Annotated in this window: 56 protein-coding genes (2 of these 56 only partly in view); 15 read left to right on the top strand and 41 right to left on the bottom strand. The window is 36.1% G+C overall.

The genetic code is table 11. The features are described from left to right. The 18 genes from ACN5L8_RS10115 to ACN5L8_RS10030 form a co-directional block, all read right to left on the bottom strand. A protein-coding gene (locus ACN5L8_RS10115; RefSeq protein WP_419172961.1) for a flagellar hook assembly protein FlgD crosses the window boundary here: on the bottom strand, nucleotides 1-436 show its 5' portion. 434 nt of this gene lie to the left of the window's left edge; only the first 436 of its 870 coding nucleotides appear in the window; it begins with the start codon at nucleotides 434-436; the stop codon falls past the left edge of the window. Continuing rightward, nucleotides 436-1,971 (bottom strand): hypothetical protein, encoded by a 1,536-nt coding sequence (locus tag ACN5L8_RS10110; protein WP_120405374.1) that lies wholly within the window; start codon nucleotides 1,969-1,971, stop codon nucleotides 436-438. Before ACN5L8_RS10110 ends, ACN5L8_RS10115 begins: the two co-directional genes overlap by 1 nt. A 77-nt stretch (nucleotides 1,972-2,048) precedes the next feature. Then, nucleotides 2,049-2,579, bottom strand: coding sequence for a MotE family protein (locus ACN5L8_RS10105; protein ID WP_114705577.1), 531 nt, complete (start codon nucleotides 2,577-2,579; stop codon nucleotides 2,049-2,051). Then, nucleotides 2,580-3,038 (bottom strand): flagellar FliJ family protein, encoded by a 459-nt coding sequence (locus ACN5L8_RS10100; RefSeq protein ID WP_114705578.1) that lies wholly within the window; start codon nucleotides 3,036-3,038, stop codon nucleotides 2,580-2,582. A gap of 4 nt (nucleotides 3,039-3,042) precedes the next feature. Beyond that, nucleotides 3,043-4,419, bottom strand: coding sequence for a FliI/YscN family ATPase (locus tag ACN5L8_RS10095; protein WP_114705579.1), 1,377 nt, complete (start codon nucleotides 4,417-4,419; stop codon nucleotides 3,043-3,045). Next, nucleotides 4,406-5,221, bottom strand: a complete 816-nt coding sequence (locus ACN5L8_RS10090) for a FliH/SctL family protein (RefSeq protein ID WP_114705580.1) — start codon at nucleotides 5,219-5,221, stop codon at nucleotides 4,406-4,408. The genes ACN5L8_RS10095 and ACN5L8_RS10090 overlap by 14 nt, the downstream gene beginning before the upstream one ends. 27 nt (nucleotides 5,222-5,248) lie before the next feature. Further along, nucleotides 5,249-6,280 (bottom strand): flagellar motor switch protein FliG, encoded by a 1,032-nt coding sequence (gene fliG, locus ACN5L8_RS10085; protein ID WP_114705581.1) that lies wholly within the window; start codon nucleotides 6,278-6,280, stop codon nucleotides 5,249-5,251. A gap of 50 nt (nucleotides 6,281-6,330) precedes the next feature. Further along, nucleotides 6,331-7,992, bottom strand: coding sequence for a flagellar basal-body MS-ring/collar protein FliF (fliF, locus tag ACN5L8_RS10080; RefSeq protein WP_114705582.1), 1,662 nt, complete (start codon nucleotides 7,990-7,992; stop codon nucleotides 6,331-6,333). 65 nt (nucleotides 7,993-8,057) lie between these two features. Continuing rightward, a complete protein-coding gene (gene fliE, locus ACN5L8_RS10075) occupies nucleotides 8,058-8,432 on the bottom strand; it encodes a flagellar hook-basal body complex protein FliE (RefSeq protein WP_199506601.1) in 375 nt (124 codons plus the stop codon). 16 nt (nucleotides 8,433-8,448) lie between these two features. Beyond that, nucleotides 8,449-8,892: a flagellar basal body rod protein FlgC gene (flgC, locus tag ACN5L8_RS10070; RefSeq protein ID WP_114705583.1), complete on the bottom strand. Its 444-nt coding sequence runs from the start codon at nucleotides 8,890-8,892 to the stop codon at nucleotides 8,449-8,451. Between the two features lie 9 nt (nucleotides 8,893-8,901). Then, nucleotides 8,902-9,309, bottom strand: coding sequence for a flagellar basal body rod protein FlgB (gene flgB, locus ACN5L8_RS10065; RefSeq protein ID WP_114705584.1), 408 nt, complete (start codon nucleotides 9,307-9,309; stop codon nucleotides 8,902-8,904). A gap of 8 nt (nucleotides 9,310-9,317) precedes the next feature. Further along, nucleotides 9,318-10,250, bottom strand: a complete 933-nt coding sequence (locus ACN5L8_RS10060) for a sigma-54-dependent transcriptional regulator (RefSeq protein ID WP_114705585.1) — start codon at nucleotides 10,248-10,250, stop codon at nucleotides 9,318-9,320. 39 nt (nucleotides 10,251-10,289) lie between these two features. Further along, entirely contained in the window at nucleotides 10,290-12,968 is a 2,679-nt protein-coding gene (locus ACN5L8_RS10055) for a tetratricopeptide repeat protein (protein WP_419172960.1), read from the bottom strand. 237 nt (nucleotides 12,969-13,205) lie between these two features. Continuing rightward, nucleotides 13,206-14,726 carry a sigma-54-dependent transcriptional regulator gene (locus ACN5L8_RS10050; RefSeq protein ID WP_419172959.1) on the bottom strand — a complete coding sequence of 507 codons (1,521 nt, stop codon included), beginning with the start codon at nucleotides 14,724-14,726 and terminating at the stop codon, nucleotides 13,206-13,208. 173 nt (nucleotides 14,727-14,899) lie between these two features. After that, nucleotides 14,900-15,130 carry a hypothetical protein gene (locus ACN5L8_RS10045; protein ID WP_419172958.1) on the bottom strand — a complete coding sequence of 77 codons (231 nt, stop codon included), beginning with the start codon at nucleotides 15,128-15,130 and terminating at the stop codon, nucleotides 14,900-14,902. A 206-nt stretch (nucleotides 15,131-15,336) separates the two neighbouring features. Then, complete coding sequence (gene metK / locus ACN5L8_RS10040; RefSeq protein ID WP_120405376.1) at nucleotides 15,337-16,503, bottom strand: methionine adenosyltransferase; 1,167 nt, start codon at nucleotides 16,501-16,503, stop codon at nucleotides 15,337-15,339. Nucleotides 16,504-16,620: 117 nt separating this feature from the next. Next, a complete protein-coding gene (locus tag ACN5L8_RS10035; RefSeq protein ID WP_419172957.1) occupies nucleotides 16,621-18,300 on the bottom strand; it encodes a hypothetical protein in 1,680 nt (559 codons plus the stop codon). Then, the gene (locus ACN5L8_RS10030; protein WP_419172956.1) at nucleotides 18,284-19,699 is read right to left on the bottom strand and encodes a Mur ligase family protein; all 1,416 of its coding nucleotides are present in this window, start codon (nucleotides 19,697-19,699) and stop codon (nucleotides 18,284-18,286) included. The genes ACN5L8_RS10035 and ACN5L8_RS10030 overlap by 17 nt, the downstream gene beginning before the upstream one ends. A gap of 101 nt (nucleotides 19,700-19,800) precedes the next feature. Between ACN5L8_RS10030 and ACN5L8_RS10025 the strand changes: the two genes are divergently transcribed. Beyond that, complete coding sequence (locus ACN5L8_RS10025) at nucleotides 19,801-22,104, top strand: hypothetical protein (RefSeq protein ID WP_419172955.1); 2,304 nt, start codon at nucleotides 19,801-19,803, stop codon at nucleotides 22,102-22,104. Here ACN5L8_RS10025 and ACN5L8_RS10020 read toward each other — a convergent pair. The 3 genes from ACN5L8_RS10020 to ACN5L8_RS10010 form a co-directional block, all read right to left on the bottom strand. Beyond that, nucleotides 22,081-22,953 carry a serine hydrolase gene (locus ACN5L8_RS10020; protein WP_419172954.1) on the bottom strand — a complete coding sequence of 291 codons (873 nt, stop codon included), beginning with the start codon at nucleotides 22,951-22,953 and terminating at the stop codon, nucleotides 22,081-22,083. The two genes, ACN5L8_RS10025 and ACN5L8_RS10020, sit on opposite strands and share 24 nt — an antisense overlap. Beyond that, on the bottom strand, nucleotides 22,953-25,604 hold the full coding sequence (gene ppdK, locus ACN5L8_RS10015) for a pyruvate, phosphate dikinase (protein WP_419172953.1): 2,652 nt from the start codon (nucleotides 25,602-25,604) through the stop codon (nucleotides 22,953-22,955). Before ppdK ends, ACN5L8_RS10020 begins: the two co-directional genes overlap by 1 nt. Nucleotides 25,605-25,665: 61 nt before the next feature. Next, nucleotides 25,666-26,985, bottom strand: coding sequence for a glycine--tRNA ligase (locus ACN5L8_RS10010; protein WP_419172952.1), 1,320 nt, complete (start codon nucleotides 26,983-26,985; stop codon nucleotides 25,666-25,668). 136 nt (nucleotides 26,986-27,121) lie between these two features. On the opposite strand from ACN5L8_RS10010, the gene ACN5L8_RS10005 reads away from it, so the two are divergent. Genes ACN5L8_RS10005 through ACN5L8_RS09980 form a run of 6 tightly spaced genes read left to right on the top strand, consistent with a single transcriptional unit; the run spans nucleotide 27,122 to nucleotide 32,094 of the window. Then, nucleotides 27,122-29,575 carry a DUF3656 domain-containing U32 family peptidase gene (locus ACN5L8_RS10005; RefSeq protein ID WP_419172951.1) on the top strand — a complete coding sequence of 818 codons (2,454 nt, stop codon included), beginning with the start codon at nucleotides 27,122-27,124 and terminating at the stop codon, nucleotides 29,573-29,575. Next, nucleotides 29,575-29,835, top strand: coding sequence for a GIY-YIG nuclease family protein (locus ACN5L8_RS10000; protein WP_114705594.1), 261 nt, complete (start codon nucleotides 29,575-29,577; stop codon nucleotides 29,833-29,835). Before ACN5L8_RS10005 ends, ACN5L8_RS10000 begins: the two co-directional genes overlap by 1 nt. A 57-nt stretch (nucleotides 29,836-29,892) precedes the next feature. After that, nucleotides 29,893-30,417, top strand: a complete 525-nt coding sequence (locus tag ACN5L8_RS09995) for a redoxin family protein (RefSeq protein ID WP_419172950.1) — start codon at nucleotides 29,893-29,895, stop codon at nucleotides 30,415-30,417. Between the two features lie 2 nt (nucleotides 30,418-30,419). Further along, on the top strand, nucleotides 30,420-30,797 hold the full coding sequence (locus ACN5L8_RS09990; RefSeq protein WP_419172949.1) for a hypothetical protein: 378 nt from the start codon (nucleotides 30,420-30,422) through the stop codon (nucleotides 30,795-30,797). Then, the gene (locus ACN5L8_RS09985) at nucleotides 30,797-31,228 is read left to right on the top strand and encodes a hypothetical protein (protein ID WP_419172948.1); all 432 of its coding nucleotides are present in this window, start codon (nucleotides 30,797-30,799) and stop codon (nucleotides 31,226-31,228) included. Before ACN5L8_RS09990 ends, ACN5L8_RS09985 begins: the two co-directional genes overlap by 1 nt. Beyond that, nucleotides 31,210-32,094 carry a hypothetical protein gene (locus tag ACN5L8_RS09980; protein ID WP_419172947.1) on the top strand — a complete coding sequence of 295 codons (885 nt, stop codon included), beginning with the start codon at nucleotides 31,210-31,212 and terminating at the stop codon, nucleotides 32,092-32,094. Before ACN5L8_RS09985 ends, ACN5L8_RS09980 begins: the two co-directional genes overlap by 19 nt. Here ACN5L8_RS09980 and recO read toward each other — a convergent pair. After that, on the bottom strand, nucleotides 32,089-32,886 hold the full coding sequence (gene recO, locus ACN5L8_RS09975; protein ID WP_419172946.1) for a DNA repair protein RecO: 798 nt from the start codon (nucleotides 32,884-32,886) through the stop codon (nucleotides 32,089-32,091). The genes ACN5L8_RS09980 and recO overlap by 6 nt on opposite strands. Next, the gene (locus ACN5L8_RS09970; RefSeq protein ID WP_419172945.1) at nucleotides 32,874-33,833 is read right to left on the bottom strand and encodes a DEAD/DEAH box helicase; all 960 of its coding nucleotides are present in this window, start codon (nucleotides 33,831-33,833) and stop codon (nucleotides 32,874-32,876) included. Before ACN5L8_RS09970 ends, recO begins: the two co-directional genes overlap by 13 nt. A 61-nt stretch (nucleotides 33,834-33,894) precedes the next feature. Between ACN5L8_RS09970 and ACN5L8_RS09965 the strand changes: the two genes are divergently transcribed. Then, on the top strand, nucleotides 33,895-34,590 hold the full coding sequence (locus tag ACN5L8_RS09965) for an RsmE family RNA methyltransferase (RefSeq protein WP_419172944.1): 696 nt from the start codon (nucleotides 33,895-33,897) through the stop codon (nucleotides 34,588-34,590). A 9-nt stretch (nucleotides 34,591-34,599) separates the two neighbouring features. Then, a complete protein-coding gene (locus tag ACN5L8_RS09960) occupies nucleotides 34,600-34,854 on the top strand; it encodes a NifU family protein (RefSeq protein WP_114705602.1) in 255 nt (84 codons plus the stop codon). Nucleotides 34,855-34,909: 55 nt separating this feature from the next. Here the strand turns inward: ACN5L8_RS09960 and ACN5L8_RS09955 are convergent, their stop codons facing one another. The 3 genes from ACN5L8_RS09955 to ACN5L8_RS09945 form a co-directional block, all read right to left on the bottom strand. Next, nucleotides 34,910-35,092 carry a hypothetical protein gene (locus tag ACN5L8_RS09955; protein WP_120405387.1) on the bottom strand — a complete coding sequence of 61 codons (183 nt, stop codon included), beginning with the start codon at nucleotides 35,090-35,092 and terminating at the stop codon, nucleotides 34,910-34,912. Nucleotides 35,093-35,188: 96 nt separating this feature from the next. Next, nucleotides 35,189-35,995 carry a nitrilase-related carbon-nitrogen hydrolase gene (locus ACN5L8_RS09950; RefSeq protein WP_419172943.1) on the bottom strand — a complete coding sequence of 269 codons (807 nt, stop codon included), beginning with the start codon at nucleotides 35,993-35,995 and terminating at the stop codon, nucleotides 35,189-35,191. Continuing rightward, entirely contained in the window at nucleotides 35,995-37,308 is a 1,314-nt protein-coding gene (locus ACN5L8_RS09945; RefSeq protein ID WP_120405389.1) for a UDP-glucose dehydrogenase family protein, read from the bottom strand. Before ACN5L8_RS09945 ends, ACN5L8_RS09950 begins: the two co-directional genes overlap by 1 nt. 80 nt (nucleotides 37,309-37,388) lie before the next feature. Between ACN5L8_RS09945 and ACN5L8_RS09940 the strand changes: the two genes are divergently transcribed. Next, nucleotides 37,389-38,381, top strand: a complete 993-nt coding sequence (locus ACN5L8_RS09940; protein ID WP_419172942.1) for a lysylphosphatidylglycerol synthase transmembrane domain-containing protein — start codon at nucleotides 37,389-37,391, stop codon at nucleotides 38,379-38,381. A gap of 2 nt (nucleotides 38,382-38,383) precedes the next feature. Here the strand turns inward: ACN5L8_RS09940 and ACN5L8_RS09935 are convergent, their stop codons facing one another. The 5 genes from ACN5L8_RS09935 to ACN5L8_RS09915 form a co-directional block, all read right to left on the bottom strand. Beyond that, the gene (locus ACN5L8_RS09935; RefSeq protein ID WP_114705607.1) at nucleotides 38,384-39,004 is read right to left on the bottom strand and encodes a hypothetical protein; all 621 of its coding nucleotides are present in this window, start codon (nucleotides 39,002-39,004) and stop codon (nucleotides 38,384-38,386) included. Between the two features lie 2 nt (nucleotides 39,005-39,006). After that, a complete protein-coding gene (lepA, locus tag ACN5L8_RS09930; protein ID WP_133296895.1) occupies nucleotides 39,007-40,827 on the bottom strand; it encodes a translation elongation factor 4 in 1,821 nt (606 codons plus the stop codon). A gap of 95 nt (nucleotides 40,828-40,922) precedes the next feature. Next, nucleotides 40,923-42,161, bottom strand: a complete 1,239-nt coding sequence (locus ACN5L8_RS09925) for a HAMP domain-containing protein (RefSeq protein WP_114705608.1) — start codon at nucleotides 42,159-42,161, stop codon at nucleotides 40,923-40,925. A gap of 12 nt (nucleotides 42,162-42,173) precedes the next feature. Beyond that, entirely contained in the window at nucleotides 42,174-42,869 is a 696-nt protein-coding gene (locus ACN5L8_RS09920) for a potassium channel family protein (protein WP_114705609.1), read from the bottom strand. A 30-nt stretch (nucleotides 42,870-42,899) separates the two neighbouring features. Then, the gene (locus ACN5L8_RS09915; RefSeq protein ID WP_419172941.1) at nucleotides 42,900-44,630 is read right to left on the bottom strand and encodes a TrkH family potassium uptake protein; all 1,731 of its coding nucleotides are present in this window, start codon (nucleotides 44,628-44,630) and stop codon (nucleotides 42,900-42,902) included. 116 nt (nucleotides 44,631-44,746) lie between these two features. Between ACN5L8_RS09915 and ACN5L8_RS09910 the strand changes: the two genes are divergently transcribed. The 3 genes from ACN5L8_RS09910 (at nucleotide 44,747) to ACN5L8_RS09900 (ending at nucleotide 47,892) form a co-directional block, all read left to right on the top strand. Further along, nucleotides 44,747-45,853: a class I SAM-dependent RNA methyltransferase gene (locus tag ACN5L8_RS09910; protein ID WP_419172940.1), complete on the top strand. Its 1,107-nt coding sequence runs from the start codon at nucleotides 44,747-44,749 to the stop codon at nucleotides 45,851-45,853. Between the two features lie 87 nt (nucleotides 45,854-45,940). Beyond that, entirely contained in the window at nucleotides 45,941-46,744 is an 804-nt protein-coding gene (locus ACN5L8_RS09905; RefSeq protein ID WP_419172939.1) for a tetratricopeptide repeat protein, read from the top strand. A gap of 11 nt (nucleotides 46,745-46,755) precedes the next feature. After that, nucleotides 46,756-47,892 (top strand): helix-turn-helix domain-containing protein, encoded by a 1,137-nt coding sequence (locus ACN5L8_RS09900; protein ID WP_419172938.1) that lies wholly within the window; start codon nucleotides 46,756-46,758, stop codon nucleotides 47,890-47,892. Nucleotides 47,893-47,917: 25 nt separating this feature from the next. Here ACN5L8_RS09900 and ACN5L8_RS09895 read toward each other — a convergent pair whose 3' ends face one another. Beyond that, on the bottom strand, nucleotides 47,918-49,096 hold the full coding sequence (locus ACN5L8_RS09895) for an LptF/LptG family permease (protein WP_114705614.1): 1,179 nt from the start codon (nucleotides 49,094-49,096) through the stop codon (nucleotides 47,918-47,920). Nucleotides 49,097-49,195: 99 nt separating this feature from the next. On the opposite strand from ACN5L8_RS09895, the gene ACN5L8_RS09890 reads away from it, so the two are divergent. Both ACN5L8_RS09890 and ACN5L8_RS09885 read left to right on the top strand, forming a co-directional pair. Next, nucleotides 49,196-50,704 (top strand): leucyl aminopeptidase, encoded by a 1,509-nt coding sequence (locus ACN5L8_RS09890; protein ID WP_419172937.1) that lies wholly within the window; start codon nucleotides 49,196-49,198, stop codon nucleotides 50,702-50,704. Nucleotides 50,705-50,713: 9 nt separating this feature from the next. Then, complete coding sequence (locus ACN5L8_RS09885) at nucleotides 50,714-51,190, top strand: tRNA (cytidine(34)-2'-O)-methyltransferase (RefSeq protein ID WP_419172936.1); 477 nt, start codon at nucleotides 50,714-50,716, stop codon at nucleotides 51,188-51,190. Here ACN5L8_RS09885 and ACN5L8_RS09880 read toward each other — a convergent pair. From ACN5L8_RS09880 to ACN5L8_RS09840, 9 genes are all read right to left on the bottom strand, one after another. Next, nucleotides 51,187-51,363 carry a hypothetical protein gene (locus ACN5L8_RS09880; RefSeq protein WP_419172935.1) on the bottom strand — a complete coding sequence of 59 codons (177 nt, stop codon included), beginning with the start codon at nucleotides 51,361-51,363 and terminating at the stop codon, nucleotides 51,187-51,189. The two genes, ACN5L8_RS09885 and ACN5L8_RS09880, sit on opposite strands and share 4 nt — an antisense overlap. 11 nt (nucleotides 51,364-51,374) lie before the next feature. Continuing rightward, nucleotides 51,375-51,629, bottom strand: coding sequence for a hypothetical protein (locus ACN5L8_RS09875; RefSeq protein ID WP_419172934.1), 255 nt, complete (start codon nucleotides 51,627-51,629; stop codon nucleotides 51,375-51,377). 20 nt (nucleotides 51,630-51,649) lie between these two features. Beyond that, the gene (locus tag ACN5L8_RS09870; RefSeq protein WP_158536754.1) at nucleotides 51,650-51,979 is read right to left on the bottom strand and encodes a CopG family antitoxin; all 330 of its coding nucleotides are present in this window, start codon (nucleotides 51,977-51,979) and stop codon (nucleotides 51,650-51,652) included. After that, on the bottom strand, nucleotides 51,972-52,259 hold the full coding sequence (locus tag ACN5L8_RS09865) for a toxin (protein WP_419172933.1): 288 nt from the start codon (nucleotides 52,257-52,259) through the stop codon (nucleotides 51,972-51,974). The genes ACN5L8_RS09870 and ACN5L8_RS09865 overlap by 8 nt, the downstream gene beginning before the upstream one ends. Before the next feature lie 122 nt (nucleotides 52,260-52,381). Further along, nucleotides 52,382-53,371: a hypothetical protein gene (locus ACN5L8_RS09860; RefSeq protein WP_419172932.1), complete on the bottom strand. Its 990-nt coding sequence runs from the start codon at nucleotides 53,369-53,371 to the stop codon at nucleotides 52,382-52,384. Nucleotides 53,372-53,442: 71 nt separating this feature from the next. Next, the gene (locus tag ACN5L8_RS09855) at nucleotides 53,443-54,420 is read right to left on the bottom strand and encodes a hypothetical protein (protein ID WP_419172931.1); all 978 of its coding nucleotides are present in this window, start codon (nucleotides 54,418-54,420) and stop codon (nucleotides 53,443-53,445) included. A gap of 73 nt (nucleotides 54,421-54,493) precedes the next feature. Beyond that, nucleotides 54,494-55,354: a hypothetical protein gene (locus tag ACN5L8_RS09850; protein WP_419172930.1), complete on the bottom strand. Its 861-nt coding sequence runs from the start codon at nucleotides 55,352-55,354 to the stop codon at nucleotides 54,494-54,496. 151 nt (nucleotides 55,355-55,505) lie between these two features. After that, a complete protein-coding gene (locus tag ACN5L8_RS09845) occupies nucleotides 55,506-56,486 on the bottom strand; it encodes a hypothetical protein (RefSeq protein WP_419172929.1) in 981 nt (326 codons plus the stop codon). A 170-nt stretch (nucleotides 56,487-56,656) separates the two neighbouring features. Further along, nucleotides 56,657-57,671: the 3' portion of a hypothetical protein gene (locus tag ACN5L8_RS09840; RefSeq protein WP_419172928.1), read on the bottom strand. 173 nt of this gene lie beyond the right edge of the window; only the last 1,015 of its 1,188 coding nucleotides appear in the window; its start codon lies beyond the right edge, outside the window; it ends in the stop codon at nucleotides 56,657-56,659.

Genomic DNA, 57,671 nt, shown 5'->3' with positions numbered 1-57,671 from the left:
CTTTTGAAAAAGACTGCCCATCATAACTAACAGAAGAACCTCTTGTTAAAACTTCTTTACCAAGAAAACTTGCACCAAAAAACTTTAGCTCCTGTGGGTCATTCTTACCCATATTATCAAGCTTTTGATTCATATTTGTCATCTGCTCTAATTGAGAGAATTGTGCAAGGTCAGCTGAAAGTTGTTTTTGATCCATCGGCTTCATCGGATCTTGATGTGTTAACTGATGTGAAAGAAGTTTTAGGAAACCTTCTTGTCCCATTTTATTGTGTTCTTTTGCATCAACGAATTTTTGTTCACCAACATCATTTCCCGCTATGCGGTTAAGACGCTCACCTACATTTGCGTTGGCATTTGTATTACCAGAAGTCTGGCGTGGGGCCATTCGCACCTGTGAAAATGAATTTCTCTGTTGTGGTTTTCCAATTTCTGGCATTATGCACCTATTCGTTGACTATATTCTTGCCATCTTTGTTGACGGCGCTCTCTAGCATTCTTATCAAATGTTAAAGAATCTTCACTATCTAATTGTCTCGCAGAATCAAACTCATTTCCACTATTTTCTAAAGTGGAGATTTTGTCCGCTTGTGCGTCAAATCTTCTTTCAGAGTCTTTTTTCTCTTTATTGAAAGAATCAGATTGTGAAGCTGTGTCACTCATTTGTCCTGATGTTGCTGTTTGAATTTTAAAATCTGCAACACGGATACCTTTCATATCTAGGTTTTTAAGAAGCTTTACTTCATTCTCTTTAAAGAACTCTTTTGCTTCTACTGATTGCGCTTCAATATTTAGGGCAACCATTCCATTCATCTCTTTATTTGCTGTAATATTAAAGTGACCTAATTGATCATGCTTAACTAACATTTGAAGAGACTTTCCATTTTCAATGCGATTCATTTCAATGTAATTTGTCACTTCTTGAATAATTTGATCAGAGTTTGTTACTGCTGATAAATCAAGGACCTCTGGAGCTTTTGCAAGATTAATCTGGGCCTTAAAGTTTGAAGCTGAATTATCTGCTCCAAGTGCTCCTATTAGATTATTTTGAAGAGAACTAGAGCGGTTTTCAGACTTTGGTGTTTCTTGGCCTAGAATATCCTCAAGAGAAACAGAATTTTGTGAAGACTTCATTGTTTCAGGTTTTACTTTGATTAATGAGTCATTCTTAAGGTTCGCTTCTTTTGAAAACTTATTTAAGCCAATATTATTGGCCATATTCTTAACTTGATTATTTCCAGCAAAAGAGCGGTTTGCAACAAATGCATCTGATGTTTGATGACTAAGGTTAAGCTTTGATGCTTTTCCCTTTTCAAGGCTCTTATTTGGCATTCTTAAAAGTACATCATTTTTAACAGATGAATCCGTTTTTGAAATATCATCTAAGACGGCCTTAGTATTTGTTCCAAGCTCAGCCTGAGACTTGATCCCTTTTGAAGCAACTCTAGGTAAATCTTTATCTGTCAGTAATGTTTCTTTCTGGCTTCCCTGTGTTTTGCGATTTGCTAAAACAGTTTTGGCCTTTTGTAATGAAACAATATTCTTAGTATCAAGAACGCTATCAATATCACTTTTTGGAGCATTTGCCTGATTACTTATAGTAGAAAATAAAGACTTTGGTGTTGATTTTAGAGCAGAATTAGCCTTTTTAGAAAGCTGATTAAGTGATTCAGATTCTATGCCCTGTTTAGCATTTTGAGCTAAATTGGCCTTACTTGAATCTTTTAAATTAGGACGAATTTCTTTTGCTACATTCGTGGCCAAAAAGTTATTTTGTCCTTTATTTTTTCCCCTAGGTTGACCCTCGTTAAGAAGTTTAGAGAACTCCTTATTCAACCCTTTTTTCTCTTGTGCTGTTAGTCCCTTACCTGACTTATCCAATAAGTTAGACGCTTTCAGAGAGTTTGCATCATTAGCACCCTTTCCTTTGCTTGCCTTAACCTGTGAATTTTGTCCTAGTAAGTTTTTAAGCATTATATTCCTTTCTCAATTAACGCTTTGCAATATCTTTACATAAAATTAGAAAAAAATTAACCAAGGAAAGTTTTACCCTACTTCTTCATGGTCATGTATTGCTTTTGAAGACGTGCCGAGATCTCTTTATCCATCATATTAAAGATTTTCGATACCTTAACTGGATCAAGTTCACCTAAAATCTTTATCGAAATCGATGGGTCTTGTTGTGACAATAGATCAGCTGCTGTTTGTGGTCTCATATTTGAAACAACATCAACCATATGAATAACACGCTTACTCTCATCTGAGTCTTTCTTATCAAGACAAGATAAGAAGTTTGTTTGGTATTTTTTAAACTCTTGAATACGCCCTTCAAGCTCCTTCTGATTAACAGCGATTTGATTCTGTTGATTCTTTAAGGCCTTTTCTCTTTGTTCAAGATCCTGTTCTTTTTTGAGAAGTTCTTGAGAAAACTCAACGAGCTTACCACGTCCAATTCTTTTCATTTTCTTTTCAATAGCTGCATCAAGAGCTTTATCGAACTCTTCTTGAGTGTAGATCTTTTTATCTTCAGCTTTTGTATTTAATGAAAAAACTAATAAAGTACTTAGTAATAATGCTTTCATTTATAGTTCTCCGGCCAATTTCTTAGAGTGTCTTTTGGCCATCATTAATTCATCAATGGCCTCTTGGCGTTTCTTTTCGATTTCTTTATTTTGTTTTGTTTCAAAGTCTTGTTTTAAATTATCAATAACTTTAACTTCACCTTTTGCAACTGATAGCTCTTTAATCTTTTCCTGGTAAGCTCTATCAACAGCGTGAAGCTGGTTTTCCAACACTTTAATTTCTTCTCTTTTTGACTGAATAAACATTGGGAAGAATTGTGCATTTCTACCAGGAGTATATGTTTCTAAAAAAGCTTCTTGAGCTTTATAGGTTTCTTCAATATCCTGCTTACATTTAGCAATCTTTTCAAGAAGTCTTCCTTTTTCACTATTAATCTGCCCTAGTTCAAGCTTAACTCTTTGCTCGTTGAACTCTCGTAGTTTTAATAGTCCATCTAATTTAAACTTCTTACGACGCATTTATTTATTCCTCATCATCTGACTGATAGGCTTCTTCAGCGTATTTAGCTAAACCTACCATCGAATCATAAAGTTCTTCGATCGTTTGATAATGATCCTCACCTTGCATTTGTTTAAGTAGATCATTTAATTGTTCAATTATGATCATTGCCTTATCCACTTTAGGGTTTGAACCTCTAGCATAGGCACCAACATTAATAAGGTCTTCATTATCACGGTATGCAGACATTAGATCACGCATATGCCCCGCAACAACTCGATGCTCACTTGTCACAACTTTATTCATTACCCTTGATAATGATTGAAGAACATCAATTGCCGGGAATTGGTTCTTAGAGGCAAGTTCTCGAGAGAGAATAATGTGTCCGTCACTAATACCACGAACAGCATCAGCAATTGGCTCATCCATATCCCCACCTTCAACAAGTACCGTATAAATACCAGTGATTGATCCTGCATTAGCTTTCGTTCCCGCACGCTCCATTAATTTTGGTAATTGAGCAAATACTGTTGGAGTATAACCTTTCTGACCTGGAGGATCTCCAGCACTTAAAGAGATTTCACGAGAAGCCATCGCAAAACGTGTGATTGAATCCATCATTAATAGTACATCTTGATTCTGATCTCTAAAGTATTCAGCAAATGTTGTAGCGACATATGCAGCTTTCATACGTATAAGAGCTGAAGTATCTGATGTTGCAACAACAACAATTGATTTTTTAAGACCTTCCTCTCCTAAATCATGTTCAATGAATTCACGTACCTCACGGCCACGTTCTCCAATTAGAGCAATGACATTAACATCGGCCGAAGACTTTTGTGCAACCATACCAAGTGTTACAGACTTACCAACACCTGAACCGGCCATAATGGCAAGGCGTTGTCCTTTTCCAGCTGTCATAAATGCATTAATTGCATTAACACCAGTATCAAGAACTTGACTAATAGGTGGCCTCTCTAACGGATTTATTGGTTTCCCAAAGATTGACCTTACTTCATTTGATTTCTTAATTGGCCCTTTCCCGTCAATTGGATTTCCTTGAAAATCAATAACGCGACCAAGATATTGCTCGCCGACATTTACTTTTGTCACAAGCTCTTTTAAAAATACTTTTGTTTCAGAATTGATACCTGAGATTTCAGAATAAGGCATTGTTAGACACTTTGGCCCATCAATAGAGACAACTTCTCCTAAACAACGATCACCAAACTCTGTTACGAATTCGACATTAGAACCAATAACAGCACGAGAAAGGTTCACTTCGTATAGCATACCTTTTGATGCACAAACCTTCCCTACCTTTTGGTAAGGTGTGGCATATTCATAGGCCTTGTGAATGGCCTCTAAATCTAACGATTCAAATGGACTATTCTGATTCATCTGAGTCAACCTCTTCGCTTGCAAGCCCTACGGCTTCAAACAACTTATCAAGACTCTCTAATTGAGTTTTGAGACTTCCATTAACAATTCCATTAGAAGACTCGACAATGATCCCCGGTGCTTCAATATCAAAGTCAATTTCAACACGGGCATTTTTAAGCTCTCCTACTTTTTCCTGAACAACTTCTAATACCTCAGGCATTTGCTCAAAGTGTTTTTCATTAACACGTATAAGTAGGTTATCTCTAGTTTGGGCCTCGACAATAAGCTTCTCAAGTAAACGGACAATATATTCTCCATCATCCTTGAGTTCTTTTAAAACAACCCATTTTGCAATTGTTCTTAATAGATTATAAGTTTGCATCTTTTGGGCAGATAGTAACTTAATTCGAGAACTTAAAACTTCAGAAACCATATCATTTAAAAGTAAGATTTTTTCTTCAGCACTAGCTGATAATTCTTCTCTTACTTCTTTGCGACCTTCTTCCTTTCCTAGCTCAAGTCCTTCTCTATATGCTTCTTCTTTTACTTGTTGAATACGTTTTTCAACTTCTTCTCTAACGGCCTGCTCAAAGTCACTATCTTCTTGCGCTCTAATACCACGTGCTTCATGAACAATAGGATTAAGGTCGAAACCTGTCTCTCTTGCTTGCTGTCTTTCAACGCGAATGACCTTTTGCTTCTCTTCGATCTCACGAACAGACATTCCCTCAAAATCTTGGAACTCAAAGTCCTCAACTTCCGAATTCATCGGTTTCTGAGAAAATGATTGAAATTGATAGTCTTTTACTTCTGTGGTCATTAAGCCGCCATTCTAATTAAATTATTATTAAACAAGTGCGTCGCCGTCTCCACCACGAGAGATGAACGCTTTTCCTTGTTGTTCAAGTTCTTTACATTTATGTACGATTTCTGCTTGAGCTTTTTCAACATCTGAAAGTTTTGTTGGCCCAAGAGCATCAAGGTCTTCTTGTAGAAGAGTTGCTGCACGATTTGACATATTTCTAAATAGCTTTGAACGTATTTCTTCTGGTGCAGTTTTAAGTGCAATAACAAGTTTTTGTTGATCAACTTCTTTAAGAAGCGCCTGTATACCACGATCATCAACGTAGACAAGGTCTTCGAAAACGAACATAAGCTTACGAATCTCTTCAGCAAGTTCTGGATCTTTTTCTTCAACTCGTCCCATGATATTCTTCTCAGAATTCTTATCCATAAGGTTAAGCATATCTGCGATCGGCTCAACACCACCAAGTTGATTTGTATCAATTGTTCCAAGAGTAGAAAGTTCTGTCTTAAGAACATCATCAAGTTGAGCAATAAGCTCAGGAGAAACGAAGTCTAGGTTTGCAACCCTTAATACAACCTCGGCCTGTAGACCTTCTGGTAGACGTCTTAGAACATCAACCTTTCTCTCGGCCGATAAGTGAGCGATAATAAGAGCAATCGTTTGCGGATGCTCATTAATTAGGAAGTTTGCAAGTGTTCTTGTATCAACTAGCTCAAGAGATTCAAGAGTTTGATTTGCACCAACATCAATAATCTGTCCAAGTAGTTGCTTTGCTCTATCTTCACCAAGAGCATTTACGATAAAGTCACGAGAAGAGTTATCAGAGAATAGTAGATCATTTTCTTCATTAAGTTCTGAGTAGAATTCCTCTAGAACTCTCTTGATCATCCAAATAGGAGCTTTCTTAACATTAGACATTGCATTGATAAGACGCTTTACATCGTTATCACGCATATGTGAGAAAATTAGTTGTGTTGTACTTACACCAAGAGAACTAAGCAGAAGTGCTGCTTTGTCTTGTCCTGATAGTAGCGAGTACTCTACATCTGGGTCTAATGATTGATCGGCCACTTTTCTCTCCTCTTCCTTAAAGGGCTCTTTTCCTATTAATTAACATCATACTAAGCAATCGACTTATCCGATTCCTGTGCATGAATCATATCATGTACAATCTGTGCTGCTTTTCCAGGATTAGTCTCAACAAGTGAGATAATCTTTTCACGTAGCATATTTCCTTCAATCTTCTCAGGATTGAGCTTTTCTTCAATTTGTGGAAGAGCATCCTCAAGTCCTGGAAGTTTTTGGTTCGCTTGAACCTTCTCTAATTCTTCAAGAGTTCTTGGTAAGAAGTCCTCTACTGTTTCAACTGCGTTATCTGTAACCCACTGAATAAATGGTCTAACAACAACGAAGAAGAAAAGAGAGATCGTTAAACCAATTGCAAGATACTTAAAGATATTCTTGATTAGCTCTCTGTTTTCACGCTCACGCATTAAAGCATCAATTGCTTCAAGATCTTCTTGTTGGAACTCCATATTCTTAATCGTAATCACATCTCCACGACGATCATCGATACCTAGAGTTGAAGCAACGATTGCTTGAAAGTTTGCAATATCTGCTTCTGACCACGGCTCATACTTTGTAACAGTCTTACCATCAACAGTTTGTGTAACTCTCTTTCCATCTAGCATAACTGCAGCTGAAATTTTTCTAACACTTGCTGTTGGCGATTTGGAACGCGTTACCTTCTTAGGTACATTGTAATTACGTGTCGCTAACTCTTTTTTCACGTCATTTCTTGTTTCAGGAACACCTGGTTGAGGCTGTTCACCTGGAAGGTTTGATCTCGCTCCAGGAATCCCCTGTGGAGAAGGACGAGAACCTTGTAAATTCTGTGTATTTGTTACTTCAGAAAGAACGGCCTTATTTTCAGAATCATAACTTGTTTGTGTTGATACGCTTTCAGTAAAATCCATATCAACAGACACTTTAGCGATAACCTTACCGGCACCAACTACTTTTGTTAAGATATCCTCAATTTGGGCTTCATACTTTCTATTAAGTTTTGACTCAAGAGCAAGACGATTTGCTGTATTTGCCGTCATTGCATCTCCGATATTCTCAGATAGCTTCTTTCCTCTATGGTCAAGGATTACAACACCAGTCGGTCTCATCCCTTCAACAGATGAAGCGACAAGAGAAGAGATCCCCTTGATTTCTTGTTCCGTCAGAGTAACACCACGATTTAATTCAAGTACAACAGAGGCACTTGGTGGTTTCTTCTCAGATACAAATGGTGATGATTCTGGAATATTTAAGTGAACACGAGCTCTTTTAACACCTCTAAGGTGCTTAATTGTTTTAATAAGCTCACCTTCTAGTGCTCTTTGCTTATTAACTTTTTGAACAAATGAAGTTGTACCAAACGATTGGTTATCAAAGACTTCGTAACCAACTGTACCAGAGAATGAAAAACCAGAAGTCATCATTTTTAGACGAACAGTTTCGATCATATCCTCAGGAATACTAACCGTTCTTCCATCTGCTGATGTTTTCTTTTCTACATTATTTTGACTTAAGAAGACCTCAACCTTTGTCATATCCTCTTTATTTAAGTCTGAATAAAGTACCTTATAATTTGTATGTGTGGCCCAAAGGACAACACCTAGTAGGAAGACTAGAATAACTCCAGTTACAGCAAAGAGAGAGATCTTCTTTCCTGCATCGAGCTCACCATAGAACTCTTTGAAGTTTCTTAGCATTTTGTCGAAAAAATCTTTCACGTATCCTCCTGACACCTGAAGCTCTTAATTCATCCTAAATTAAGAGATCATTAACTAGTTATCAACTAGACTTGCATTCTCATTACTTCTTTATATGCATCAATTACTTTACTTCGAACTTGATTCATCGTCTTAAAAGCAATTTCAGCTTTCTCTACGGCCAGCATCGTTTCGTGGATATTCTTACTTTCACCACTAACTAATTTCTCAATTGCCGTATTAGCTTCTTTTTGTAGTTTATTTACATCCATGATTTGATTAGCAAGAAGTTCAGAAAAACTCTGACTTTTTTCAGAAGGAGCAACCTTTGCAATTTCATCAAATCCTTCTAGCTTAAAATCTCCACCTGGCTTCTCTGCTCCACCAGCTGGGTTTGTCCAATCACGCATTTTCTGTGAGTTAAAGACGTCATTCATTGTTGTTATATTATTGATCGCCATGGTTTAACCCCTATTCCTAGTTTCCACTACCAATTTCAAGCGCTTTCATCGCCATACTCTTAGTTGTATTCATTACATTAATATTAGCTTCATAACTTCTTGAAGCTGAAATCATATCTGCCATCTCTTCCATCACATTGATATTCGGATAGGCAACATACCCTTGCTCATTAGCATCTGGGTGATTTGGTTCATACTTTAAAATTGGAGGTCTATCACTTGAGATAACCTCTGTTGCATGAACTGCTTGGGCCTGCTCTTCAAGCTCACCCTCTAGTACATCTGAAAAGCTATCGCGTGCAGGCTCACTACCAAAAGCAACTTCCTTCTTACGATATGGGCCACCTTCAGCAGTTCTAGTCGTTTGAGCATTAGCAATATTTGAAGAAATCGCGGCCATGCGCTTCTTATTTGCAGCAACTCCTGATGAACTAATTTTTAGGCTGGTTAATAAATCCATTTATTCCCCCTACTTCTCAGAGTTAATTGTATATTTCAGCATCCCAAGTTTCTTATTAAGTAACTTTACAGATGCATCGTATAAGATTTTATTTTCGGCCATTTTGGCCATTTCAGCGTCTCTGTCGACAGTATTTCCATCTTCAGAGACGATTCCATTTGGATCTTCATAAATTTCAGGTTGAAGATTATCAAACCCACCATTGCCAACGTCAAAGTGTTTCTCGTCAGAGGTCAACATCTCAAGATTCCCATCAACGTCTAAAGCTCTTTGTAGTGCTTCTTCGAAGTCTACACGTTTTGCTTTATAACCTGGTGTATCCGCGTTAGCGATATTTGAAGTTAAGATCTCATGTCGGATCTGTCTTAAATTCAAAGAAGATGCTAATGCTTTTAATGTTTTGTCCTCAACCCTCATGAATCACCTTATCTTAAGTTAACAAAGTATGAGTTACCATCACCACGGTACTCATTGATTTTATTTCTAAGAGTTCTAATTGAAACACCTAGAATCTTTGCAGCTTGTGTTCTGTTTTCTGAAGTATGAATAAGTGCCTTCTTGATAAGTAACTTTTCAGCTTCTTTAAGAGACATTAATCTGATTCCTTCTGAATCGTCTTCAGAGATAACATTAACTGCTTTCTTCTCACCGATTTCTAAATGCTCAGCTGAAACTTCATCACCTTCAAAGTTTGCAAGAGCATTTTCAAGAACTGCTTTAAGTTCTTTAACATTATGAGTCCAGTAGTGAGAAAGAATCTTATTCATTGCTTCTTCTTGAACTGAAACTTCTTGACCATCAAGAGTCGTCTTAATAATGTTTCTTGCGATATACTCAAGATCACCAACTCTTTCTCTTAGTGGAGTTAGAGTGATTGAGTTAGACGAGATGAATGTATAAAGACCACGGTAGAAACGTCCTGCTCCTACTAGCTTTGATAAATTCTTAGTTGTTGTTGCAACCATTCTTACGTCAATTTCGTAATCTTGTAATTCACCTAGAATTTTGTGTAATTTCTTTTGAAATGTATCTTCAAGACCATCTACGTTTACTAGAACTACTGTTCCACCATTAGCATTTTCAAATGCACCTTTGATAAAACGTCCAGTTTCTGGATCTCTGTAACCTAAGATTTCATTTTCTACTTGGTTTGACTCATTTGAACAATCAACTGTTACAAATGGCTTACCTTGTCTTGTCGAGTTTTCGTGAATGAAACCCGCTAGAGTCTTCTTTCCAACACCTGCCTCACCTACAATAAGCACTGGTGCTTTTGTAACAGCAACATTGTTTGCAACTTTTAAAGCTTTAACAATTTTAGGATCCTGTCCAAAAAGTTCTGCTGTAAACGTATTCATTTGACCTCCTGTCTGTCATGCCCGATCCGTGGGCAAAAATTAAAGTGTACGTTTCTTTAAATTAATAAGTGTTAATTCACTTCTAACTAATTCTTTTAAATATTCCTTCGCATCTTTGTCATTTAAGATCTCATTTAAAAGCTTCTCACCAAGTGTGAAGTTGTTCTTCTTTAGGCTTTCCTTTCCTAATAAGAACTTTACGCGATTCTTATATAATGACTTATCGAACTCTGTAAGAAAGCTTTCTGCTTCTGCTGTTGCCCACTTACTATTCTTATTAAATAAAATTTCAACTCTTTGATAATTAACCTGCTCTCTTAGACCTTTTGCAACGCTTTCCGGAACATGAAATTCACTAGCATCTTTAAGAAGGGCCTGTGAAACCTTTAGGTACTTATCATACTTCTTGCTTTCATAGATTGATTCAAGATAGAACTCGATTGAGTCGATTAAGTCTTTTGCATCAATAGTGTTCGCATTTGCACCGCTTGCATAAAACTTTTCATATTCTTTTTCTGCCTTTGCATACTCACCCTTTTTGTAGTGAGCTAGGGCCTTATAGAAAGTGATTTTTTCAAAGTTTGGATATGATTTTTGAGTACTAGCAATTATACGATCAACAGATGCATAATTTTTTAACTTCAAATTTCTTAGGATTTGTAATTCGTTCTTGTATAAGTCCAATTTCTTAACTTCCTTGCGTGGAACCCATAGTGGAAATGTGTGAGCAGTTTCCTTTTTGCTCGCTAACATTTTCTCATACATTTTTTGAAATCCATCCCAGAGTGTAAGATTTATATACGATTTTGCGATAATAAATTGTATTTCTGGATCAGCACCTATCTTTTTGAAATATGTATTCTTATAGATCTCCCAAGCACGGATTGCACGAGCAAATTTTCCCTCAGCAAAGTTTGATTTAATGATCCCGTACACAATTTCGGCACCATCTGCTTCAAATACTTTCTTTTCACTAATCTTCATTGCTGCAACTGGAAGAGCTGTAAGAAATGTCAGAGCTTCCTCATACTTGCCGTCAACGATGTAGCTACGAAGACGTGTTTGCCATAAGAGCCTCTCTAAGTTAGCGTTAAGCTTCTTATCTGTTCCCTTATCTAGGAATACTCTCGTTTCATTATCCTGTTCACTTCTCTTGTTCTTTCTAATTGTACGAAGACCAACATAGCGAATACGGGCCTCAAGACTAACATCTTGATTCTGTGCTCGATTAATTGCATTCTTGTAAAGCTCAAGGACTTCATTTTTTGGGCGGTCCTGAAGGTCTGCAATCAAGGCCATACGTAACCTTGCCTGTGCTGACTCGCTCATGAATGAATATTTAGAGATAAACGTGTCATAAATTCTAAATGCTTTACTATAATTTGCTTGTCTAAAGTATGCTTCAGCAGCGTTGTAGTAAATAGAACCTAAGTACTCTCCCTTAGTAGACTGTTCAAATGATTCAAAAGCCTCAATGGCCTTTTCTTCATCATTTTGTCTTAGGTATGTATAAATCTCATAAGCCTTAAGCTTTTGTTTAGAGATTATCTTAATTAGAGTTTTGTCATTAATAAGGTTTTTTACTTTATCAACTTGGTTTAAATTGGCCAAAGAAGCTAAGATGAACTCACCCATATACTCAAGTTCTTCATAGTCAAAGTTTTCTTTTGCATCACTAAAGAAGCGCTTAGCGTATTTTAAAGCCTTTACGTAATCTTTTCTTTCACGATAGAAAGTAACAAGATACTTATAAAGACCTTTTCTCATTTCATAATTATCAGTACGATCGACAATATTCGTATACATTGAAACAGCTGTATCAACAGGCTTTAGATCACCTTTTTCTAAAGTTTCACGTAATAGAGCATTTGCCTTCATATAATCATTGTAGGCATTGTAATTATTTGGAAACTTCTTCTCGTAAAGCTTAATTGATTTATACATCAATCCCCATTTTGCTTTTCTGTACAAGTTCAAAGTAAGTTGCATATGGGCCTGAGAATCATTTTTTTCATAATCAAAGTTCTTGATTGGAAAGAAGTATTCTGCAGTTTTTCTATCGAGTCTAATTTGATTTTTTAACTTTGGAGCTAAAGGCTCATAATTCCAAATGAAAGAAGCTCCGTATCTGAAGTCTTTATATTCTTTTTCTTTCTTAGGGGCCTTCTTAACAATTTTCTTTCTTACTTTCTTCTTAGGCTTTTTCTTTACCTGTGTTGAAGCCTTCTTAACGAACTTTGGTGTCGATAACTTCGCTTCATTAGTATCTCTTTTTACTAGTTTAGGAAGTGTCTTTATGGCAGCTTGTTTATTACTAACTTGGCCATCTTTCCAAAAGTCTACGTAGTAAGCACGATCACGATTTTTATAAAAAGAGAAAACTTCAACATTCTTCTTTAAAGAGAGAGTAATTGTAAAAACATTATTTCCAGAAGTTGGCTCTGTGTAAGAAACTCTCTTTATATACTTAGAAGAAGAAAAGTTCTTAAGCCCTTCTCTTACTTGCGTATAGACATCTCCATCAAGAGTTGAAAACGATACTTCAGTACTAGACTTAGTTACGTTTACAAGCGTCTTATCTAGAAAGAACTTAACTCTTAGAAAATCATTATGAATTTCAGGTGTAACAACATTTGCGGAAGCTGTACTAAGGATAGCAACACTAAAAAAGAGTGCTATAAAAGATAAGAAATTTTTGAAATTAAAATCTTTCTTCATGATGGTAGAAACTTCCTGTTTCAAATTTAATAACGTCAATTATTTGGCAATTTCTTCTTCCTGAAGCATGCCCTAACCTATTTTACTATATTTTGAGTTATTTCAAAGGAAAATTTTTCTCATGGGACAATTTTTCCGTGTCAAAGTAATGTCATGACAGATAATCAGTGATTTAAAAAGCCGACTATGAAAGTCGGCTAAAGTATTGGTGTCAATTTGGCATTGAAACAATGTGATTTATTGTTGAATTGAAAAATCTAAATTTCGCTTCTTCATTTTTTCGATTAATGTCGTTCGATTCATCTGAAGAAGTTTAGATGCTTGATTCTTATTCCCATTAGTCTTTGTAAGGGCCTGACGAATTAAGGACTCTTCTACTTCACTCATGAAGTCTTTAAGATTAAGTCCATTATCAGGAAGATTAACAAGATCTTCTGTATCTATTGCACTACGGTTTGTTAATGCAAGGATCTTAGGAGGTAAGTCTTGTGGACGTATTTTATTTCCACCTCTTAAGATTACTAAACGCTCAATAAGGTTTTCTAGCTCTCTTACGTTTCCTGGCCATTCATAAGACATAAGAATTTCAAATGTCTCATCATCGAGCTCAATATCATTTCTCCCATCTGCACTTACAAAGCGAGATAAGAAATAAGAAATTAATAATGGGATATCTTCTCTTCTATCTTTAAGAGCTGGAATCTTTATAGGAATTACATTTAAACGGTAATAAAGGTCTTCTCTGAAGTTACCTTGCTGTACAGAATCTTCAAGGTCTCTGTGTGTCGCTGTAATAATACGAACGTCCACAGGAGTCGTTACAGTAGATCCAACACGTTCAATTTCTCTTTGTTGTAAAACTCTTAATAATTTAACTTGTAAAAGGAGTGGCATATCTCCAATTTCATCTAAGAAAATTGAGCCTTCATTGGCCGCTTCAAAACGTCCCATTCGACTTGAAACTGCACCTGTAAATGCTCCCTTTTCGTGGCCAAATAACTCACTTTCAAGAAGCTCACCAGGAATGGCCCCACAATTAACGTTAACAATCTTCTTAGACTGGCGTTTAGAGCATTGGTGAATGGCCCGTGCAACAAGCTCCTTCCCAGTACCAGAAGGACCACCAATTAAGACAGTAGAGTTTGAGGCTGCAACCTTCTTAATACGCTCAAAGATCTTTTGCATAGGTTTAGAGCGTCCAATCATACCGCAGAAAACATCTTCTTCAGTTGGCATCTCTAACTTATAGCGTTTACCTAGCGATCGTTTTTCATTCTTTTGCTGAATATTATTACTAACCTCAAGGCTTTCACGATACTCAAGCTTATTCATCAGTGCCTTCACAACAAGATCCTTAAGATCTTCTAGTTCAAATGGCTTTGTTAAATAATGAAATACACCCTTCTTAGTTGCAGCAATGGCCGTTTCAATAGAAGCGAAGCCTGTCATTGCAATTGATGCAAATGTCAGTCCTCTCTCCTTGAGAAGGTCTATCAGATATAAACCATCTGAAGAACTATCTTCAAAACTTATATCCGTAATCAAGCAGAAACGATTTACAGAGTTTACTGTAATATGCTCTATTGCTGAATTTGGAGAGCTGAAGCTAAAGACTTCAAGATTGATTTTTTTACTAAGATATTTTGTAATCATCGCAGAGAGAGTTTGATCATCCTCTACGACAATAATGACCGGTTTTAGTGATTGGTCGATTTTTACTTCATTTGCTGACTCTTCGTTCGTGAATGTATCAGTCAAAAAATTAAAATCATTTTTCATGTGTTGTTGCCTCTCATCTTGAGCGGTTAAAAATTGTCCCAACAAAATGGTATCGAACAATCTGTAGACGTGTCAATTTTTTAACACCACAACATTTCTGCCACACAAAGGTTAAGTACTTAATTTTATTGATTTTTGTATCTAAAAGTTTCTTACAGTCCGTGAATAAGTTCTAAAAAGTAGTGGACTATTTTATCAGGACCTCCTGCCATAACCCAAAGAAAGAGAAAGAATGTTGAGATAGCTGAGAGTATAGCAAAGAATAGCGGCGGAATAGTATAGCCTCTTAGCCAGTAGTAATAGGCAAAACGGCCACCTATGATCATAATAGGTATCGACCAAAATGGTGTATATCGTAATGTGAACATGAGGAATTCATTCATAGGATAAGTATAATCGCATTTGAAAAAAAAGAAAGGCTCCTTTCGGAGCCTTCTATACTATAAGCAAAGTGCTTTAAATTTTTCGACATAAGATAATTCTTCCCAAGGGACATCCTGCGGCAAAAGTGCCCCAAAGGGCAGTTTTGAAGCTGAGATGGATGTGACTCGAGAAAGCTAGCCTAGCGAAGCGATGGCGCGGCTTTCGGTTAAAGGCAAAGAGCTTTTAACTTCTCCACATAGCTTAATTCTTCCCAAGGAAAGAAACCATCTTTACTTCTACCAAAGTGCCCGTAAGCAGCAGTTGGAGAATAGATTGGTCTTAGAAGATCAAGTCTTTCGATAATCGCCGCTGGCTTCATATCAAAAATTTGATTAACAGCATTGTTAATCTTAGCAACATCAACTTTTTCTGTACCAAAAGTATCTACTAGAAGTGACATTGGCTCAGCTACACCAATTGCATATGCAACTTGTACAAGAGCTCTCTCAGCAAGACCTGCAGCAACGATATGCTTTGCAATTTGTCTTGTTGCGTATGCCGCTGAACGGTCAACTTTTGTTGGATCTTTACCAGAGAATGCTCCACCACCGTGTGCACCGTGACCACCGTATGTATCAACGATAATCTTTCTACCTGTTAGACCACAGTCACCCATTGGCCCACCAATAACAAATTTACCAGTTGGGTTGATGAAATATTTTGTGTTGTTATCAACAAGTGATGCTGGAACAACTTTATTAACAACTTCTTCTCTAACTGCTTCTTGAACTTGTGCAAGAGTCATTTTGTCAGAGTGTTGAGTTGAAACAACAATTGCATCAATACGAGAAAGTTTTCCATCTTCATACTGAGCAGAAACTTGTGTCTTACCGTCAGCTCTTAGTTCACCAAGAGTACCATCTTTTCTAACTTCAGAAAGTCTCTGAGCAAGTTTGTGAGATAGATCAATAGTCATTGGCATGAAGTTATCTGTTTCATCACATGCGTAACCAAACATTAGACCTTGGTCACCTGCACCAAGCTCAGTATAAGTTCCTTCACCTTCGTTTACACCTTGAGCGATATCTGGTGACTGCTTATCAAGAGCAACCATTACACCACAAGTGTTAGCGTCAAAACCTTTATCTGAGTGATCATAACCAATCTCTCTAATTTTATTTCTTACTGTTTCTTGAAAGTCTACATTTGCTTTAGAAGTAATTTCTCCAGCAAGTACGACTAGTCCAGTTGTAACCATAGTCTCACATGCAACACGTGATTTTGGATCTTGTTCTAACATTGCGTCTAGAACAGCATCACTAACTTGGTCAGCAATTTTATCAGGGTGCCCTTCTGTTACTGATTCAGAAGTAAATGTAAAATCCTTTAGCATCCTCATCTCCTAGCTATAAATAATTAATACACTAATAATTAATTGAATATACTGCTAGAGAGCCGTTTTAACAAGCTTTTTGACAACTATTTTCAAGTAGTTAGACTCAATAAAAAACTAGTAGTCGCTCTTTTTGACGAAGTATTTGAAATAATGTGGATTTCGATACTTATAAAACTTATCTTGCTTCACAGAGTGTACATAAACTTTATTTTTATACTTATACACATCATAGCTATCACCTTCGACATCTTTAAATTCATAAAGAAAATCGAGGTTCTTTCGTTTTAATAAAGTATTTAAACGTTTTGTGTCGTGAATTAGAGGCCCTGTTCTCTCTGGCATACTTTCATACTCATCCCAAAGGCTCGACATATCAATACGACCAAGCATTGAAGCACGAGAAAAATAACGAGTTGCTTTAAAGTCTTCGTCTGGCCTTCTTAATTCTTCTAAAACCATCTTTAAGTTTTTGGCCCTTAACTTTCTAGCGGAACGTGATTGATCCGGACAAAAGATTCCTTTTGAAGCTGGAATAAAGAAGTAAGTAAACGAGAACTGTCCTCGTTTAAAAAGAACATTCAACCAAGGATATTGTTTTGTTTTAGAAACTCCATTTTCTATAAGTGCATCGAAAAATGGTTCATTAGGTTCAATCGTATTATATTCTGGGTTATCCACTCGATTGATAACGACTTTGGCAACGTCACGTCTTTCACTTCCGTAACTATCATCAAGACGGCCGACTTCATGAATAAGAATTGTTTCAAGTGCATATAGCTTTCGATAAATTTCTTTTTGCTTTTTCCAAAATTTGTAAACAAGAGCAGACTTGTCATAAACATAGTGACTAAGCGCATATCGGGCCTTACTCTTATCTTCAAAAATCTTCTTTAAAATATCACTCTTGGTTTTACTCTTCTTAAGAAGATCAACGTAATAATTTTCACGCTCAATAATCTTCTTCTCCCAATACTTTATACGCTTGTATGTTTTCTTATGGCCACGACGTAAGACACGATCAAGTCGATCGATAAGATCTGAAATATCATAACGTAAGTCTTCAGTAAGAAACGGCTCATCAAAGCCAATAATACGTAAATAAACACTATCAATTAATGAGCGAAGAGAAAGGTCAGAGCGTCCTCTTTTGGAATCAACACTTCCATCTTCTACAATTTTTCTTAGTAAGTAGGTTGAATTAGATTTAGCTTTTCCTTCAGGTGTTTCAATATCTTTATATTTATCGTATTCAGATCTCAAGTGAAGATGATCCACTGGGAACTTAAATGACTGAAAGAAGTATAGACTTCCAAGATATCTTTCAAAGTCTTTTAGAAACTTTTTTATCTCTACTTTTGACTTGATCGCTAATGTAGACTTTTCATCTAAAGTCTTTGCATAGCGATAGTGATAGTTGTGTTGCATCGCTTTTTCAAATTGAGATTTAATTTCTCTATTTCTTGCCAAGACTTTTCTAAATGAGCGCATTTTAGATAATCTTTTTTTGATATTAGCAATCCACTCTCTTTTTTTCTTCATTAGAGGAATGTGCTCACTGATGGCCTCATCATCTAGTTGGCCATCTAACTTGAAAGGAATAAAGATTCCATCACCTAGAAAGTCTTTATAGAGTTTTTTCGATTTATTATAGACTTGCATATTACAAGTTGCTTTGTATTGTGCTCTATGAAGACTAAGATAATTTTTAATTACCTCTGAATCACTTGGTCCCTTAGCAAAAATCGTGCTGACTAAGAATAGGATGGAAATGGAATACTTATAAAGTTTTAACAAACTCGCTACTCCATAATCCAAGACATGAGCTATTACTCATAACAAGCTGGATACTATCTTTATTAGAATTCTCTTTAATTAATGAAATCAGCATATCTAATTCAGTTACAATTGATGTTTTTACACCGATACCATCGAGATCTGCTTTAAGTTTTTCAACATCAAGATCCCCCTGTCCCTTGGCCGTAGTAGGTCTCATTGGTTTTATGATAGTTGCGCTTGCAACATCCTTAAGAGAGTCAACAAAACGCTCTTGAAAAAGATCACTTCTTGCTGTCGCAGAGCCCGGTTCAAGATATGCGTGAATCTTCTTACCTGGATACTTAAGAGAGATCGCACTTACAGTTTCTGTAACGGCAGTTGGGTGGTGGGCAAAGTCATCAATGATAGGAGATTCATTAAACTCACCTTTCACTTCTTGTCTTCTTTGCACCATTTTCAAATCAAGAATTCCTTCTTGGATTTCATCAACTGTTTTCCCAGCTTTTAATGCAACGATGATAATAGATGTTAGATTTAAAATATTATGCATTCCCATAAGATTGGTCTTAAAGGTATGCTCCCCTTGAGAGCATTTCATGCTAAAAGTAGATAATCCATTTTCAACATTGATAATTTTTACGTTCTCACGACTATATTCTGACCACGACTTATCGGCCGTTTTTAGATCTTTAATACTTTCCCACTCTGAACAAGCGATCACTTCATCCACATCAGGTAAGATCGCCTTAAATTCATCTTTAATATCTTCAATTGATTCAAAGATATCAGCATGATCAAATTCAAGAGATGTAATAATTAATGTATTGATAAAGTATGAACGAAACTTAGAATACTTTTCAAAATATGCTGAGTCATACTCATCAGACTCGATAAAGAAATACTCTCCTTCACCTGTTCTTGCAGGTGGCCTCTCATCCATTACCCCACCAATTAAATAACCGGGATTCATTCCAAGCTTTTCAAATAATTGAACTCCAAAATAAGTTGTTGTTGTCTTTCCATGTGTTCCAGAGATACCAACAACTTTCTTATTTTTTAAAACGAAAGCACCAATAGCAGCCGGAAACGAACAGAATGGAATACCAAGTTCTTCAAGCATGCGAGCATCATCAGATTGTCTTGCTACAACATTACCTACTACAATTAAGTCATAACCTTTAATAATATCTTTTAAGTTTTTATCTTCGAGATTGAAAATATCGATTCCAGAAGACTCTAGATAAGTACTCATTGGAGGATAGAACATACGATCGGCGCCGGCCACTTCAAGGCCAGACTCTTTTAATAGACAAGCGGCTGCTCCCATACCTGTCCCACATATGCGATAGAAGAAAACCTTCTTCACATTTGTAACATCCTGTAATTTCGTAATATCCATATAATTAGCTAAATTCATTAAAATCTCCAAGTGGCTAATATTGTATCTCTTTATAGAAAAAAAATTAAGGCAAATAATATTCCTGACGAAAAGAGATAAGTATTACATTGAGGGAATTGATGAAGATGAATTTTTATAAAATGAACTTACTTTACTTAATACTATTATTTGGTTGTACAAGTATTAATTTTACTCAGACAACACTTAAGAGAAACCCATCTTCAATCACAGGAATTGAAAAAGAGTCTTGCCTACGTGCTCTTTCAAGCTTCCTTGATGTGAATTCAAATAGTGTCGAAATTGAAACCTTAGAAAATGCGTTAAATTATAAATACACTGGTAAAGACCTTTCTGCCATGAAACTAGGGATAGAGTCCACATACTTTGTTGATTATGAACATACAGCTCTACATTTAAATAAAATATACAATGGTGATACTACCTTAAGAAATAGTGACCATCCTTATCAGTATAATGGTGAAAAGAAATTACTACGTGCTGCTATTGGTGGAAAACAAAATCGAAAGAGCTGGAGTGAGCCTGCTATCCATAACTACATGGAAACAAGAAGTTATCTCATGGAAGAAAAGCCAGACTTTAACTTCGATGAATACCTAAGAGCACATGCCAGCATGATGAAGGATGGAATAGAAAGTGTTAGAGAGGATCAATTAGGTAGTGTTCGTAAAGAGTATTGGTATGGGAATGAAATGGGTTCAGGAATATCAGAACAGGCCCTTAAGAATATTGAATATAATCCTTATCTAACTTTTGAAAAGGCTCCAGCAGAGGGCATGGGCTATATGGCCGAAGAAGGGAAAGTCAGAGGAAAGATCCATTACCCTCAGGTCGAAAAGCTAAGTGATACAGCGAAAGAAAGGCTTGAAGCCTTTGCACCTGAAACGGCAGCTAAAGTAAAAAAAATACAGGAAAGAAATGTTAAAGCCACTCCTGAACTAATTGAAGAAGTTGTTAGAAAGCTTTCAGAAGAGAGATTTGATTTTTTTGCTAAAGAAAGAGAAAAGATTGGAGCAATAGATACAATTGAAAAAGCTGAAGAATATATTGAATTGGTTGCACAATTACAAAGAGATATTGTCTCAATCCATCCAACTCCAAATGGAAACGGAAGAACCTCAAGAGTCTTTGCTCTTAATTATGCTCTAATGAAAGAAGGTCTACCTCCAGCAAGATTAGCTTTCCCAAGTAATGACTTATACATGTCAGACGAAGAATGGGCACAACAAGTAAAAGAAGGAATTCTAAACACAATTAGACTTTATAAAGATTTAAATTATAGAGTGAGTTCTGGTATTCCATTAGAGGGATCTCCTCAACTCGCTTTCCCAAGTGCACCGAAGTTTACAGATATTGACTACAAGAAATATTCTTCACCAGATAAAATTGAAGACTATACAAATGCCGCTGTCGATATCGGTCAATATGCACAATACCTAGAACAAGCAAAAGCCTTAAATGGAAATACGCGAATTACAAAAGAGCAACTTGCAAAGATCAATAAAGATTTTGAAGAGTTCTTTAAAAAGAATAATATCTTTTATCGCCATAAGAAAGAAGGTGATCAACTTGTAAGTCTAAATTTTGCAGACACAGACTTTAGAACATCTTTTGGTAGTCGCTCATATCGTTCAAAAGAAACATATGATTATAAAATGGACCGATGGTACTCTGAAGATATTGTTTGGCGTGGACTCTCAAGAAAAAACCAAGAGATTCAAGAGGAAGAGATAATCGGAATGTTTGAATCATTCCATACTCAAATTCTTTCAAATAACGTTGTAAGAAAAGTTAATGGAAATTCAAGTCAACAACAAATCCGTGATGCTATTTTTACTGATTTTAAGCAATACAATGATGATTTATATTCGCAAAATGGAAAGTTAGTTCAAATGGCAAAGGATCATTCTGAAACTGGTCCTCTGTATGGGCAAAGCTATGGATACTCAACATCAAAGAACCGAACAGTCGGAAAAGCTTTTGCGATGGGTGCAATGGTAATTGCAGAATACGGACAACACCACGAACTTCAGCACTTATTGAAATCGAGAGTCCTTATCGGAATGCGAAGAGCAAAGAAAGATGTCGATTTAGGTAGACTTAAACAAGTACGAAATGACTTTTCTTATATGTATGGACGTCAACAAGAAGTTATGGGAATCGGTGGAGCCGATCCTGATTCAGTAATGACAGTTCAATTAATTGATGAAGAAGGAAAAACAATCAAGACATACGTACGTGATGTTAATGATCCAAAACGAATACTCTTACTAGATGGAGATGTTGAAGACTTCTATAATATAGATGAATCTAAGATTGAAAAGGTTATTGAATTAACGAGTGATGATCCAAACATACAGTTAATTTCAATGTTTATAGACCTAGAATTCCAAGCTACGGCGTAATGCATTTAACTTGGCACGATCATTCCAATAACCGAGAACCTCATTGCACAGGAGAACAACTCCTGTGTTTGTTTCGGGAGTAATCCACATTGATGTTCCAGTAAATCCGAGATGCCCAAATGTATTAGTTGTTGCACCACTTCCAGCGAGCGTGTTTGAAGAATTGGAAACACTGTCCCAACCATTAATAAAGCGATGGTCACTTTGTCTTTTCGTATTTTGAATTAATGAATAACTCTCTTGTGCCTTTAGTAATGTTCGACATACTCCATCGATTGTACCAAAGAGTCCTGCGTGAGAAACCTTCTCCCCAATAACATATGCATTGTCATCGTGTACTTCACCATCGATTAGCTGCCTTTGTCTTCGACCAGTGGGAGCACAAATTTCATCTTCGATATCAAGCCAGTGGACAATCTCCTCATCCCACATTGGTGAAACTAAGTCGTAGAGATTTTCTTTTTTTTCAATTTCTAACTGAAGCCTTAGAGCACCAAAGTCAGAATAGACGGTATCACTTTCTTTAATTGCATAAGATGATACTTGCTTGCGCCAAGAATCACGTGAAAGCCTTCCCCATGCCTTTAGTCCACCACGATGATTGAGTAGGAGTTTCATGTCATCATTAAAGAGTTCTGGGCTTCTTAAATAAGAGAAGCCTAAAGTTAACGGCTTTGTAAGAGAAGCGAGATCAAAATAAACTTTTTGGCCTTTCAAAAAAGGGTTATCGTATAAAGAATAACTCTCATATGATTTCTTTTTAAAGTCTATATGAGCAAGAGCAAGGCAGTTAAAATTATAACTGCCAAACTCATTTGCTACATTATTTATGATCTCTTCTAAATTCATTATTTGTTGCGTATTACTGCTTGAGCTGCAGCTAAACGTGCAATAGGAACTCGGTATGGCGAACAAGAAACATAATCAAGACCAATTCTATGACAGAAGTCGATTGATTTAGGCTCTCCACCATGTTCTCCGCAAATACCAACGTGAATTTCTTTATTGGCATTTCGTCCTTGTTCAGTTGCAAATTTAACAAGATAACCAACACCTTCTTGATCAAGTGAAACAAATGGATCACTTGGAAGAACTGATTTTGAAATATACTCAGTTAAGAAACGTCCAGCATCATCACGAGATAATCCAAAAGTAGTTTGAGTTAAATCATTTGTTCCAAAAGAGAAGAAGTCAGCATGAGTTGCAATATCGGCCGCAGTAATGGCCGCACGAGGAAGTTCAATCATCGTACCAAGCTTATAATTAAACTCTTTATCACCTCTAACTTGCTCAATCGTTGCAACTAAGATCTCTCTAAGAATTGATAATTCTTTTGCTGTTGCGACAAGAGGAATCATTATTTCAGGTCTTACATCGATACCTTCATCAATTGATTCAAGTGCTGCTTGTGTAATGGCCGTTACCTGCATTGTATAGATCTCAGGATAAGTAATTCCTAAACGACACCCTCTATGCCCTAGCATTGGATTAAATTCGTGTAGTCTTTCACAACCCTCTTCAATCGTCTTTAATTCAACATCAATATACTCTGCCAATTCTTTTTTATCTTCTAACTCATGTGGAAGAAATTCGTGAAGAGGAGGATCTAGAAGTCGAATATTTACAGGTTTTCCATCAAGGGCCTTAAATATTCCTTTAAAGTCCTCTTTTTGATATGGAAGTAATTTCTTAAGTGCTTTTTCTCTATGAGAAGTTGAATCTGCAAAAATCATCTCACGAACGGCAAGAATTCTTTCTGGTTCAAAGAACATATGCTCAGTTCGACAAAGGCCAATTCCTTCAGCACCAAACTTAACAGCAGTCTCACTGTCTTCTGGATTATCAGCATTAGTTCGAACTCTTAAGGTTCTAATTTCATCGGCCCACGCCATAAACTTTGCAAAGTCTGCATTTATTTCAGCGTCAAGTGTTGGAACTTCACCTTCAATAACTTCACCAGTTCCACCATCAAGTGTTATGAAGTCACCTTCTACATATTTCTTATCACCAACAATCATGGTGCGATTCTTACTATCCACTAGAATTTCTGAACAACCAGCAACACAAGGTTTTCCCATCCCACGAGCGACAACGGCCGCGTGAGAAGTCATCCCTCCACGAGCAGTTAGAATTGCTTGAGCTGCGGCCATTCCCGCAATATCTTCTGGTGAAGTCTCTTGGCGAACAAGAATAACTTTTACACCATTTTCATGCATACTAGTTGCATCATCAGAATGGAAAACAATCTTTCCGGCACCAGCACCAGGAGATGCTGGAAGACCTTTAGCAATGATATTCTTCGTTGCATCTGGATCAAGTCTTGGGTGTAGAAGTTGATTAAGCGCTTCTGGATCGATTTGCATAAGTGCTTCTTCCTTCGTCACAATCCCTTCTTCCTCAAGATTTACAGCTATTTTAAGAGCTGCTGCTGCAGTTCTCTTACCATTACGAGTTTGTAGAAGATAAAGTTTATTAGCTTCAATCGTAAACTCGATATCCTGCATATCTTTATAATGCTTTTCAAGTTGCTGATAAAGATCTGTTAACTCGGCAAATGCCTTTGGCATATATTCTTCAAGTGTTTTTTCACTTCGATTAGAATCATTCTTTGAACATTCATTAATTGGAGCCGGCGTTCTAATACCTGCAACAACATCTTCCCCTTGTGCATTCACAAGATATTCACCAAAGAACTTCTTTTCACCATTAGATGGGTCTCGTGTGAAACAAACACCTGTTGCACAATCGTCTCCCATGTTTCCAAAGACCATGGCCTGAACATTAACAGCTGTTCCCCAGTCTCCTGGAATTCCATTTAACTGACGATACTTAATTGCGCGAGGGTTATCCCAAGATCCAAAGACTGCTTCAATAGCAAGCCAAAGTTGTTCCATTGGATCGGTTGGAAATTTCTTACCTGTTTCTTGAGCAATAATTTGTTTATAAACTTTAACAAGGTTTTTAAAATCTTTTGCATCAAGTTTTGTATCAGAGTCTACACCTTTTGCTTCTTTCAAATCTTCTAGAGTTGATTCCAAAAGAGAATGACTCATTCCCATAACAACGTTTGCATACATCTGTATAAAACGACGGTAAGAGTCCCAAGCAAATCTTTCGTTATCAGACTTCTTACTTAGGGCCTCGACTGTTTCGTCATTTAATCCTAGATTTAAAACAGTATCCATCATTCCAGGCATTGATACTCTTGCCCCTGAACGTACAGAGAAAAGCAGAGGATTATCTCCACCTCCAAAAGTCTTACCTGTTGAAGACTCAACAAGCTTTAATGCTTCTTCTACTTGCTTTTTAATATCGTCATTAAACGACTTAGTTTTTTGATAATCGATACAGGCTTCTGTTGTAACAGTAAAACCTGGAGGGACCGGTAATCCAAGAGAAGACATCTCAGCTAGGTTGGCACCTTTACCACCTAGAAGGTTTTTCATGTCTTTGTTACCTTCAGTTTTTTCTTTTGAAAACGAGTAAACCCATTTACTCATAACTGCGCTCCTTGCTTAGTATAGAAAAAAGGCCACGATCAATGTGGCCTTTTACAAAAAATTAAATATAGATACGATCTCTTAAGTAGTTTTTAAGTTGATCAATCGCTACGCGCTCTTGATTCATTGTATCGCGGTCTCGAACTGTAACCGCATTATCTTCGAGAGAATCAAAATCAAAAGTTACACACATTGGTGTTCCAATTTCATCTTGGCGACGATAACGCTTACCAATTGAACCAGCGACATCATACTCTGCCTTAAATTCTTTTTGCAGGTCATGAAATAATGCAGTTGCTTGCTCATTTAATTTCTTTGTCAGTGGAAGAACTGCTACTTTAATCGGTGCTAGAGATGGATGGAACTTCATTACCGTTCTTTCGTTCTCTTTATCTCCTTCATTTTCAATTCTAAATGCATCACAAAGAATTGCTAGTAGTGCACGATCACAACCAACAGAAGTTTCAAGTACATATGGAAGATATTTTTTATTTCCATCTTGAACATCAGTATATTTTAAATTCTTCCCAGAAAACTCTTCGTGCTTTCTTAGGTCAAAGTCAGTTCTTGAGTGGATACCTTCGATCTCATCCCAACCATGAGGGAATTTATATTCAATATCCTCAGCTGCATCTGCGTAGTGGGCAAGTTCATCACCAACGTGTGGATGCCATCTTAAGTTTTCAGGACGGATACCATTTGAAATATGCCAATTCCAACGAAGTTCTTTCCAGTCCTCCATCGCCTTCATTTGCTCACCTGGTTTTACAAAGTATTGCATTTCCATTTGTTCAAATTCACGAGTTCTAAAAATGAAGTTACCAGGAGTAATTTCATTTCTAAACGCTTTACCAATTTGAGCAATACCAAATGGAAGCTTCTTTCTCATTGTCGATTGAACATTTAGAAAGTTTACAAAAATTCCTTGAGCTGTTTCAGGTCTTAAGTAAACATCTGCCGATGAATCTTCAACAGGACCCATTTTAGTTTTAAACATTAGGTTAAAATCACGTGGTTCAGTGAATTCACCCTTTGCACCACAATTTTGACATGGAGCTGATGTATCGATTTTATCTTCGCGGAAGCGAGACTTACATGCCTTACAATCAACCATTGGATCATTGAAGCCATCAACGTGACCAGAAGCTTTCCATACCTGAGGGTGCATGAAGATCGAAGCATCAACACCAACGATATCTGAGCGGAAAGTCATTGCTTGCCACCACTTATTCTTTAAATTTCTCTTTAATTCAATTCCATATGGGCCATAATCCCAACAAGATGAAAGACCACCGTAGATCTCAGAACTTTGAAAAATAAACCCACGACGTTTAGCTAAACTAACAATCTGCTGCATGTCCTTAATATTGCTTTCTGACACATTGCCCCCTACTCTTAAATATAATTGGTGAAAGTATACCTTTTTGTACTCTAATCGGCTAATTATTTTGACCATAATTTTTTCCTAATTGCCTGATTTTCCTTGTATTTTCGACACTTCGTGCTACAACCCACAAATGAAGAAAACTGAGATTTTGGCCCCTGTGGGGAATATGCAAATGTGCCTTGCTGCCATCCATGGTGGCGCTGACGCAATTTATGTAGGAATGCCCGGATTTAATGCCCGCGGTAGAACACATGATCATTCTGTAAATGAGTTAAAAGAGATCATCGATATGTGTCACCTCTACGGTGTTAAGGTTCATGTGGCCTTTAACATACTCATTTTCGAAGAAGAGTTGCCGGCGGCAATTGCTAAACTCTCAGAAGTTGTTGCATTAGGACCTGACGCTCTTATCGTTCAAGATATCGGCCTAGCAAAGATTATTCGTGAGACTTATCCTGATCAAGTCATTCACGGCTCAACTCAAATGACAGTAACAAATCACGATCACATAACATTTCTTGATGATCTCAATATTGAAAGATTTGTACTAGGCCGTGAAAACTCAATTCCTGAAATTAAAGAAATCAGAAATAATACAGATAAAGAATTAGAAGTCTTCACACACGGTGCTCTATGTGTCGCCTATTCAGGTCAATGCTTTACTTCTGAAAGTATTGGAGGACGTTCTGCCAATCGCGGACAATGTGCCCAAAGTTGCAGGTTTTCTTATGAAATGTTTGTAGACGGTGAAAAGAGAGATCTGAAAAAAGACGGAAATAAAATGAGCTATCTTGTTTCTCCTCAAGACCTTTGTGGAATAGAGGAAGCAAATGAACTTCAAGATATTGGTGTCGATTCACTTAAAATTGAAGGCCGTCTTAAAGCACCATCATATGTTTCAACTGCGGCAAGTGCTTTCAAAGCAAAGTTAGAAGGAAAGCCTCTTTCTCAGGCAGACCTTGATAAAATGTCTCTAACATACTCTCGCGGCTTCTTTTCTGGCTGGCTCCACGGAGTTGATCACCAAAGATTAGTGAAAGGAAATTACGGAAATCACAGAGGGATTGAAATTGGTAGGGTAAAAAAAGTATCCAGGCCAACAATTGAAATTGATACAGACCGTAGCTTTGAAAATGGAATGGGTATTGTTGTTTGTGATGACAATAAAGAAATAGAAGTAGGCTCATCTATCTTTGATGTAAAAAGAAAAGGAAAGAGAGTTACTCTATCACTTGCACACGATATTAAGTGGCAACAGCTTCGCCCAGGTATGATGCTTTACCTAAATTCTGATCCAAACGTCATCAAAGAAAGTGAATCTCTTGTGACAGATATTAACAAGCAAAAACGAATCCCTATCAAAATCGAGCTAAAAGCAATAGTTAGTGAAAAGCTTTCTTATAAAATTGATGATGGAAAGAATACTATTATCGTTGAAAGTGAAGATATCGTTGAAGAGGCTAGACGAGAAGCAGATATTGAAAAAGTTAAAAAAGATGCAACCGCTCTTTCTCGAACAATTTATTCAGTAGATGATTTCAAACTTACTCTAGGAGAGAAGTCTCCATTCATTCACTCAAAGACATTAAAGAAGCTAAGACAAGATACCGTAGCTAGACTTAATGAAAAACGTCTTGAAGTGAAAATACCAAAAGCATTTGAATATCAGCTGACAAAAAAAGAAGTTAGTGAAATAGATATCACTCTTAATTTCCTACTTCGAGATATTGACCAAGTAAAAGAAGCCTTCGATATTTTAAAAGAATGTGAATATGATGCGCTTAATATCACACTAGATTTTGAATTTGGTAAAGACTACAAACCATCTCTTGAGCTTTTAAGAGGACTTAAGAATTGTCGTGTAGGAGTTGCAACTAATCGAATTCTAAAACCAAAAGAGTACCATCACCTAAATGTCTTAACTCGACTTGCACCAGACTTTATTCTTTGTCGCAACCTAGGTTCATATCAATATCTACGCTCTAAATGTGACATCCCTTTAAAAGGAGATTTCTCATTAAATATTTCAAACTCTCAAACCGCCAATTATCTGCTTGATAAAGGTTTTGAGACACTGACTTCATCTTATGATCTCAATGCAAAACAACTTGAGAACCTTCTGGTCAACACTGACGCTGGAAAAATAGAAGTCAATATTCACCAATATATGCCAAGCTTTCATATGGAACACTGTGTATTTGCTGCATTCTTATCTGAAGGTTCTTCATTTAAAGATTGTGGAAAACCATGTGAAGAACACCATGTGGAATTAAAAGATCAATTTGGAAATATGCACTTTATTAAGGCCGATCAAGAATGTCGAAACACGATGTTCAATGCCGTTGCCCAAAGTTCAACAGACCTTGTGGATGAGTTAATGGCAAAGGGTGTCTCAAACTTTAGAATTGAACTATTAAATGAGCACGGTGAAACTCTAAAGACAAAACTTGAAAGCTATCTTAATTACTTCAATGGTAAAATCTCAACTGGTGAGTTAAAATCACTTCTAGGCACTCAAGAAAAGTACGGTATCGGTACTGGGATGCTTATGAAAGACGATACATACCAAGCGAGAAAGAATTAATGGCAAAAGCCGACAAATGGTTTGTTTATATTATTGAAACTGAAAATGGAAAGCTCTACACGGGGATTACAACTGATGTAGAGCGACGATTTGAAGAACACAAGAATGACCCTAAAGGTGCAAAGTTCACCAAGGCCAACCCTCCTAAAAAAATTCTCTTTACAGAAGAACATCTAGATCGCTCAAGTGCCAGTAAACGAGAAGCACAGATAAAAAAGCTCTCACGTCCTCAAAAGCTGATTTTAATCAATAATAAATAGTACACAAAAGCTCCTTGTTCTGTTGTGAAATCGGCTTAAGTTTTATATAAGAACTTCATGAAAACACTAATTCTTCTACTGATCTCAAGCATGGCCTTTGGTGCACTCAGTGAAATACGCTATGATTTTTCATCACATAAAGAAAGAGCTATTTCCACATCTAAAGATAAGAAGAAAGTTCTTATTTTTCTTTCTCCAAGTTGCCCATGCTCACAAAAACAATTTGATTATATTAACTCACTCGCTAAGAAATTTGATAATGTCGAGTTTATCGGCTTCAGTTCTAATAAGCACATAAGTAAAGACTCCGCTTTAAAATATTTTGATCAATTTAAAATCAACTTCCCTATCTTTATTGATAAAGACTTAAAATATGCTAATAAGTTTTCAGCATTTAAGACACCACATGTTTTTCTAATCGATGAGAATGAAGAAGTGATGTACCAAGGTGCTGTGACAAATAAGAGAAGCCCAAAGCTATCAACAAAGTTCTATTTGAATGATGTTCTAACTGCATTAAAAGAAAATAAGAAATTACCATATACACTTTCAAAAACACTTGGCTGCTATATCGCGAGGTAAAAATGTTTAAAACAATTATTGCACTACTTCTGACAACTTCAATCATTGCCTGCCCATATCAATTTGAATCACAAAATCTTTGTGTTGATATGGAATGGACGAACGGGCCATTCGATGGAGCTCCTTCAAATTTTGAAGCCGTAGTTTACGATAAAGATTCAGGAGAGAAAATAGCTCCTGAAAGCTTAAAAGTCTATGTATGGATGATGATGGCTAACGGTCATCAACATGGTGGACCAGCAATTGAATGGGCCTATGGTGAAGATCAAGTAATTGATGGAACAGCAAAATTCTTTATGGGTCGTATGAAAGGTTACTGGCAAGTACGTTTTGAGCTTAATGAAGAAATCGTTGCTGTTGATGTGGAGCTTAAGAAGTAATGAGGTTTTTCTCATTAATCCTACTTTCACTTTTTGTTATAAGTTGTGGTGATTCACCATTCACTGGAAAGTTAGTAGATCCATTTAGAGGTGATGATAGTATTACAACGGCCCTTCGCTTTGAAACAGAATCCCTAACTATTTCACGGGAGTGGAAAAAGGGGCCACTCCTGTATGATAGCTCAAAGATTACAATATCTTTAACTGACAGTGCTGGAAATTTCACAGACCCAATTGGTAATTTCAAGGCGTATCTATGGATGCCAAATATGGGACATGGATCTTATCCAATTTCAATAAATAAGTTGGCAACAGGAATCTATGAACTAACAGACGTCTACTTCACAATGGGCGGTCTTTGGGACTTCCATTTACAATTAGAAGAAAACGGAAATATTTACGACTCAGTATCATGGCCACTTACACTTTAATCCTACTCTCACTTTTCTCATTCCAAACATATGCATCTTCTTGCTGTGGTGGAGGAGCAAATATTCCAAATATTATTCTTGGGGATCACCAGTGGGAAGCAAAGCTTGCTTATACAAATTCAACAATTACAAATGAAGCACTAGCAAGTGGTAAAATTGAATCTGTTAATTCTAAGAATGAAATTACAGAAACTATTTCTTTTAAAGGAAGTTACTTATTTGATAGCTACTATCAGATTGCGTTTGATTTACCTATAAAGAAGAGAACAGTTGAATCAACTTCAACAGAATCGAGTTCTACTGAAGTGGTTGATCCCAGTATTCAGTTCACTTGGGAGTTCTTACCAGAGTTTACCTACAACCCACTAAAACCCCGTGGTTTTATTTTCTTTAAGCAATTATTTCCAAATGGAAATTCAATTTATAATTATGAAGATCCTCTTCTATCAGACTCACTCAGCCGTGGGGTCTTTGAATCAACAATTGGTTTTGCCTTCTACAAATTAATTTATGATTTTGATTACTCGCTAACTCTTGAAGGACATTACGGATTTGAAAGAGAAATTGATGATAAAGAAGTGGCTCCTGGCTTTGGTTATTCAACCTCTTTTGGTCTTGGCCACTCTCCAAACTCAAAGCTTCGCTTAGGAACTTCACTTACCTATTGGCAAGATAGTGCTGTTTCTATTGATGGTATCAAAGGCGAAAATAAGTACTATCTCTCAACAAGCTTCAACCTATCCTATATGCTAACGAGAAGCTCATTTGTCCTAAATTATTCAGATGAAACTCTTTTTGATGTAGCAAAGAATACAAATCTAGCGAAGTCATTCTCATTTACTTATAAAATATTCAAGGATTTATAAAAGAAGAGAAAGAGACTTATAATGTTCTCTTGTTGTGTGCTGGTGATAGCAAATATAATTCACTAATTTATTTAAAGTACTCTTAGAAATATTGAGCTTCTTTGGACAATCAAGATACTTACTTGAAGCGACTCTAAGCATCTCAGATCTTAACTCTCGACCTTCATCTGTACTGATAAGTCTTTGCTCTTCTGGACTTAAGTGGTCATACTGAACAAAGCCACCTTGTTCAATAGATAACGAGACATAATCGTCATCACTAATCTCGACTCCTGAAATAGCACAAGTCTCAGTACGAGGAAAAATCCCAAGTTCAACCATTGCTTTAACTAAGAATATAAATAACTCGAAATTAGGCTCGTATGTTGGCTTTATAACTTCAGCATCAAGACGAAAGATCGCATTTGAAAGAAGTCTAAAGGTTCCTTCATGTGTGCGCTCTTGTAAGTCTAAGTCATCTTTTTGCGTGATTTGAGGAGCAAATGATTGTGTCAATTCACAATAGAAACACAGAAGATAAAAGGCCATTGGATTATGAGAAATATTCTTATGATACCACTTCTCCACATGCTCTTTAGAAGTCATGATTTCAAAACTATCTTTGATACGTCCAAAGCTCACCTTGAATAGGTAACCCACCTGTAAAACAGAAGATACCTTCCTCTTTCCTCCACCTTGTCCGCCATAGAACATCACAGAAATTTTATTTCCATTTCGAAGTAAGAGATTCCCTATCAAGTGTTTGTCTTGATATGGAATTTTATTTACAAGAATACCTTCTAATTCAACCATAGTAATACGTCCTTGGTCATTATAAAGAGATAATCACATATCTTGTAGTGAATTCTTGCAAACCAAGAGTTTCCGACTTCTTTTGTTCCAACGTATTGGAATTCTTCACCAAAACGTCCGCCTCTTCCTATCATTTGGAAATTTGTCGACTCATTTGGACAATAGCTTATATAAATATTTTCAATTCCTCTAAGGTTTACTCCATGACTTAAGGCACTTGTTGCTATTACGATTTGAGCGGGGGCCTCACACTCTCTGGCTATAAAGTCTTTGACTTCACCACCGACACAATAATCACAAGATAGACCTAAACGAGAAAAGAAACAATTCCACATAAAAACCTCTTTTCTTGTTGAGCAAAATAATATCGTTCTTCCCTGAGAGAAGAAAAGTTGTCGCCAGAGAAGCTTTAACAAGAGCAGGGGCCTTATTACGACATCCTTCTTCTTATACATATTCTTCTTTTGAAAGTTACCAATATTTAAAAGACAAAAGTGCTTAAAATTATTTTCAACATCCCTTTCAATGATACGATAAAGCTCATCTGTTATTGTCGCACTTAAGCCGATCACCTTGGTATTTGATGAAGATATTTTATATAAGAACTCAAGAAGCCTTGGACGAAATGTCTCCCCCCATTCATAGAAGAGATGAAATTCATCCAAGACAAAGAGTGAGTTTGACCTCAAAGCAAAGTCTAGATCATTCTTAGAAAAGGACTCCACAGTTGTAAGAAAGACCCCTTTATCAGAAATATTATTCACAACACAGTCTCTATCTTTTAAATCTTCCAGGATTGAACGTAAGGGAGAGACAATAATAATTCGATCAAAGTCCTCAACAAACTCCCAAATAAGCCTTGTTTTCCCCCACCCCATTGGTGCCATAAGTAGCGTGAATGAGTGCTCTCTATTGACGATCTGTGACAAAGTTGCTTTAAAACTCATACCCATTAGGTGCAAGTAGTGGTAAAAGATTGATAGCTATAACTAACTAAAATTAAAGAAAATGAATTCAATCATACTTAGAAAAGATCAAATTCAAGGTAAAAAAGCTGTTCTCACTTTTGAACAAAGTGAACATTTACGTAATGTGATCAAGGTTGAAATTGGCGACGAACTGAAAGGAACAATCCTTGAAGAAGGTCTGACAACTTTAAAGGTCTTTACCCTCGGTGAACAAATTGAAGTTATTGTAGGTGAAATCTTAGCAGGTAAACACTATCCAATAACTCTTTCAATAGCGGCAAGTCGACCTCCAACAATGAAGAAGTTATTTGAGCATTGTAGTGCAATGGGAACTAGCCGATTTAAAATACATAAGGCAATTCTAAGTGATAAGAGCTACTTAACGTCTAAAATATATGAACGTTTTGAGGAGCTGTCCCTCCTTGGCCTTAGTCAATCAGCAGTTTTTTATAAGTCACCTGAACTACATAAGACCTATCAATATGAACAAAGTCTTGCTCAAGATGAACAAAGAATTATTCTTTCACCATATGCACAAACAAAGCTAAAAGATGTTAAGATAGATATAGAGCGACCATTAACAATTGCCATCGGCCCTGAGCGCGGTTGGACAAACCAAGAGATTATGGAATTTGTCGATAGTGGTTTCCAAGAAGTAAATATTGGGCCATCAATCATGCGAGTTGAAAATGCGGCAATTTCGATAATGGGATATTTAAATCAATTAATGGAATAGGATATAGTTATGATTAGAAAAATTGAAAAGCTATTTGATGAACAAGTGAGACCAGCTCTTGCCGCTCATGGCGGAGATATCGAGCTAGTTGATTACGACAATGATAAACTCTACGTCAAAATGACTGGTGGTTGCCAAGGATGCTCTGCTTCTCAAGCAACTCTTACAGATGGTGTTGCAAGATTAGTTAAGCAGCACTTTCCAGATATCGTTGATATTGTGGATGTCACTGATCACTCAAAGGGCGATAACCCATTTATGTAATAAAGAGGGCCACTTAATAGTGGCCCTTATTTTTTGTAAATTTCAATGTATTTAACTATGCGACTTTTGTATGCTCTTCAAGCTCAGCTTCTCTCATTCCATAGTCGTCTTGAGTATGAGAAATATGTTTTTGCATATTATCTTCAGCTTCCCAATAACTTAAACCTGAAAGAATAATATTTCCACTGGTGGCAAGTGCCATGACAACAGTCACAAGCGTAATTTCTAGTAATTCCATATTTGCCTCCTAAGCTTTATCTTAGACTCTTATCGGCAACTAATTATGAAAATCCACAAAATTATATTGTTTCTTGAATGATTTCAGTAAATTAGACTATAGAATTACTCTCGAACGAGTTTCTGATATCTTACTTTTTTTGAGTCTTTTAATAGACACTCCTTCAAGTTCTTTGAGATCAGAAAGCACTTCTCCCCAAGGATTAATAACCAAAGAATGGCCAAAAGTATGGATGCCAGGGTTATTCTCTCCTGTTTGTGCACTTGCTACGACATAGCATTGCCCTTCAATAGCGCGGGCCCTTAAAAGCGTATGCCAATGGGCCATGCCAGTGGGAACTGTAAAAGCTGAAGCAAAGGTTATGAGATCGACTTTCTTATCATAATAATATTGAAGAAAACTTGGGTAGCGTAGGTCAAAGCAGATTGCAATTCCAATTTTCCAGCCAAGGACATCAATAATGAGAGGATCATTGCCTGCAATATAAATATCCCCTTCATTTATTTTCTTATGCTTTGTATTTCCTTGCTCATCTACTGTTGTGATGTCACAAGAAAATAAATGGCACTTGTCATAGCTACCAATAACATTGCCTTGAGGATCAAAGTTAATGGCCTTATTAAGAATACCTTCATCAGTTTTAAAAGCAACAGAGCCCCCAATAAGGAAGAGCCCAGAATCAATGGCCAATTGCTTGATGTTATCAAAGTGTTCATTGTTCCACTCCACAAGATAAGGGCTTGGCGCTCGACCATTGGAGATCGAGTAAAAACACTCAGGCAAGAAGGCCACTTGGGCCCCCTCTTCTTTTGCTTGAGTTAAGTATGTTTTAATTTTTTTTAGATTTGATTTGTAATCAAGAGTTGAAGATACTTGAATATTGGCAACGACCAATTCATTCATTATATTTTCTTTCCTATTGCATAGTAAGTGAAACCTTCATCTAAAACTTTCTGCGTTTTAAAAAGGTTTCTAGCATCAAAGATCACTTTTTCATTTAAGCGGGCCGAGATTTCTGAAAAGTCAGGAGTTGAGAACTCTCTCCACTCTGTCACTGTAACCATTGCATCACAACCACTTAGACAGTCATACTTATTAGACACTTCTTCAATTGATTTATGATACTTTTCACCAACGGCCTTCATAAAATTTGGTCCACCTTCTGGATCAAAGAAGCGAACCTTTGCACCAGCATCGATTAGATCTTGAGCCATATAAATTGCTGGCGACTCTCTTACATCATCGGTATTTGCTTTAAATGCAACTCCCCAAAAAGCGAAAGTCTTTCCACTTAAGTCACTACCGTAATGTTTTTTTATCTTTGTTGCCATGTATAGCTTTTGCTCATCATTAACATCTTCAGTTGACTCAACAACTCTTAGTGTATGGCCATGTTCTTTTGCTGTATAAATTAAAGCTTTAACATCTTTTGGAAAACATGATCCTCCATAACCAGGTCCTGGATAAAGAAAGTGAGAACCAATTCTTCTATCACTTGAGATACCTTGGCGAACTTCATTAATATCCGCTCCAAGAGTGTCACAAAGTCTTGCAATATCATTTATAAAAGAAATCTTAGTTGCTAAGAAACAGTTGGCCGCATACTTTGTCATCTCTGCCGAAAGATTTGACATCATATAGATAGGGTTCCCCTGCTTAACTAAAGGCTCGTAAAGTTCTTCCATGGCATTTGCAGCTTCAGGATCATTATGACCGATAACAACACGATCAGGTCTCATGAAGTCTTCAATCGCTGAGCCCTCTTTTAAGAATTCAGGATTGTTAACAATGTGAAATTTCTTGTTTGTATTTTTAGCAACAATCTCTTTAACTTTTTCACAAGTTCCAATTGGAACAGTTGATTTAATAACAATGATTGCATCATCACTAATATTTTTTGCAACATCTTCAGCTGCTTGAAATAAATATGAAAGGTTTGCACTGCCATCATCTCCAGAAGGAGTTCCCACAGCTAAGAAAATAGACTTTGAATCTTTTACTGACTCAAGTCCTGTTGAAAACGTTAATCTTTCTGCCTTAATATTTCTTTCTAAGAGATCATTTAGACCCGGTTCAAAAATAGGTGATTCACCACGTCTCATCATGGCAACCTTACTTTCATCAATATCAACGCAAGTTACAGTGTGACCAATTTCAGCAAAACATGTTCCGCTAACGAGTCCAACGTAGCCTGTTCCAATAACTGTAATTTTCAAGTTTCTTCCTTTTTAAAAATTTATACTAGATTAGCACTATTTATGTTAACTTTTAAGCCTTAAGAGGGAAATTAAAGAATATGCTCAAGGCGTCATATAAGACAATTCTAAAAATCATTTTTGCTGTGGCCATTCTCTACTGGCTGGCCAAATCCGATAAGCTCGATCTTAGCTTAATTGGGCAGGTCCTTAAAAATGGGCCATGGGCGCTGATCGCATTCTCTCTTTTAATTCTAGGTTCATTCTTGGCCGCTTTTCGCTGGTCAATGCTACTGAAGACAAAGAGTGAAAAGATTCATATTAATAAGATCTATCCAATTAATTTAATTGGGCAATTTTTTTCAACTTTTCTCCCGGGTGTTGTTACAGGGGACTTTCTTAAGCTTCTCTATGTAAGAGACTGTGATCCACTTTTAAGGAAATCATTTCTTTTAAGCACTGTTTTAATTGATCGAATCATTGGACTTATTGGACTCATCATTGTTGCTGGACTATCTTCAATTTACTTTTATGGAGATCTCGTTAACCTTTCACCTAAGGTGAAACCTCTTATCTCATTTAACATTATGCTTCTTCTTGGAGCGAGTGTTTTTCTCATTATCTTATTTATGCCTAAGGCAATTAAGAAACATGTCATTGAATTACTTAAAATCTTACCTGTCATTGGAAATAAGCTTTCAGATATTACTGAAACATTCTGGCGTATTGGTGAAAATCGACGCGTAATTATTAAGACCATAACTCTTTCCATTCTTATTCATATGATTGCGATCACAGCATTTTGGAGTCTCAGTCACTCTTTTCTAAATACGAATATCGGAATTAAACAACTTTTCAGTATTGTACCAATCGGACTTATTTCGATTGCAGTACCTGTATCACCTGCAGGTGCTGGAGTTGGACACTTAGTCTTTGAAGAATTATTCAAGGCATTTGGACAAGAAAAAGGCGCCTCTTTTTTCAACCTATATTTCTTGGTCAATATCACAGTTAATCTTCTTGGTGTAATTCCCTATGTTCTTTGGAAAAAGAAGCATACTTTCAAAGAAGTTGAAGCACTAGAAGAAGCTTAACTCTATTTAAAAATAAAAATTTTCTTTGGGTCGATATGGCCATACTGACGCCACTTCGTTTTAAGGGCCTCAATTTTTAAAAGAAATTGCATATCTCTTTTTCGGTCATTGAGTTTTCTAACCTTCTTCGACTCTTTTACAAGTGGACCTCTGGCATCGTAAGGAAGAACAGAGATATCATCAAGTAACATTGTCTTGCCTTCATGAGTGATTGTTCTTGCTATGAAGAGATCATCCTTTACAAGCTGAAGAGTGAATTCATCTTTTGGGATATAGAATTTTGAATTATGAAGAATGTCTTTAAAGACATGTTTCTTAAAAAGATTTTGACCACGGTACTCAAAGAGAGAATGATTAATTTCAAGCATCGCTTCTTTCTTAGAGTCATCAATCGAAATATCTGAAAGATAATTCTTAATTAAAGGACCAGCTGAATCTTGATCACGTTGAGTGATATACCAATAAACGAAACCGTTCATACGAGATTCATAGTCTTCGTCTTCTTCTGATAGCTTACCAGTTAACTTGAAATACTCTTCTTTTGCTGATTTTAACTTTTCGTAATAATCATTTGAAGAATATCTCTGAATAGCTTCATCTAATATATTTCTAAGCTCATCCATTTTTATTTTTTCCCACCAGCATCTTCATCAGTTGAAAGAACAGCAAGGAATGCTTCTTGAGGTACTTCAACAGAACCTACCATCTTCATTCTCTTTTTCCCTTCTTTCTGTTTCTCTAAAAGTTTTCTCTTTCTTGAAACGTCACCTCCATAACATTTTGCAAGAACGTTCTTACGAAGAGCTTTAACCGTTTCACGAGCAACAATTTTAGCACCAATAGCTGCCTGTATGGCAATATCAAACTGCTGACGATCAATGATTTTTCTTAGACGCCCAACTAGATCACGTCCTTTGTAGTAAGCATTATCTTGGTGACAAATGATTGATAGTGCATCAACTTTTTCACCATTTAAAAGAACGTCAACTTTTACAAGCTTAGAGGCAGCATAGTCCTTAAACTCGTAATCCATTGAAGCATAACCTTTAGTATAACTTTTTAGTTTATCGTAGAAGTCGTAAACCATCTCACTTAAAGGAAGATCATAAGTAACTTGAACTCTCTCTTCAGTGATATATTTCATATCAGTTTGAATTCCACGCTTCTCTTCACATAGACGAATAATTTTTCCAACAAACTCATTTGGTACGTGAATAGCGATTGAAACCATTGGCTCAGTAATTTCTTCAAAAGTTCCTGGCTCAGGCATTGTTGATGGGTTTTCAACGTCAACAATTTCACCATCAAGCATTTTTACTTTATAAGACACAGAAGGTGCAGTTGAAATTAGATTTAAACTAAACTCACGCTCTAATCTTTCTTGAATAATATTCATGTGAAGGAGGCCAAGGAATCCACAACGGAAACCAAAACCTAGGGCCTGAGAAGTTTCAGGCTCATATGTAAAAGATGAATCATTAAGGGCAAGCTTCTCAAGTGCATCTTTTAAAATTTCATAATCAGTTGAATCAACAGGGAAAATACCACAGAAAACCATTGGTTTTACTTCTTCGTATCCACCTAAACTTGGCGTATCTTTCGCTTTGGCATTAACAACAGTATCCCCAACCTTTACGTCACGGATGTTCTTAATACCACAGATAACCATACCTACTTCACCAGCACCAAGCTCTTTTACTTCAGTAAAAAATGGTGTGTTAACAGCAAGCTTTAAGACTTCATATTCTTGATCTGAATTTTTCAGATAAATTTTATCTTTCTTTGAAAGTTTTCCTTCAACAACTCTTAGCAAGAAGATAACTCCTTGATATGGATCAAACCATGAATCAAAGATCAGTCCTTGAAGTGGTGCATCTGGATTCCCTTTTGGAGAAGGGATTTTTGCAACAATTGATTCAAGAAGATCTTCAACACCAAGTCCCGATTTTGCAGAAACTTCATCGGCCTCAAGCGCTTCGATCCCAACAACGTCTTCAATCTCCTGCTTTACACGATCAGCATCTGCGTGAGGAAGATCGATCTTATTAAGAACAGGCATGATCTCGAGATCATTTTCAATGGCCATATAAACATTTGCAAGTGTTTGTGCTTCTACACCTTGAGATGCATCCACGACAAGAAGTGCACCATCACATGATGCAAGTGAGCGCGATACTTCATAAGAGAAGTCAACGTGACCTGGAGTATCGATAATATTCAGATAGTAAGTTTGACCATCGCGAGCTACATAATTAAGACGAACCGTTTGGGCCTTAATTGTAATACCACGCTCTTTTTCAAGCTCCATATTATCAAGAATTCGATCTGACTTTTCTCTGTCAGTAATGGAACCTGTCTTTTCAATTAAACGATCCGCAAGGGTCGACTTCCCGTGGTCAATATGGGCAATAATAGAAAAGTTTCTAATAAATTTACTATCGATCATTGTAACTATAACTCCGCTAAATTCGTTGATCATAGCATAGATTTTTAAGGATAACTATTATATTAGAGGGGTTTTGGGCCCAGGCGTCATAAATTTTATGATGCCTGAACCTCTTTAGTCATAACCATAAGGTAATAATCTAGTGACGACTCGCGTCCACGAATAGGTATTACAGAAGCATAACCTTCGTAAACGTATTCAATAACTTCTTCGACTTCTTCACTTTGCTCAGCAGCATCTGCTTCATCACCTTCGATATCAACCTTTACTGAAATCTTATCACCAACTTCTTTATCTGATTTTTTAGTTTCATCACGTTTAGCAATCTTAATCTCTTGGTTTTCAATCTTTGATCGACGCTTAATGGCAAGTTCATAAGTTTCAATAATGCACTGTGGAATAATCGAATCAGTCATAACCTTACCAATCGTATCCTCAGACTGAACTTGTAGGAGTTGATAAATCTGATTATTCATATACATCAGCTCCCCTTTTGCATTTGCTAAGAGAACTGGCCTTTTAACCATATTGGCCAAAACATCAAACTTTCTATTTTCAACGACAATCTTATCTGCTCTTAATTCTTCAAACTTTTTGAATGAGTGAATCATTTTATTCATCTCTTGAGCAATCTCACCAATTTCATCGTCTTGAGAATAATAAATGGAAACATCAAAGTTACAATCCTGTAGCTCTCGAATTGCATCCTTAATTTTCTTAAACGGTAAGGCGATCTTTCCAGGGATGACCAGACCTAAAATAATTGTCCAAAGAAAAGCAATAATTAAAGTAATCATCATCTTACGCTTTGTCTCGTTGATGATACTTTTGATCTTCTCTTCTCTTTCTACATTTTGATAATATTGAATATCTTGAAACTCAGAAAATGCATCTAGAATTTTATCGGCCAGCTCCCCAATAGAAGTCATACCAATATTATTTCGATGAAATAATGAAGCTTTACTTAAGATAACCTTCAATGAGTCAGTATAAGATAACATCTGACCAATGATCTTCTTCACCTCTGGCTCATCGTAGTGAGCATCAAGTCTTTGCAGTTGCGAAGTAAATGATTCACAAAGGTTTAAAATTCTTTCCACCATCTCAGGTGTCGGTTTCTTCGTTAGAATTCTTCGTTGATTTTTTAATATTTGAACCGCAGAAATTCTAACCTCATCAGTAATAAGTGTTACTTTATTAGAGCGATCAGTAATTGATTCAATTTCTTTATTCAAATTATTTAAATGATAGAACACGATAAACGCAAGAAGTATGACCACTGCTGCGGCCAATGAGAAACTTGTTGCGACTCGGTTTCTTAATGATAAATTCAAAATTATTCCCCTTTATGCGTCTTCTAAATCCGCAAAAAGCTTATTAAAATTCTTCTCACTACCTACCAGAACAACGATGTCATCTGACTCGATAATATCCATCGGCATCGGACAATCGTTAATCTCCATACGATAAGCAGACTTACCGTCTTCAGTGATATATGGAACTTTCTTTTGAAGAGCGACAATATTGAGTGAGTAATTCTGACGAATCTTACTTTCAACAAGTGTCTTTCCTTCAAATTTCTTTCCTAACTTAAGTTCGACAATAGAATAACCAGCAGCAAAGTTATAACGTTGAAGAACGTGAGGTGCGATGATTTTTGAAGCGACAATCTCCCCCATCTCCTCTTCAACCTTAATAATTTCAGAGGCCCCAATTTCATGCAAAACGTGCTCATGTAGTTTTGAAGTGGCACGAGCAATAACTCGACCAACACCCAGTTTACGAAGCATTGTTACGGCCATAATTGACATTTGAATATTATCCCCAATGGCAACTACCGCTGTATCAACATCGGAAATATTTACTGAACGTAGAGATCTTTCGTCTGTTACATCAAGTGAAACAGCGTGAGTTGTACGGTCTTTAATCTTATCAACTAATTCATCATTCTTATCAATTGCAATAACTTCTGCGCCTTTTTCAAAAAGACCAACAGCAGTTTTTGCTCCGAATGTTCCTAGCCCAATTACAGCTACTAGCATGTATATTCCTTTATTCTAATAAATTCTATTTTAACCAATCATTATTCTTCCGTCAGGATAGTCTAATTTACCTGAGTATTTCTGTCTTTCACCAATTGCTAAAATTAATGTTAATGGACCAATACGTCCAATTAGCATAAGAAATGAAATTGCCAACTTCCCTGCCATTGTTAAAAACGGTGTAACACCTAAAGTAAGCCCTACAGTCCCACCAGCACTTAGTACTTCAAAAAATAAAGGTAAGAAGTTTTGGTTTGGTTCAATTTTCATCATAATAAAGATGAAAGCTGTTGATACAACAATTGATATAAACATCAGGGCCGTTGCACGAACAACAACTGGACCAGCGATCTTACGATCAAACATCATAACGTTCTTATCACCTTTAAGTGTCGATATAATTGATTGAACAAGAATTGCAAGAGTTGTGGTCTTAACCCCACCAGCAGTTGAACCAGGCGATCCACCAATGAACATAAACATGGCCATCATATATATCGTATATGAATGTAAGTTTGTTAGTGGAATTGTATTAAATCCAGCAGTTCTTAATGTTACAGACTGGAAAGTTGCAATCTGTATTTTTTCCCAAAGATTGTAACCATCTAGTGCTCCAAGGAATTCTCCAAAGAAAATAAAGATAGCACCACCAACAGTTAAGGCAAAAGAAGTAATTAGAACAACTTTTGTGTGCATTCCAAGACGGACAATTGTCTTTTCTCGAGTCACAACTTGTTTAAGTTCCTTTAGTGCAATAAATCCAATCCCACCTAAGGTAATCAAGATTGAAATCGTCCCATGGATAAGAGGATTCGTTGCATAATTTTCTAATGAGTTATCAAAGAGAGCAAACCCAGCATTACAAAATGCCGAAATACTGTGGAAAAACCCATTATATAAAGCATCTCCAAATTCAAATCCTTCAAATGTGAAACCAATCGTTAAAATGATGGCACCCCATAATTCGATAATGAATGTGTATTTAACAATACTAATAATCATGGCCACAAGTTCTTCTAAAGATGAAACATCTAAAAGGTCTTGCATGATGATACGATCCTTCATTTTTAAAGATCGCCCTAGCACGATGGCCATTGAAGAATATAAAGTCATGATGGATAGACCACCAATTTGAATGAGTCCTAGAATTATAAGCTGCCCAAACATACTAAAGCTTGTTTTAGTACTAAGAGTGGCTAGCCCCGTAACACAAGTAGCTGAAGTTGCCGTAAATAGCGCATCGACAAAACTAATCGAATTACCATCAGCAGCGGCCATTGGAAGCATTAATAAGAATGTACCAACTAAGATAACTCCACCAAAGGTAAAGAGAACCCACTGGGCAGACGTTAGTTTTATCTTATTCTTTATTGCTTCAAAACGATTAGCATAAACCCGAGGGGCCTGTTCTCCCCCATCATCATATAAAGATAAAATTGTTGATAGCAAGTGAGCACTTGCGAGTAAATATGTAAACTCAACATCTCCCCAGGTAATTAAACAGGGAATGAAAACTAAGAGGGAGAAGACGTAGCGCCTAAAGAAGTCCTCTCCGTTTTTTGATTCAATAATATTTTTTAAAACAGTAAGAGCAATAGCAATAGGAACAACCCAGACCATGAGGTCTAGAGTGTTAGTGATAAACTTTTGATTCCAAGTAGCCGGTATCTTCTTATTACTATATAAGGTGTATAAGAGGATAAAACTTCCATTAAAAAAAAGTTCAAACAAGAATGACAATTTTTGTAATAATGATGCCATATTATTTAATAATATTACTAATTTAGCTAAGTTGATACTTATAGCAGATTGAGACATATTTTCCTATGAAGAAAAGAACGAAACCCAACAAATCACTCAAGTTTCAAAAATTTGATGTGAATTTTAAAGTCGAACATATCGACTCTATTGGACAAGGTGTTTCAAAACTCGAAGACAAAATAACTTTTATTCAAAAATGCCTCCCCAATGAAGAGGGTGTCGCTGAAGTCTATAAAGCAAAAAAGAATATTCAATTTGCAAAGCTAAAGCATATTGATAAAGCTTCTCCAATTAGAGAAGAATCCAAGTGTCCCTATTTCAACGAATGTGGTGGATGTCACTTTCTACACACTAGTTACGACGATGAACTAAAATTTAAAAGACAAGCATTCCTGGATAATTTTTCACGTCAGTATAAGATTGATTTATCTCAATTACTCAAGGTACATAAGGCAAGTGAAAGGTATGAATATCGTAATCGTATTCAACTTCACTATAATAAGAAGACTAATTCGCTAGGTTTTTTCAATGAGGACAATACTAAAATCATCTCTATTGATAAATGTCTCATGGCCAATGAAAATGTAAACAATGCCCTATTCTCTCTTAAAGAAAATTGGCAAAAAGAAGCAAATAGACCCAAAGGGCATGTCGAAATTTTTGAAAGAGATGGTAAAGTCTTAAAAACATATGACTCAAGATATTCTGCTCAAGGATTCTTACAAGTTAATCCACCAATGAATCAGAGACTTCTCGAGCTTATTGAAGGGCACATGAGACAGTTTACAGACTCGAACTCAACAACTGTCGATCTATTTGGTGGAAATGGTAATTTAACAAAATCACTAAACCATAGAAGTATTGTTATTGATGCAACACCAGCTAAGTATATAAAGCTTCAAAACCAAAAGACTCAAGAATATCATGAAGTTGATATTTACAACTCATCAGCAATAGAACAGTTAAAGAAATTGAATGTTGAAGAGGTCGATCTCTTAGTAATAGACCCTCCCAGAAGTGGACTTAAGAATATCGATGAATACACTAAGTTATTTAAACCAAAATATATCATTTACGTAAGTTGTAACAATCAAACTCTTGCTCGAGATACTGCAAAAATTTTAGCAGAATATGATGTCCAAGAGGCTCATCTATTTGACTTTTTTCCCGGTACCCGACACTTTGAATCGGTTAATATTTTTAAACATAGGAAAGCTTTGTAAGTTCTTAGATTAACGTTGTAAAGAATCGTTAAAACAATTACAATTAAAGTAGTCTAACCACGATAACTATTAACATTTGGCGTATTTATGAGAAAAAGAAATTCCCTACTTTTCATTGTAATTAGTTTAGTTTTTCTGATGACTTCATGTTCATCAGGACAAAAAGATAATTCAGATAAAAAAGCAGAACTTTTTTATACTTATGGAACTCAAAAAATGATTGATCAGGAATACTCTCAAGCATTAGAAGCTTTAGAAAATGCCAATCAATTAAAACCAAATGATACCAAAACTCTTAACAACCTTGGACTAGCCTACTTCTTCAAAGATCGTCCAGAAAAGGCAAAGAGATTAATTCTTAAAGCAATTGAAATTGATCCAAAAAATTCTGATGCAAGAAATAATCTTGCTTCAATCTATTTTAAAGAAGGAAAGATTGATTTAGCTGAAAAGCAATACAAGGAAGTTTTAAAAGATCTAGTCTATCGCTACACATACAGAGTTAAGTACAACCTTTCATTAATTGAACTTAAAAGAGGAAATAAGCAAAAGGCCAAGGATTACCTAAAAGAAGTACTGGGCTACACACTAGACTATTGTCCTGCTCCTTATCAACTAGGTATTCTATTGCATGAAGAAGGTAAGATTGCTGAAGCAATTAAAAACTTTAATATTGCTAAGACTGGAAAGTGTAAAGACCAACCAGCAGCATATTTTGAGTTAGGAAAGATTTATCAAACATTAGGTGAAGAAGAGAAAGCAATTGCTGAATTTAATCATGTTATTGAAGCATTCCCTCGCACACAATACGCCAAGAGAAGTTTAAAATTTAAAAATAAATTAATGAAAAAAATCTATTATTCAAAGAAAAATAAGAATAACAATCTTTAAAAAGGCGTTATATGGAACAGGATGTTGCAAAAGAAGCCCAGACAAATGAAGAGATGAATAGAGATACTTTAGGCTCTTATCTCAAAAAAGCCAGAGAAGAGAAGAAGCTAGGAATTGAAGCTGTCTCAAGTCATACACGTATTAATATCACAAACCTTTCTGCACTAGAAGCTGATGATGTTAATCGTCTACCAAATATTGCATACGTACGTGGCTTTGTTAAAACTCTTTCTAAGACTTATGATATCGACGAAAATAAGGCCATTAATCTTCTTGAAGAATTATATGGCCAATCATCAAGTAGTAGTAAACAACAATTAGAAGCAGAAGACTTTCCTCAAGCACAAGTTGAAAAGAAACAAGATTTAAAACCAAAGAGTTTTGAGTTCTCTGACTCATTAAAATATAAAGTTATTAGTCTCGTTGGTTTAATTTCAATTGGTATTTTTATCTATATCAATATCAATAAGAGTAAAGAGGTCGATTCTCAAGATACTTCAAAAGAAGTTGTCCTTAAAACTAAGGCAATTGAAACAACACAAGAGCCGCCTGTAGAAGAAACTCCTCAAGAAGAAACTCAAGTTGCTCAAGAAGAGACTGCGGCCGTTGAAGCTAATGTTGAAGAGAAAGAAGAAGTTGCTGCTATTGAAACAAAGGTCCCAGAAGAAGAAAAAACGACTGAGAAAAAAGAAGAAGCGCCAAAAGAAATAAACTTCTATAACTTACCTTCTCCTCTTTTTGGATTTAAAGAAATTTCAGATGAAGAAAGAAATGAGTTAATTCCTGAAAACATAAGAAACTCTTACGAAGACGATATGCAAAATGTCTTTTTGAGATCAACTTCAGGTGATTCTTGGGTTGTTTACAAAAAAGATGATGAGCCTATAAAAGCATTTACACTTAAAGAAGGTAGATATGTTTTTATAAAAGGCCAACGCGTGATTGTTAGACTTGGGAATATCAATGCTATGCACGTATTTTATAATAATGATCTACTTGGTATGACATCTCGTTCAGGTGTAAAAAGTTTAGTTTTTCCTGTAGAAATTGCAAAAGAATATAAGCTACCACTATTCATATTTAATAAAGACGGATCATTTCAAACATCTAAAGAATATATTGAAGCTCAAAAGAAGTCTGAAGAGTAATCTTCAGGCTTTTTCATTAACTCTCCTAAGAATTCCAATCTAGCTTTTTATAAAATCTCATTCCTATAAATGCTGTAATAATAGCAGGGGTGAATAGAATAAATGGTATGGCCACATCTGATTTTTTGGCCAATGAAATACCTGAAAAATATAGGCCATAGTAAAAAATCGTAATAAATAAGGCCATAGCACTAGTATTCTTAGTTGCACCACGCCCTTTCTTAACTCCAAAGACGAAACCTAATAGAGCAAAGACCACACATTGAATCGGAACAGTGAAGCGTCCCCAGTATTCAATATAGCCCTTTCTTAAATCACTTGAGAGATTATTACGAACTCTCTTATTCTCTGTCTTATTGCGCTTATTCTTTAGCTTACGAAGATGTCTTCTAAGTTCTGTTGAAGACATCATACTTGCTTTATTTACTGACTTAACCGAAAAGCTTGAAACAATTGGATATTCATATTTTTCAAATAGAATTTTTTCGACTTCATTACCATCTTTATCTAAGGTGACAATACTTCCATCATAGAAATCAAATTGAATATTCATCGACTGAGCAGCATCAGACTTTGGCTTATTTAAAATCCCTTTTTTTGCCATAATAAGCTTATCAACATCTTTATTAGAAGTGATTTTAAGAAAGACACCATCTAATATCTTCCCATCGTCTTGCACATCTTCAGCAAAGAGAATAACTCCTGGAATATCTGTAAAGAACTGCTCCTTCTTAATGTCTGTCAGAACACCCTTTGACCCAAGTTGACGAAACTCATTTCTAAAGATCTTCTTAGAGGTCGGTACTAAATTCGTATTTAATACGACAACGGAACAAGCTATGAGAATAGAGATAATAAAATAAGGAAAGAATATTCGATGCTTATTAATTCCCATCGATCTTAATGCAACAATCTCACTATCTTCACTTAATTTATTGAGTGTGTAGATCATGGCAAATAGAATCGATAAAGGAGTGGCCATTGGAATAAAACTCATAGAGATGTGGCCCAAGATCTCCATAAACTGCATTATACTTACGCCTTTCTTAGTTACAACTCTCATAAATCTAAATAGTTGGGTTGTTAAAAGGAAGGCCACAAAGAATGTTAGACTCATTGCAAAAGGGACAATAAAGTTTGACGCAAGATATCTTTGAAATATCTTATTTGGAATTAGGTCTTTAATGCGAGCAAACTGATTCATGAACACCCTTGCCGACTATTGTCATTCTTTGTCTTTTTGTATACTTACTGTTAGTTTATACCCTCTTAATTCACTTTGAAACCCCTTTAAGGAGCAAATATGAAATTCACTTTGAATTTAAACACTAAAGAAGTTTCAAGTGCTGATTGTTATGTTATCGGTGCTTACTCAAAAACAGAAACTAAAGGTAAAAAAGATGTATCAACTGTTGTTCTAACAGGTTGGCCAAAAGAGCTAAAAGCGACTTTTGAATCAATGAATAGTTCAGCTGATTACACAGGATCAAAAGGTTCAACTTATTCATTCAACCATTATGGAAGTGATGTTCTAGTTGTTGGCCTTGGTGACAAAACAAAAGTTACAACAGAAGACATTAGAAAAGAATTAGCAAAAGCATACAAAGCAGTTTCAAAATATAAAAAGGTAGCTGTTGCATTTGATACTTTCACTTTTAAATCTAAAAAAGAAGAATCTCTAGCAATTCTTGTTGAAGCATTTGAGATGACTGCTTATAAATTTGATAAGTATCTTTCAAAGTCAGAGTCTGCAAAATTAGAAGAAGTAATTCTTGATTCAGCAGATAAGGGAACTAAGAAAAAAGCTTTCCAAAAAGCAATCAAAGATGCTCAGCATGTAGCTGAATCAGTTAACGTTGCACGTGACTTTGTAAACGAGCCACCAAATGTTCTTCGCTCTACAGCTTATGCAAAAATGGTTCAAAAAGATGTAAAAGATATCCCAGGTGTAAAATGTAAAATCATGGGTAGAAAAGAACTACAAAAAGAGAATATGAACTTATTCCTTTCAGTAAATGATGGTTCTGCTTACGATGCTCAACTTGTACACCTAACTTACACTCCATCAAAAGCTACTAAAAACACGAAGCATATCGCTTTCGTTGGTAAAGGACTTGTTTTTGATACTGGAGGATATTCACTTAAGCCAGGTGGATCAATGATGAATATGAAGTTTGACATGGCCGGTTCTGCAACAGTATTTGCTGCATTCAGAGCTGCTGCACTGATGAAGCTTCCAGTAAAAATCACTTGTATCCTTGGTATGACTGATAATGCTGTAAACTCAAAAGCAACGATGCCAGATGCAATTGTAAAAGCAAGAAATGGTAAAACAGTTGAAATTCTAAATACAGATGCTGAAGGACGTTTAGTTATGGCAGACTGTCTAGACTATGCATGTGACCTTAAGCCAGATGCACTAATTGATGCTGCAACTCTTACAGGTGCTTGTCTAGTTGCTCTTGGAACAGAAGTTTGTGGTCTAATGTCTAACGATGACAAGTTAGCAAATAATCTTCTAAAAGCATCTAAGTCAGCTGATGAATATATGTGGCAACTTCCAATTATCCCAGAATGGCAAAAAGATATGAAAGGAACAATTTCAGATCTTAAAAATATTGGTGGATCACGTTTTGGTGGAACTGCAAAAGCAGCAGCTTTTCTTCAAGAGTTCATTAAGAACGATGTAGCTTGGGCACACCTTGATATCGCAGGTGTTGGTGATTCTCAATCTCACCTACCATACTGTCCATCTAAAGGTGCATCTGGTGTAATCGTAAGATCACTAGTTGAATTCCTAAAGCAGAACTAAGAATTTAAAGTGAGTAAAGACGCAATTTTTAATATTGTTCTATACGCGCCTGATATTCCCGGTAATACCGGGAGTATTGGGCGTACTTGTATTGCCCTTGGAGCAAGACTTGTTCTCATCAAGCCTTATGGGTTTGAACTAACAGAAAAAGCAGTAAGACGAGCAGGGCTTGATTATTGGAAATATGTTGAAGTTGCAGAATACGAAAATTGGGATGAGTTCTACGAGAGTGAATCTCCTAAAGATGAAGAGCTCTTCTTTTACACAAAAACCGCAAAAGAAAATCACTTCTATGGACGTGGTTATACTAAAGGGTGTTATCTTGTTTTTGGTTCTGAAACAAAGGGATTACCAAAGCATATCTTTGAAACTTTCCCCAATCGCCTATTTTGTCTTCCGATGTTTTCAGAACATGTAAGATCTTTAAACCTCTCAAACGTTGCTACGGCCGTAGCCTACGAGGCCCTAAGAGTTATTTCCTACTAAAAAGAAAATCCCGCATCAACAACAAACTTAAATAAGTCAATTTCATTTGATGTACCAGAGATATTAATATCTCCGCTAATTAACTTTTCAAACCCTAAAGTAATATCAAGTCCTTCTTCACGATAACCAAAGTCTAAGTTTACAAAGCTATTAGTCACTTCAGAATCATTCAATTCTGTCTTATTCAGTTGAAGTTCTTCTTACTTCCAATATCTGAATCATTTTCTGAGTTTCGATAACCTGTCCCAAAGGAGAACATATCAACTGGTCTAAAACCTAATAATAAAGTTGCTTCCCGACGATATCCCACTTCAGTAAAAATTGGTTCTGTTTTACCGAAACTAGCATTTTCACTATAACTAAACTCTGCATTGTAGATACGATTTCCAAAAGTAGATGCCGATAATAAAGTCGCAATAAAAACAAAATAAGCCTTCATAAAACCTCTTATGCTTTATTTTAGGCTCTTTTTTTACGATTAATTTTTAATATTTCCTTTTTAATTTCTTTAAGCTCTTTACCAAAATTTACTATTTCGTTATCAACGAGCTCTCCCTTTGCTACTTTATAAAGAGTACTGTTTATGAGCGTTTGATAAGGAATACCTTGACGGTCTGCTTCTTTTTGAAAGTAGTTTAGAACTTCTTGCTCTAATCTTAAGTTAATCCGAGCAGCTTTTGTTTTCTTTGCAATTTCTTTAAAGTCTCTATGATCTGAAGCCTTCTTGAAATCACCTGCTGCAAAATTGTCTGCAATGGTTTTTTCTTTTTTAGATAATTTTTTATTCATCTCTCTCTCCATCAATAAACTTTTTAAAACGTCTATCTGGAATTATCGTCTTAAGAAATATTTCAGTTTCTGTTTCAACAAAGGGTACGATACATGGATAATTATTAATTACAACGAGAAGAACTTTTTGATTTTTGAAGTTTCCACTTGGATTACTAAATACCCCATAGAACTTATCATTTTCTATAGAATCCAAAACATCTTCAAACGAAAGACCACGCTCATTTTGTAACTTCAAATTCTTTGTATCGTTCCAATTGAACAGCTTACCTGTGTACATTGTACACCACTCCTTGTTGCATAACAACACCCGTTGATATGCAACAAGAAGAAATATTGTCAGACCCTTAAGCTGCTGAAATTATTGAAACAAGTAATAAGAAAAAGTATATTTTAAAAATATTAGAATAAATAAGCGATATTCAATCCAAAACCTAGGCCATCGTAATCGACTTCGTTTTTCTCACTGATAAAAATATAATCCACGGCCAAGGTCGCATCTAGTTTAGCATTGCGATAACCAAAGTCACTTCCTAATTTAACTAAAGATGTATCCTCTGAAACACCTGGAGCATTGCTTGATGCATAAGAAAGTCCAGGAGTGATATAGAAGTTATTTAAGACTAAGAATTCTCCATCAATATCAAACTCTAAAGACGTAAAGTTGTTTCCATCTGTCGTGCCACCATCATCTTTATAATAGTTTCCAAAACCAAATTTAAAACTTCCATCAATTTCAACACTTCCAACAAGTTTTGTCATATTACTAAAGACAGAAAAACGCTTTCCTCTCGTTAGATCATCTGAGCCTTCTGTCATTAGCTGAACTCCAGCTTCAACGACATCATTCTTTTCTCTTTGTCCCATTCCGGCCGTTAAAATAAAGTATCCACCTTCAAGTGTTTTATCATCAACTTCACGATAAGCAACGGAACCGCCAAAGAGGACTCCATCAAAAGTAAGAGTTCCACCAGCTTCTAGCTTTTGCGCATCAACACCTGCATCGAATTCATCTTGAGTATATCCAAGTCCTAATGTCATCATCTTATTAACTCGGTAACCAGTTAGAAGAGAAGCGATATGAGCACTAGAGTTCTGATCATCAATTTCTGTCTGGGAAAACTTCGTTTCTAATTGAGCAGAAAAACCTTTTGCACTAAATGCACCAAATGCTCCTGGTGTCGATATATCGTATTCAATAGAGCTATCGTCATCTTGTTTAAACATTGAAAGATCGTAAGTTGCCCCTGCAAAGTTTCGTGCTTCTCCAGAAACTGCAAGAACAGAAGTATTTAAAGTCTTTCCGTCACGAGATATCTCCGGCAAGAAGAAGTTAGCATTGGCATTAATTAAAGGTAACGATAAGGCAGCAATTATAAGTATCTTTTTCAACTTTCCCCCAAAAAATAAGGGGAGACTTTTGTCTCCCCTATCTATCTTCAATAATACATATTTTTCTTCAATTAGAAAACGTAACCTACATTAATTCCCCAACCAAGGCCATCAACATCATCTCCGCCAATATCTCCGCTTACAACATACTCTAATCCAAAAGTAGCATCGAGTCCTTGAGAGTTCCTAAAGCCAACACTACCAAGTACACTTACTAGGTCTGTATCATCATCAGAATCAGGGTAGTCAACTGAAGTATAGTTAACACCTGGAGTAATATAAAATTCTTTGTTTAGAAGATATTCAGCATCAAATTCAATTTCAATACTGCTATAATCATTATCACCAGTTGCTTCATCTAAGTAATCGCCAAAAGTATAATTAAATGATCCATCAAATTCCCAGGCGCCAGAAATTTTAGTGGCATTACCAAAGATACCAAGACGAGCACCAGTGTTTAAATCACCGCTTCCTTCCATTTGATAAGTAATACCTGTTTCCCAAGACATATCTTTTGTTGCCGAACCAAAAGCACCTGTTAAAAGAATAAAGTCACCTTCTGCTGAACCAAGCTCATATGTATGACGTGCGATCGTTCCACCAAGAACAGTTCCTTCAACAAGTAACGTTCCTCCAAAACTAATACCAGTGTCATCAACACCATTTAATAGCTCACTAGTTTCAAGCCCTACACCTAGTGTTAATCTTTCATTCACTTTAAATCCGGCTAGGATACTAATGTCTTTAAAATCTTCATCTGCTGAACCTACATCCCAATTTGCATTATCGTAGCCAATTTCCATTGTGAATGACTCTGCTGAAAATCCACCATAGACAGATGTTGTAGTAATATCGATTTCATTATTAAAATCATCTTCAAGATTAACTGTAGATAACTGCCCTGCAATGAAGTTACGAGAGGACTGAGATACTGCCATTAAGGATTCATTTCTAGTTTTTCCATCTCTAGAAATCTCTGGCATTAAAATATTAGCGTAAGCTGATAGTGATAGTGCTGCAATTACAGCAAGTTTGAAAACTCTCTTCAAAACTTTCTCCTTAAGTTAACTCAATTAAAATAATAGTTAAATTATACGTAAAGTTTTAAAGAAAACAAATGAATCAGAAAAAATAAGCAGCATTAATTTTCCACTGAATGCCATCACGCCTGTCGTTATCAGAAATTACATAATCCAAGCCTGCTGTTGCATCAATTTGGTTAGCTCTGTAACCAAAGTCACCTGACACCCCTAGGTAGTCATCATCGTTATTTCCGACTTCCCTATAATTAAAGAAAACTCCTGGAGTAACATAGAACTCTTTATGTACGAGGAATTCTGCATCAAGATTAAGATCGATCTCTGTGAATTCATCTCTTGTTTTAAACTCAACATCCCCATCTAGCTCAACATTATTTACTACTCTTGTAGCTCCAGCAAATAGTCCGAGAAGATCATCGTCGTTATCATTAAGATCATATCGAATCCCAGCTTCCCAACTTAAGCTCTTTTCATCCTGCCCAAGTCCTGCTGTAAGTGTGTAGTTATCATCAGCATTATCTCTAATATTTGCAGTGATTGAGCCTGCAATAATTAAATTATTTGAAATAGTTGATAGCCCAACTTCAATAGAAGGATCATCCACAAAGTCTGTTGCAGCGACACCGAGGGCCAACGCCATATTACTAGCAAATCGATAACCGGCCTTCACATCGTAGCGATCGTCATCTAATAAATCATCGTCAAAGTCTACATCTGCTTGAAAAGAAAATTGATCAACAAAGGCCCCTCCAAATAACTGAATATTCTCACCTTGATAATCACCATCATGAATTTCACCACCAACATAATTTCTCTTTTCAAAAGCTACTGCAAGTGCCGATCGATTAAGGGTTTTTCCGTCACGAGAAATCTCAGGAACAATAGTATTTGCAAATGTTGATGTATAGAACAAAACAATCAATAAAGGCCATAACTTTTTCACTTTGTACTCCTTAGATGAACTACTTTTCATTATATACAAATGATTCGGACTAAAAAGTTAAATTATTCTTTAGAGATATTATGGATACATACAAATAAGAAAGGGAGACCTAAGTCTCCCTTGCCATATATTCAAAATTTAAAAGATTAAATTAGAATAGGTAAGCTACGTTGATATTCCATGCCATATCGTCGTAGTCAGTTCCATTTTGCTCACCTGAAACTGTATAATCGATACCAAAGTTAGCATCAAACTTATTAGCTCTATAACCAAAGTCACCTGAAAGAGCGATTTGATCTTGCTCAAAAGTACCAGCTTCCACATCTCTGTACGATAGACCTGGAGTGATGTAGAACATCTTCCCTACTAGGAATTCAGCATCAAATCTTAGAGAAAGATCTGTGTAATCGTTATTTGCTGTACCTGTAGCAGTGTCATCACCAGTTGTGTATGAAATATCACCATCTAATTCGATGTTGTTAACAACTTTTGTCATACCTGCGAAAAGTCCAATTCTTGAACCTCTATCCATACCATCAGCTGGCTCATCAGCTTCTAGATCATAAGTAAGACCTGCTTCCCATGACATATTGTTAGCGTTTGAACCAACACCTAGAGTAAGAACATTGTAAGAACCATCAGTTCCTGCATTGTCTTCTTCAGAGTTAATTGCAAATGAAGCACCAAGAACTAGATCACCCATGTTGTATGAACCAGCGATTTCAATCTTAGACTCTTCAGAATCAGAAGCATTATCAACTGAAGCCATAGTATAACCAAGACCAAGAGCAAATTGCTTATTGATTCTATAACCTGCAGTTACACCGTATGAATCAAAGTCAACATCATCTTCGTCACCCATGTTAAAGTCTGCTTCAACAGTAATCATTTTGTTTGACCAACCACCATAAACATTCATGTTAGTTGTTTCTTCTTCAGTTGAACCAGTTGTATCTAATTCAAATGTTTCCATTCCGTATTCACCAGCAACGAAAGTTCTCATTTGTTGAGAAGTAGCGATAGCTGAATCATTTTTAGTTTTTCCATCTCTTGAGATTTCTGGAACGATTGTGTTTGCGAATGCTGCAGAAGAAAGTACTGCCATTGCAATAATACCTGTCATTTTTTTCAAAACTTACTCCTTGTTTTGTTTTTATTCTAACTAGTAATCTAGTTCGTTTGAAAAATTAATTTATTAAATTATACCGTTTTTGTTTTTCTGTGCAATTTTTTTTTGCTTTTTTTATAAAGGCCGTGGTTTTTTCACCCACGGCCTTCTTAATCATTTGTTTAAATTACAAATTAAAAGCTATACTTCATTGCAACTCTTGAATTAGTGTCTCCACCATTCATACCTGCATAGATATCAAAATCTACAGCTTTGTAAGTTAAAGTAGCACCAAGTGCAACTGTTGTAGTGTTATTAAAAGATGCATCACCATCTCCACCACCATTATAATTTTGGATTACTCCCCAAACTAATTCGTTAAGAGCATTAGGTGCACCAGCGTAAGCAACTAGGCTATCTGAATCTGCATTAGAGTAAATTGATTGTGAAACAGAACCTCTGATTGTTAACCATTCATTTGCTTTAGCTTCAGCACCAATAACAACTGGAAGATTCATTGTTGTTAAGCTTGCATCTACAGCACCTTCAGTTAGTTCAACATCGATCATTTGGAATGCAGTTCTAATGAAAACCATTCCACCATCAATTTTGTACTCTTTACCAACACCTAGATCTAGACGAGATAAATCACCTTCTCCATCAGCTCCAGCTCTTGATTGATCCCACTGAAACATCTTGTATGAAGCATACGTCTTAAGATCTTGATTGAATGTATAAGAACCACCAACTTGTACACCAAGTTTACCTTCAAACTTGTTTCCAGTTGCTTTATTTTCTGCTTCAGACATTAATGAAATATTTGCATATCCATCCCAGTTGTCTTTATTTACACCAAGCTTGATTGCCATTGCATCATCTTCATGTTTTTCACTTCCTGCACCAGAAAGAATTGAAACATCTCTTTCAGATGAAGCATAAACAAATGAAGCACCCCAGTTAACACCAGCTTCACCACCAAGAAAGAATTCAACTTGATTGTCTGAAGTTGCTAAGTAACTTCCAGTTGGTGCAGATACGTCAGAAGCAAGAATTCTTAAAGAAGAAGAAATATTTGATTCGTTACCAACGTAAACACCATAAGTAAGTTTACCAATCTTCTTAAAGAAACCACCCATAGCTTTTGGGTCACTATCTGTATCTAAAGTTGTTGTTCCTGTACCAACACCTTCTTCACCGTACTCTAGAACA

The sequence above is a fragment of the Halobacteriovorax sp. genome, assembly GCF_048381875.1.
GTDB lineage: Bacteria > Bdellovibrionota > Bacteriovoracia > Bacteriovoracales > Bacteriovoracaceae > Halobacteriovorax_A > Halobacteriovorax_A vibrionivorans.
Note: the sequence above shows the minus strand (reverse complement) of the source record. Positions and strands in the feature narration are given on the sequence as shown.

What these genes read in the sequence shown, in the direction of transcription:
- ACN5L8_RS10110 (WP_120405374.1), bottom strand. Translation starts at nt 1,971, where the DNA reads ATGCTTAAAAACTTACTAGGACAAAATTCACAGGTTAAGGCAAGCAAA.
- lepA (WP_133296895.1), bottom strand. Translation starts at nt 40,827, where the DNA reads ATGATCGATAGTAAATTTATTAGAAACTTTTCTATTATTGCCCATATT.
- ACN5L8_RS09915 (WP_419172941.1), bottom strand. Translation starts at nt 44,630, where the DNA reads ATGGCATCATTATTACAAAAATTGTCATTCTTGTTTGAACTTTTTTTT.
- ACN5L8_RS09950 (WP_419172943.1), bottom strand. Translation starts at nt 35,995, where the DNA reads ATGAATGAATTGGTCGTTGCCAATATTCAAGTATCTTCAACTCTTGAT.
- ACN5L8_RS10045 (WP_419172958.1), bottom strand. Translation starts at nt 15,130, where the DNA reads ATGAATGAATTCCTCATGTTCACATTACGATATACACCATTTTGGTCG.
- ACN5L8_RS10105 (WP_114705577.1), bottom strand. Translation starts at nt 2,579, where the DNA reads ATGAAAGCATTATTACTAAGTACTTTATTAGTTTTTTCATTAAATACA.
- recO (WP_419172946.1), bottom strand. Translation starts at nt 32,886, where the DNA reads ATGGTTGAATTAGAAGGTATTCTTGTAAATAAAATTCCATATCAAGAC.
- ACN5L8_RS09900 (WP_419172938.1), top strand. Translation starts at nt 46,756, where the DNA reads ATGGAACAGGATGTTGCAAAAGAAGCCCAGACAAATGAAGAGATGAAT.
- ACN5L8_RS09890 (WP_419172937.1), top strand. Translation starts at nt 49,196, where the DNA reads ATGAAATTCACTTTGAATTTAAACACTAAAGAAGTTTCAAGTGCTGAT.
- metK (WP_120405376.1), bottom strand. Translation starts at nt 16,503, where the DNA reads ATGCTAAAGGATTTTACATTTACTTCTGAATCAGTAACAGAAGGGCAC.
- ACN5L8_RS10000 (WP_114705594.1), top strand. Translation starts at nt 29,575, where the DNA reads ATGGCAAAAGCCGACAAATGGTTTGTTTATATTATTGAAACTGAAAAT.
- ACN5L8_RS09935 (WP_114705607.1), bottom strand. Translation starts at nt 39,004, where the DNA reads ATGGATGAGCTTAGAAATATATTAGATGAAGCTATTCAGAGATATTCT.
- ppdK (WP_419172953.1), bottom strand. Translation starts at nt 25,604, where the DNA reads ATGAGTAAATGGGTTTACTCGTTTTCAAAAGAAAAAACTGAAGGTAAC.
- ACN5L8_RS10030 (WP_419172956.1), bottom strand. Translation starts at nt 19,699, where the DNA reads ATGAATTTAGCTAATTATATGGATATTACGAAATTACAGGATGTTACA.
- ACN5L8_RS09955 (WP_120405387.1), bottom strand. Translation starts at nt 35,092, where the DNA reads ATGGAATTACTAGAAATTACGCTTGTGACTGTTGTCATGGCACTTGCC.
- ACN5L8_RS10025 (WP_419172955.1), top strand. Translation starts at nt 19,801, where the DNA reads ATGAAGATGAATTTTTATAAAATGAACTTACTTTACTTAATACTATTA.
- ACN5L8_RS10005 (WP_419172951.1), top strand. Translation starts at nt 27,122, where the DNA reads ATGAAGAAAACTGAGATTTTGGCCCCTGTGGGGAATATGCAAATGTGC.
- ACN5L8_RS09965 (WP_419172944.1), top strand. Translation starts at nt 33,895, where the DNA reads ATGAATTCAATCATACTTAGAAAAGATCAAATTCAAGGTAAAAAAGCT.
- ACN5L8_RS09995 (WP_419172950.1), top strand. Translation starts at nt 29,893, where the DNA reads ATGAAAACACTAATTCTTCTACTGATCTCAAGCATGGCCTTTGGTGCA.
- ACN5L8_RS10060 (WP_114705585.1), bottom strand. Translation starts at nt 10,250, where the DNA reads ATGAATACGTTTACAGCAGAACTTTTTGGACAGGATCCTAAAATTGTT.
- ACN5L8_RS09990 (WP_419172949.1), top strand. Translation starts at nt 30,420, where the DNA reads ATGTTTAAAACAATTATTGCACTACTTCTGACAACTTCAATCATTGCC.
- ACN5L8_RS09870 (WP_158536754.1), bottom strand. Translation starts at nt 51,979, where the DNA reads ATGAATAAAAAATTATCTAAAAAAGAAAAAACCATTGCAGACAATTTT.
- ACN5L8_RS10090 (WP_114705580.1), bottom strand. Translation starts at nt 5,221, where the DNA reads ATGACCACAGAAGTAAAAGACTATCAATTTCAATCATTTTCTCAGAAA.
- ACN5L8_RS09960 (WP_114705602.1), top strand. Translation starts at nt 34,600, where the DNA reads ATGATTAGAAAAATTGAAAAGCTATTTGATGAACAAGTGAGACCAGCT.
- ACN5L8_RS09980 (WP_419172947.1), top strand. Translation starts at nt 31,210, where the DNA reads ATGGCCACTTACACTTTAATCCTACTCTCACTTTTCTCATTCCAAACA.
- ACN5L8_RS10100 (WP_114705578.1), bottom strand. Translation starts at nt 3,038, where the DNA reads ATGCGTCGTAAGAAGTTTAAATTAGATGGACTATTAAAACTACGAGAG.
- ACN5L8_RS10055 (WP_419172960.1), bottom strand. Translation starts at nt 12,968, where the DNA reads ATGAAGAAAGATTTTAATTTCAAAAATTTCTTATCTTTTATAGCACTC.
- ACN5L8_RS09905 (WP_419172939.1), top strand. Translation starts at nt 45,941, where the DNA reads ATGAGAAAAAGAAATTCCCTACTTTTCATTGTAATTAGTTTAGTTTTT.
- ACN5L8_RS10020 (WP_419172954.1), bottom strand. Translation starts at nt 22,953, where the DNA reads ATGAATTTAGAAGAGATCATAAATAATGTAGCAAATGAGTTTGGCAGT.
- ACN5L8_RS09920 (WP_114705609.1), bottom strand. Translation starts at nt 42,869, where the DNA reads ATGCTAGTAGCTGTAATTGGGCTAGGAACATTCGGAGCAAAAACTGCT.
- flgB (WP_114705584.1), bottom strand. Translation starts at nt 9,309, where the DNA reads ATGAGGGTTGAGGACAAAACATTAAAAGCATTAGCATCTTCTTTGAAT.
- ACN5L8_RS09985 (WP_419172948.1), top strand. Translation starts at nt 30,797, where the DNA reads ATGAGGTTTTTCTCATTAATCCTACTTTCACTTTTTGTTATAAGTTGT.
- ACN5L8_RS10095 (WP_114705579.1), bottom strand. Translation starts at nt 4,419, where the DNA reads ATGAATCAGAATAGTCCATTTGAATCGTTAGATTTAGAGGCCATTCAC.
- fliE (WP_199506601.1), bottom strand. Translation starts at nt 8,432, where the DNA reads ATGGCGATCAATAATATAACAACAATGAATGACGTCTTTAACTCACAG.
- ACN5L8_RS09875 (WP_419172934.1), bottom strand. Translation starts at nt 51,629, where the DNA reads ATGAAGGCTTATTTTGTTTTTATTGCGACTTTATTATCGGCATCTACT.
- ACN5L8_RS09940 (WP_419172942.1), top strand. Translation starts at nt 37,389, where the DNA reads ATGCTCAAGGCGTCATATAAGACAATTCTAAAAATCATTTTTGCTGTG.
- ACN5L8_RS09895 (WP_114705614.1), bottom strand. Translation starts at nt 49,096, where the DNA reads ATGAATCAGTTTGCTCGCATTAAAGACCTAATTCCAAATAAGATATTT.
- ACN5L8_RS09970 (WP_419172945.1), bottom strand. Translation starts at nt 33,833, where the DNA reads ATGAGTTTTAAAGCAACTTTGTCACAGATCGTCAATAGAGAGCACTCA.
- ACN5L8_RS09865 (WP_419172933.1), bottom strand. Translation starts at nt 52,259, where the DNA reads ATGTACACAGGTAAGCTGTTCAATTGGAACGATACAAAGAATTTGAAG.
- flgC (WP_114705583.1), bottom strand. Translation starts at nt 8,892, where the DNA reads ATGGATTTATTAACCAGCCTAAAAATTAGTTCATCAGGAGTTGCTGCA.